The following is a 56,117-nucleotide window of genomic DNA, read 5'->3' as shown; positions in this document are numbered from 1 at the left end:
GCGTACGGCACGCCCTCGGCCGCGGCCGCCGCCGACTCCTCGTAGCGGCCCAGCTCGAACAGGGTGTCGGAGACGTTGACCAGGGCCCGGGCCAGGTTCGGCAGGTCGCCGGTCTCGCGGGCGCGGGCGGCGGCCGCCGCCATCGCCGGCAGCGCCTGGCGCGCGGACAGCCGGCCCCCGCACACCTGGCCGTAGGTGATGGTCGCGGACACCTGCGCGGACACGTCGCCGACCGCGCCGGCGGCGGCGATGGCCTCGGCGGCCACCCGGCCGGCCTCCTCGTCGTCGACGCCGCCGAGCGCGTACGCGACGTCGGCCAGCAGCGCCACCCCCTCGGGTGTGCGCGGCGCGCCGGCCAGCAGGCGGTACGCCTCCCGGGCCTCGGCCGCGCCGTCGCTGGTGCCCGCGTTGTAGAGCAGCTTGCTGCGCCGTACGAGCAGCCGGGCCGCGCGCAGCGGCTCCGCCTCGGCGTCCAGGTCGGCCAGCGCCGCCCGGGTCAGTTTCAACGCGCGCTGGTGGTCCCCGGCGTCGATGGCGACCAGGGCAGTCTGCTCCAGCAGGTCGAGGTGGCCGGCGCCGAGCAGCTGCGCCGCCTCGGGGACCAGCTCCCACAGCTCGAGCACGCGTTCCAGCAGCCGGGCCTGCTCGGCGTAGGCGTACCGCCGGCCGGCCGCCTGCGCCGCCCGGTGGGCCGCGACCAGCGCGCGCGGGTGGTCGTGGGCGGCGTACCAGTGATGGGCGATCTCGGCCGGGGCCCGGCCCATCGCGACCAGGGCGGGCTCCGCCTCGACGGCCTCCGCGTAGCGGGCGTGCAGCCGGGCGTGCTCGCCCGGCAGCAGGTCGTCGTGGACGGCCTCGCGGACCAGGGCGTGCCGGAACTCGTAGCCGCCGTCGGCGTCGAAGACGATCAGCTGGGCCGCCACGGCGGCGCGCAGCGCGGACTCGAGCTCCGCCTCCTCGACCCCGGCGACCCGGCTGAGCAGCTCGTGGCCGAACGTGGTGCCGCCGACCGCGGCCACCCGCAGCACCCGCTGGGCCGCGTCGGTGAGCTGGTCGACCCGGGACAGCAGCAGGTCGCGCAGGCTGTGCGGGATGTCGCCGCAGCACAGGTCGGCGGACGCGGCGAACTGCTCGATGAAGAACGGGTTGCCCTGGACCCGCTCGTGGATCGCGTCGACCGTGCGCGGCTCCGGCTCGGCGCCGAGCAGGTGGGTGAGCATCTCGGCGGTGCCGTCGCGGTCGAGCCGGTCCAGGTCCAGGCGTTGCACGCCGCGGACCCGGTCGAGCTCGGCGAGGAACGGCCGCAGCGGGTGGCCGCGGTGCATCTCGTCGGTCCGGTACGTGGCCAGCAGCAGCACGTGCGGCAGCCGCGCCGCGCGGACCAGGAAGCCGATCAGGTCCCGGGTCGAACGGTCCGCCCAGTGCAGGTCCTCGATCACCAGCACCAGCGGCTGCTGCGCGGCGAGCCGGTCGAACAGGCCGGCGACCAGCTCGAACAGGAATCCCCGGCGGGTCTCGCCGACGGCGTCCGGCGGGGGCGGCCCCAGCTCCGGCAGCAGGCGCGCGAAGTCCGGCTCGCGCCCGTCCAGGACCGCCGGGCCGTCGGTGTGCACGAGCCGGCGCAGCGCGGCCGCGAACGGCGCGAACGGCAGGCCCTCCTCGCCGAGTTCCAGGCACTGCCCGGCGAGCACGCGGGCGCCTTCGGCGGTGGCCGCCCGGCTGAACTCCTCGATCAGCCGGGTCTTGCCGACGCCCGCCTCGCCGCCGACCAGCACGGTCGACGGCTCGGCGGTGCGGGTGCGCTTGAGGGCGTCGCGCAGCGCGGCGAGGTCGGCCTCCCGGCCGACCAGCACCTCACTGCTGGCGTGCGCCGTCACGCCCTCGAGCATGTCATGCCGGGGGCCCGGGCCGCCCGCCCCGAAGAGCACGGTCATGACGCCGCGGGCACCCGTACCGGACGGGGGCGGCGCGTGGGCCAGCGCCACCGCCGGGCTCGGTGCCGGCCGGCGACGGCCTGGTGGGCGAGGTGGTCCGCCGCGGCGGAGCGCTGCCACTCGCCGGCCCGCTGGCGGTGGAGGTCGAGGTGGAACTGGGCGTCGGTGAGCTGGAACATCGGGGCTCCTCGCGATCGGTCGGCTCTGCTGTCCTCGACTCTTCGCGCGAAGGTGGCGGCGGCGCATGGGGAAGGTCCCTCATCTTCGGGCCCCGGCCCACCTCAGCTACCGATCCTGGGCGAGTAAGGCACCATGCTGACCACTACACTTTCGGGTATGGCAAAACCCCAGGAGAAGGTGTCGTTCGTCGAGCGCCTGAAGCAGATCGGCCAGGTGTTCGCGTTCACGGCGCGGCAGGACAAGTGGTTCGTCCCGCTGCTCATCGCGGCGGTGCTGATCCCCCTCGCCCTGACCGTGCTGGTCGTCCTCCTGGGCCTGGGCTGGGTGTGGATCCCGATCGGCGTCATGGTCGCCCTGCTGGCCGCGCTGATCGTGCTCAACCTGCGGTCGAACACCGCGATGATGAACGCCGCCGAGGGCCAGCCCGGCGCGGCCGCCTCGATCATGGAGAACATGCGCGGCGACTGGCGGGTCCGCCCGGCGGCCAGCTCGACCACCCAGTTCGACATGGTGCACATCGTCATCGGCCGCCCCGGCGTGATCCTGCTGGGCGAGGGCCAGTCGCAGCGCGTGCGCAACCTGCTGGGCCAGGAGAAGCGCCGCCTGTCGAAGGTGATCGGCAGCGCCCCGATGTACGACTACATGATCGGCCCGGGCGACGGCGAGCTGTCGATCCGCAAGCTCCGCACCACGATGATGAAGCTGCCCCGCAACCTGACCGGCAAGGACGTCAACGCGCTGGACAAGCGCCTGGGAGCGCTGATGGCCCGCCCGCAGATGCCCAAGGGCGCGATCCCGAAGAACATGCGCCCGGGCGGCAAGGGCATGCGCCAGCAGCGACCCCGCTGACCCTGCTGGGGGCCGGGGACCCGCTGCCGGCCCGCCCGCGACGGGTGCTGGTGGCGGGCCCGTCGGGCTCCGGCAAGACCACGACGGCGCAGCGGATCGCCGCGATCCTGCGGGTGCCGCGGGTCGAGATCGACAGCCTCTTCCACGGGCCGGGCTGGACGCCACGGCCGAGCTTCGTGACCGACGTGCACCGCTTCGCCGCCGGCCCGGCCTGGGTGACCGAATGGCAGTACAGCGCGGTGCGCGAGCACCTGGCCGACCGGGCCGACCTGCTGGTGTGGCTGGATCTGCCCCGGTGGCTGGTGATGCGGCAGGTCATCGCCCGCACGGTGCGCCGCCGCCTGCGGCGCGAGGAGCTGTGGCACGGCAACACCGAGGCGCCGCTGTGGACGATCCTCACCACGAAGGACCACATCGTGCGGTGGGCCTGGCAGACCCACCCCACGGCGCGGGCCCGGGTGCGGGACCAGCTGGCTAAACGCCCGGAGCTCACCGTGGTGCGGCTGCGCAGCCGGCGGGAGATCGCCCGGTGGCTGCGGGGGCCGCTGCGCCAGGCCCTACGCTGACACCATGATCTCCAGGCCCAGTCAGAGGTGGCAGCGCAGCGTCGCGGAGCAGGAGGCGGCGGTCGCGGCCGGAACCCTCCCCCGGGACCAGGCGTACGCCGCCCAGTTGTGGCCGGCCGAAGCGACGGCAGCCATCGACGCGGTGCTGGCGGCCTACGAGCGGGAGATCCAGAGCCTGCCGGCGGTCACCGACGAGGCCGTGTGGGCGGCGGTCGAGCGGGTGGTGCTCGCCCTGAACGCCGTCGACGAGGAGTCGGCGGTCATCGAGACGGGCGAGCGCGAGGACCTGTGCGAGTACATCGACGCGGTCCTGACCGAGGCGGGCGTCGATGTGGCCGCGCTGACCGGGCGGCGCGACCTGCACCGCGGTGAGCTGACCGACGGCTGGCGGGACTGGTAGGAGACGCGGTACCAGCTGGCCCTCGGTGAGCAAGCAGTTCACCGCGGCCGCCGTGCTGCTGCTCGCCCGGGACGGCACGCTGAGCGTCGACGACCGCGTGTCGCTCAAGTACGCGCCGGGCGCGGGGCCCAAGTCGTGGAACGGGCCACCGGGACGCCGTACCGGATCTTCCTGGCCGACCGGGTCTTCGGGCCGCTCGGGCTGACCCGCACCTTCGCCGGCGCGCCCCACGGGCGCCCGGACCTGGCGCAGGGTCACGACGACGCCGGCGGGCCGCTGCCGAGCTGGGAACTCGACGTGGTCGGCATGGGCGCCGGGTTCACCGCGTTCGCCGGGGACATCCTGGAGCGGGGGCGCCGCATCGTCGTGCTCACCAACACCGACGTGCGGGACCCCGGTTTCCTGACGCCCCTGCTCGCCTGAGTCAGGACGCCGGGCGGGCCGGCGGCAACCGGTAGATCATGATGGAGTGGCCGACCTGGTCGATGAGGACGCCGCGGTCGATCAGCGCCCGGATCGCCGGCGAGGGGTAGGCGACGTGGGTCGCGGAGACCGCCAGCAGCCCGCCGACCTGCGACGGCGGCACCTTCAGCGGATCGCGGACGGTGATGCCGTAGTAGCCGGCCACGGCGCTGTGGCGGTGCACCAGCCAGACCGGCTCGCCCGGATACCGCTCCCGCATGTGCTTGCCGAGCCGGTACAGGTCCTGATACCAGTCGACGTTGGACTGGCCCAGCCGCAGGTAGGTCTTGGACGGACCGCCGAACGCCTCGTTGGAGTAGGGCAGGTAGTACGGGAAGGCCCGGGCCGAACTGACGGCGACGAAGGCCACCAGCAGGGCGGCGACGGCCCGTACCGGCCACCGCGGCACGACGGTGACGGCCGCGGCCGCCACGGCCAGCAACACCGGTACGAACAGCGCGTACCGCACGCCCCAGTCCCGGGCGCCCTGCATCGCCGCCACCAGCAGCACCGCGGTCGGCAGCAGGACGTAGAGAGCCGCGGGCCGCAACCGGCGCATGGTCAGCATCGTCGTGGCGCCGGCCAGCCACAGCGCCAGCATGCCGAGCGGCGTCTTGATCAGTAACGCGGCCGGCAGGTAGTACCAGCGGTGGCCCGAATAGGCCTCGCCCAGCAGGAACCCGCCGTTCGTCCGCTCCTCCAGCCCCAACTGGATGCGCATCCCGTCCCGGAAGGGCCGCGGGAGCGGCAGCCAGTCGACGAGCCGGCCGGTCATCCCGGAGATCACCGGCAGGTCGGGCGGGGAGACCCAGCGCAGGTGCGGGTCGACGATCAGGTAGGTGAGCCACACCGTCGCGAGCGCCAGCACGCCGGTCCCGGCGGCCGCGCCGGCGGCGGTCAAGAGCCTGGGGGTACGCCGCTTGTCCGGCTGCGCGGACCAGACGGACACGCCGGCCAGCAGCAGCACGACCGGTGCCGCGGCGAGCGTGTTCATCTTCGTGGCCAGCGCCGCGCCGAGGGCGATCCCGGCCGGCGGCAGATACCACCAGGGGCGGCGCCTCGCCCGCCACACCAGCCACGCGGCGGTCAGCAGGAAACCCGCGGCGGGGGCGTCGACCCCGGCCAGCGAGCCGAACGTGATGACGTCCGGCGAGAACGCGTACAGCGCGAGCGCCAGCAGACCGCCGGCCCACCCGGCGATGTCCCGGGCGAACGCGAACACCACCAGGCCGAACAGGAGCGTCAGGACGATCATCGGCAGGCGGGCGTACCAGAGGACGCGCTGCGCCCCGTTGCCGTGCCCGTAGATCACATCGGTGCCGGCCTGGAACTCGGTGAATTCCGGACGGGTGTCGATCCGCGGATCGGCGAAGGCCAGTCCGGTCGCCATCACCAGCTTGGCCAGCGGCGGATGTTCCGGGTTGTAGCGCAGGCTATGTTGCCGCAGGTAGACGACCGCCGCGGCGACGTACACGCCCTCGTCCGCGGTCTGCGACTCCTCCCGCGCCGCCGTGACCATGACGAAGGCCATCTGGGCCAGCAGGACGACCACGGCGAGGGAGACGAGCCAGGACTGGTATCGGCGGATCCCGGTGGGGCGCGCCGTGGGTGGCGGTACGCCGGTCCGCACCGGAGGTTCATCGGCCGCTATCGCCCGTCCTCGGTGTCGCTGCCGAGGAACGGCCCCCGTCCGTTGCTGCGACCAAGAAAACTTCACCGATCGACGTGTAGCCCTTCGTCCACCACAGGTAAAGCCGATCGATGAAACCTGACACGGCGGTTGGTCCTCCGCGGTGCGGACCTCCGGCCCTGGCCACCACGGAGGGCGGTGAGCACGCTGACGGTGGGGAGGTGTCGAAGATGGACGAGCAGAAACCTCGCGTAGCCCGGGATCGCAACAAGGTCTTCGATTTCCTGGATGCCAAGCCGGCCAAGATCGCCTACGGCGCGCTCGGCGCGGCGAGCGGCGTGGTCGGCGGCCTCCTCGACTCCGAGGGCACCAGGACCGGCGCGATGCCGCCCCCGTTCGACGCCGCCCGGTTCGAGGCTCAGCTGCCCGCCGAAGCGCACCGGAGCGAGCCGGGCGTGCTCAGCCTCGACGAGATCAAGGCAGAGATGCGGGAGGTCCAGCGGAGAACAGACGCCGACGAGACCCCCGCCGCCACGAGCAAGCACTTGTCCGAATCGGAGCGTCCGGTGATCGGCGGGCATGCCCGCGCGACACCACCGGCGGGCGAGGCGGAAGCTCCACCAACCGGCGAACAGGATCTCGGCGAGACCCTGCGCGGGTACCTGACCCCGGCCCTGACGGTCCTGGGAAGCGCAGCAGTGACGGAGTTCCTGGCCGAATTCAGGAAGGAGCTCATTTCGCTGGTCAGCAAGAGGGCCGCCGAGGAGGTATTCGGGCTCATCGGCGGCGACCACGGGCAGAGCCGGAGCAGGGAGCCCCGGCCGGCTGTCGGCGAGGAGCGGCCGCCGGAGCCGGACGGTCAAGCGGAGGACAGCGCCGATTTCACCGCCGACGAGAGGCGCAAACTCCGCCGGTTACTGCGGGCGATCGAAGACGTCGACCATGAGCGATGAAACTGGGCGCACCGTGACCGGCCGACTCATCCGCGACGGCTCGAGCGTCGCGGGAGCCGTCGACCTCGACGACGCGAATGTTCACCGCCACGCGAGCGTGCAGTCAAGGGTCAGGTGGGTCTGGACACTGGATCGCCCCCACCGCGATGACCTCGTCCGGTGCCTGCAGGGGGCTCGACCGTCTTCACCATGACGCAGTTCTTCAGCCCTTTGGGCCGGTCGTAGGTGAAGCCGAGCCGCTCATAGAGTCGACGGGTGCCGTTGTAGAGGAACGACGACGACATCTTCTTGGTCTGGTTGGTCAGGTCGTGGGGATAACTCTCGACTCGCCCGCCGCCGGCCTGCGCGATCAGGCGGAGCGCACCGGTGATCGCCAACTCCGTCACGCCCCGCCGCCGGTAGCGCTTGTCGACGAAGACGCAGGTGATCCGGTAGTCAGGGTCCGCGGACCTGGTGGCGTCGTAGTCCTTACGGTGGTGAATGTTGGGCAACTCGGCCGGGCTGCCGTATTCAGCCCACGCGATGGCCTCGTCACCGTCCATCACCAACGCGGCGTGCGCCTTGCCCTGCTCGACGTAGGCCTTCTTCAGGGCTCGGTTGGCCTCCGCGCCTTGACCGCGCTCGGGACCGTCGGGGTGGAACCAGATGCACCAGCAGCCACCGAAGATGCCATTGTGCCGCTGCACCAGCGCCTCGAAAGCGGGCCAGGTCTCGGGGCTGAGAGACGCGACGGTGTACGACTCGGTAGCCATGACGCACCTTATCCGTGTCGGGCCCACACGGACATCTCGTGGCCAACCGATGAGGCGACGAGCCTCACGAGGTTCCGCTGGGCTTGGTCGGACCGACGTGCTCGGCCACGAAGGCCGCGAGTCGCTCCGGTGACGGCTGGCCCCATCCGATGCAGAACGGGTGTCCGGCCGGATCGGCGTAAACCTGGTGGCCCTCCTCGGCGGCCAGATCGGATGCGCGCAGCAACCGGGCGCCGAGAGCGACCGCCTTGTCATGTGCGGCCTTGGCGTCGCGGACGTGCAGGTCCAGGTGGACCTGCTGCGGGTTGCCGTCCGGCCACTGCGGCGGGACGTGGTCCGGTGCCAGCTGCACCCCCACCCGCCACTGACCGGCGGCGTCGATCACCGTGTGCCACCGATCGTCCTCGAAGACGTGCCCATCGAGCATGCCCGCCCAGAATGCGCTCTCTGCTGGCAGGTCGGCCGCGTCGAAGACGACCACCTGACGGATGATGTCCACCCCGTGCACGTTACGCGGTTATCTGACCAGCGCCTCGAGCTCGGGCAGTCGCCCGAACAGTTCGGGCAGGCCGCGCACGCCGTCACGCACGGACGCGTGCGACAGCGCGAGGTCGGGCCCGGTGCCGGCCTCGACCCCGGCCAGGCAGCGCAGGATGTTCCACCTCGTGTGCCCCAGCCAGCCGCCGACCATGAACACGAACCAGCTCGGACCCGGCGGCGGCAGCGCCCCGCCCCCGGCGACGTAGCCGTCCAGCACCGCGCGGAAGATGGCGGGCCTGATGTCGTCGAAGCCGGGGCCTTTCGCCAGGCTCAGCGCTGTCGAGCCCAGCTCACCGGCCAGGTCGAGCATCCCCGAGAGTTCCCAGTCGAGCACCACCGGCCGGCCCCGACGAACAAGCAGGTTCCACGGCTGAATGTCCTTGTGGGTCAGCACCACGGGGCCCGGTCGTTCGCACGTGTCGACGAAGTCGGCGATGGCGAGAAACGTACCGACCTGGGAGGCGAGTTCGGCGGCCCAGGGCTGTCCGGTCGCCGTCGCCCGCTCGGCGAGTTCGGGCCAGTCCCGTGGCGGCGGGTCCTCGGCCGAGCCGTGGGGCCACGCGACGTCGAGCGCGTGAAGGCGGGCGAGAATCTCACCGATCTCGAAGGCGTACGCCGGCGGCACGGGCGCCTCGGGCAGCTTCTCGCCGTCGACCCACCGGTGGACGAGCGCGTGGGGGCCGGCCGAGATCGGCTCCGGCATCGGGATGCCGGCGGCGAAGGCCGCCCGCTCGAAGCGGAACACGTCCCCGGCGCGGTACGGCCAGCGGCGGTCGACGAGGTTCAACTCCTTCACCGCGAACGACCCCTGGTCGGTGTCGAGCCGGTACATCCGGTTGGCGAACCCGCCGTGGACCCGGATCATCGGACCGGTCGGCGTGCCCAGACGGGAGAGGTCCACCCGGGCAATCTAGGGCCGGCGGTGGGTCGGTGCATCCGCTTTACCGGGGATTCGGGCGTACCGCGGGATGGCCGAGGGGCGTAAACGGCCGGACCTCGGTGGACGCGAAACGGCGGCCACGCCGGCATGGAGCCGGACGTGACCGCCGTCAGCAGCCAACGGGTCAGACGTTGTAGTACATCTCGAACTCGTGCGGGGTCGGCCGGAGCCGGACCGGGTCGATCTCGTTGACGCGCTTGTAGTCGATCCACGTCGAGATCAGGTCGTCGGTGAAAACACCGCCGGCCGTGAGGAACTCGTGGTCGTTCTCCAGCGACTGCAGGACCGCGTCCAGCGAGCCCGGCACCTGCTTGACGCTGCCCCACTCCTCCGGCGGCAGGTCGTACAGGTCCTTGTCGATCGGGGCCGGGGGCTCGATCTTGTTCTTGATGCCGTCGAGGCCGGCCATCATCTGGGCCGAGAAGCTCAGGTACGGGTTGCCCGACGGGTCCGGCACGCGGAACTCGACGCGCTTGGCCTTCGGGTTGCTGCCCGTCACCGGGATGCGGGTGCAGGCCGAGCGGTTGCGCTGGGAGTAGACCAGGTTGACCGGCGCCTCGTAGCCCGGCACCAGGCGGCGGTACGAGTTGACCGTCGGGTTGGTGAACGCGAGCAGCGACGGCGCGTGGTGCAGCAGGCCGCCGATGTACCAGCGGGCCGTGTCCGACAGGCCCGCGTAGCCGGTCTCGTCGTAGAACAGCGGCTCGCCGCCCAGCCACAGGGACTGGTGGGTGTGCATGCCCGAGCCGTTGTCGCCGAAGAGCGGCTTCGGCATGAACGTGGCGGTCTTGCCGTGCTCCCAGGCGGTGTTCTTGATGATGTACTTGAACATCTGCATCTGGTCGCCGGCGTGCAGCAGCGTCGAGAACTTGTAGTTGATCTCGGCCTGGCCCGCGGTGCCGACCTCGTGGTGCGAGCGCTCCACGGTGAAGCCGACGTCGATCAGGCGGCGCACCATCGCGTCGCGCAGGTCGGAGTAGTGGTCGATCGGCGAGACCGGGAAGTAGCCGCCCTTGTACGCGGTCTTGTAGCCGCGGTTGCCGCCCTCCTCGTCCTTGCCGGAGTTCCAGGCGCCCTCGATCGAGTCGATGTAGTAGAACGCCTGGTGGGCGGCGGTCTCGTGCCGGATCGAGTCGAAGATGTAGAACTCGGCCTCGGCGCCGAAGTACGCGGTGTCTGCGATGCCGCTGGAGGCCAGGTAGGTCTCGGCCTTCTTCGCCACGTTGCGCGGGTCACGCGAGTACGCCTCGCGGGTGAACGGGTCGTGGATGAAGAAGTTCAGGGCCAGCGTCTTCTGGATGCGGAACGGGTCGACGAAGGCCGTCGTCACGTCCGGCAGCAGCATCATGTCGGACTCGTGGATGGCCTGGAACCCGCGGATCGAGGATCCGTCGAAGGCGAGGCCGTCGGTCACGACACTGTCGTCGAACGATTCCACCGGCATGTTGAAGTGCTGCATCACGCCGGGAAGGTCACAGAACCGTACGTCGACGAACTTGACGTCCTCGTCTTTGAGGTATCGCAGGAGTTCCTCGGGATTGGCGAACACACGTCCTCCTGGCACATGATTTTCGAACCGGGGCGGCGTGAGCCGCCACGAGGCTAGGCTGTCGCGACGCTATGGCCCCGGAGTTGCCCAGGCGTATCCCTATTGTTTCCGCCGTGTTACGGAGTCCACGATTCGCCCGCGACCACCCCGGACCCTAACGCCGCGCGGGTGCCCGCGGGCCGGAAACCGCGCAACGAGAGCTACCCTCGTCTCGTGGCGACACGCGCGAACCCCGAGAAGGCGCCGGCCCTGGACCTGGCGAAGCTGGAGCCCGCCAACTTCGGCCGCCGCTTCGCCGCGCTGCTCATCGACTGGGCGCTGTGCCTGGTCATCGCCAGCTTCTACGCCGATCCGCGGATCGTGGCGTGGCCGCCCGTGGTCGTGCTGATCCTGTTCAACGCGCTTTTCATCGGCCTGTTCGGACAGACCCTCGGCATGGCCCTGGCCCGGCTGCGGGCGGTGTCCGCGGCCGACGGCGGCGCCATCGGCATTCTGCGGGGCCTGCTGCGCGGCGTCCTGCTGGCCCTGGTGATCCCGGCCGTGATCATGGACGCCGACCGCCGCGGCCTGCACGACCGCGCCGCCGGCTCGATCGTCGTGGCCCTGCCCAAGCGGTTCTGACCCGGCCCGGAACGGCGAGCAGCCGGCCGGACCCCGGCCGCCGGGGCACCCGCTCGCCGCCGTGGAGCAGAATCGACACCGTGGACATCGCGGTGCTCGGCCCGGTCGAGCTGCGCACCGGCACCGGTACGACGGTGCCGGTCGCCGGCGCGCGGCTGCGTACCCTGCTGATCCTGCTCGCCCTCGACGCCGGCCGGGCCGTCTCCACCGACCGGCTGGTCGACGGGGTCTGGGGCGCCGATCCGCCCGGCAGCGCCGCCGGCGCCCTGCAGGCGCTGATCTCCCGGCTGCGCCGCGCCGCGCCCGGGTTGGCCATCGCGGTCACGCCGTCCGGCTACCGCCTGGATCTGGACCCGGACCGGGTCGACGCGCACCGCTTCGCGCGGCTGGTCGCGCAGGGCCGGCCCGAGGAGGCGCTCGCGTTGTGGCGGGGCCCCACCGAGTTCCCCGACGTGGCCCGGGCCGAGGCCGTACGCCTGGCCGAGCTGCGGCTGACCGCCCGGCTGGCCCGGGCCGAGGCGCGGTTGCGCGCCGGCGGCGACGCCGACCTGGTGGGTGAGCTGGAAACCCTGGCCGCGGAGCATCCGCTGCACGAGCCGCTGGCCGGCCTGCTGATGCGCGCGTTGATCGCGGCCGGCCATCCCGGCCGGGCCCTGACCGTCTTCGAGCGGATCCGCGCCGAGCTGGCCGACGAGCTCGGCGCGGACCCGTCCGCCGAGCTGGCCGCCCTGCACCTGGAGACGCTGCGCGGGCAGCACTCGCCGGCCCGCGGCAACCTGCCCGCCGAGGTGAGCAGCTTCGTCGGCCGCGAGCACGACCTGCGGACGGTGCGCCGGCTGGTCGCCGCGCACCGGCTGGTCACCCTGATCGGCCCCGGCGGCAGCGGCAAGACCCGGCTCGCCGTGGAGGCCGGGCAGGCCCTCACGGCCGACCACCCGGACGGGGTGTGGCGGGTCGAGCTGGCCCCGATCAGCGACCCGGCCGAGGTGCCGCAGGCCATCCTCACCGCGCTCAAGCTGCGCAGCCAGCTCGTGCTCAACGTGCCCGGGGGCTCGGCCGGCGAGCCGGTGGAGCCGCTGACCCGGCTCACGGACGCGCTCGCCGGCCGGGAACTGCTGCTGGTCCTGGACAACTGCGAGCACCTCATCGGCGCCGCGGCCGACGTCGCCGACGCCGTCCTGCGGGGCGCGCCGGGGCTGCGGCTGCTGGCCACCAGCCGGGAGCCGCTGGGCATCGCGGGCGAGCAGTTGTGGCCGGTCGAGCCGCTCGCGCTGCCCCCGACCGAGGCCCAGGCGGCAAGCTTCCCGGCCGTACGCCTGCTGCTGGACCGGGCGGTCGCGGCCCGGCCCGGCTTCACCCTCGATCCGCGGACCACCGGCCCGGTGGTGCGGATCTGCCGGGCCCTGGACGGCATGCCGCTGGCCATCGAGCTGGCCGCCGCCCGCCTGCGTACGCTGCCGGTCGACGTGCTGGCCGGCCGCCTGGCCGACCGGTTCCGGCTGCTCACCAACGGCAGCCGCACCGCGCTGCCCCGGCACCAGACGCTGCGCGCGGTCGTCGACTGGAGCTGGGATCTGCTCGACGACGACGAGCGGGCGCTGTGGCGGCGCTTCGCCGTCTTCCACGGCGGCGCCGACGTGACCGCGGTGGAACAGGTCTGCGGCGCGGACGTCGACCTCCTCGGCGCGCTGGTCGACAAGTCGCTGCTGGTGCTGGCCGGGGACCGCTACCGGATGCTCGAGACCATCCGCGAGTACGGCCTGGAACGCCTGGCCGAGGCCGGCGAGACCGAACAGCTGCGCGTCGCGCACGCCCGCTACCTGCTGGCGCTGGCCGGCGCCGCCGAGCCGGAACTGCGCCGCGGCGATCAGCTGAGCTGGCTGCGCCGGCTGGCCGTCGAGCACGACAACCTGCACGCCGCGGTCCGGGCGGCGGTCGCGGCCGGCGACGCGCGGACCGCGACGGCGCTGACCGCCCGGCTGGGCTGGTACTGGTGGCTGCGCGGGCACCGCGCCGAGGGCTGCGGGCTGGCCCGGGAGGTGCTGGCGCTCACCGGGGAGAGCGAGCCGGAGGACCGGGCGCTGGCCTACACGTACTGCGCGCTGAACGGGCTCGAGGGCGCCGCGACGATGGACGAGGTCAAGGGGTGGTTCCTGGCGGCCGAGCAGGCCGGCGCCGGCCCGGACGCCCGGCACCCGGTGCTGCGCCTGCTCCGACCGCTCGCGGCGATCTTCCAGTCCGGGCGGCTGGTGCTCGGCCTGGAACTCATCGAGCCGCTGTTCACCGACCCGGACCCCTGGCTGCGGGCGATCGCCAAGATGATCGTCTCGCAGCTGCGGCTGAACTTCGGGCAGAACCCCGACGTGGCCCGGGCGGAGCTGCGCGAGGCGCTCGACGGGTTCCGGGCCATCGGCGAGCGCTGGGGCATCGGCTTCTCGCTCAGCGCGCTCGGCGACATGGCGGCCGCCCAGGGCCACTTCGAGGACGCGGTGACCTGGCAGCGGGAGGCCATCGCGCTGGTCCGCGAGGTCGGCATCCGCGAGGACCTGCCGCAGCTGGAGATGAAGCTGGCCCACCAGCTGTGGCTGTCCGGCGACCGGACCGAGGCCCGCCGGCTGCTCAAGCAGGCCCGGGAGACCGCCGAGGAGGTCGGCTTCGGCGAGGTGATGGCCTTCGTGGAGTACGGCTACGCGTCGATCGCCCGCGAGGAGGGTTCGCTGGACGAGGCCCGCCGGCGGATGGCCCGGGCCGCCGAGCTGATCGACGCGCGGTCGTACGCGACACAGTTCCAGGCCATGACCCGCTCGGCGCAGGCGCTGATCGAGGCCGCCGCCGGGGACCTGCCCGCGGCGCGCGACCTGCACCGGGCCGCGGTCGTGCTGGCCGCGGAGTCGAGGGACTCACCGGTGATGGCGCAGGTGCTGGTCGGGGTGGCCGACTACGTCCTGCGCGACGGCGACCCGGCCCGCGCCGCGATGCTGCTCGGGGCGGCCGACGCCGTCCGGGGCGCGCCCGACCGGTCGATGCCGGACACCGACCGGATCGCCGAGCTGGCCCGGGCCACCCTCGGCGAGGCGGGCTACCAGGAGGCCTACCGCTCGGGCGGCGGGGTCACGATGGCGACCGCAGTCGACGCCACCGGGCTGGGCGCCACCGGCTGACCCGGGGCCGGCTCGGGCGGCGCCCCGCGGTCGGGCCGGGCGGCCAGCGGCATCCCGGCCAGCAGGGCGAGGCTGAACCAGACGTACAGGTTGCTGCCGATCGGCGCGAGCGGCGGGCGCGGGCCGTGCTCCCACGCCCAGGTGAGCCGGGACGTCAGCACCACGTACGCGGAACCGCCCAGCCACAGCGCCCGCCGGTCCCGCCCGGACAGCCCGGCGTCGACGCACCGGACGATCGCCGGCAGCAGCCACACGCAGTGGTGCACCCAGGTGACCGGGCTGATCAGGCAGCCCAGCAGGCCGGTCAGGGCCAGCCCGCCGAGGTCGTCGCCCCGCCGGGCGGCGGCGCGGACCCGCCAGACCCAGAAGCCGAGCGTCGCCAGCACGCAGACCAGCCAGACTTTGGCCTCCACCGCGTCCAGCGGCAGCCGGGCGAGCAGCCCGCGCAGCGACTGGTTGGACAGGTACTCGAGGTTGCCGACCCGGTTGGTGTCCCACAGCGCGGCGGTCCAGAACTCCCGGGACTCGTCCGGGAACAGGCCGGCGGCCACCAGCGTCGCCGCGGCGGCCGCCGCGATCGCCGTGCCGGCCGCCCGCCAGCGCCCGGTCACGAGCAGGTAGAGGATGAAGACGCCCGGGGTCAGCTTGACCGCGGTGGCCAGCCCGATGCCGATGCCGCCCCACCGGCGGCCGCGGGCCACGCCGAACAGCACGTCACCCACGACGAGCGTGAGCAGCAGGGTGTTGACCTGCCCGAAGCCGAACGTCTCGCGGACCGGCTCGAAGCACAGCGCGAGGGCCACCGCGAGCGCGCCGGCCAGCCGGGGCGGCCAGGGCGAGCGCCGGATGAGCGGCCCGGCCAGCCACCAGGTGACCAGGGCGGTGCTGGCGATCGTGGCCGCGCCGGCCACGATCAGCACCAGCGGGAACGGCAGGAACGCCATCGGGGCCATGAGCAGACCGGCGAACGGCGGATAGGTGAAGCCGTACGGGGTGCCGTCCTCCAGCCAGTCGTAGACCATGCCGTCGTCGCGGAACCAGTACCGGACCGCGCCCGTGTAGACCCGCGAGTCGAAGAAGAAGTGCAGGTCGGCACTCCACCACAGGACGACGGCGGAGACGAGGGCCGCGACGGCGGCGATGGTCCAGGCCCGGCGCGTCACGCGGCCACCCTACGACGCCGAAGCCGGAGAACCTGCCGGACGGCCAGCCCGGCCAGCGTGGCGGTGACCACGATCGCCCCGGGTACGCGGGTGAACAACGCCCAGTTGTAGCCGGCCGGCAGGGTCAGGGTGGCGGCGAGGGCGCCCAGGCCGAGCACCCAGCGCCGCTCCGGGGCGGTGGCGGCGAGCACGGCCAGCGGCCAGAACGCGTACCAGGGATGGAAGACGGGCGCGCAGAGCACGGTCGCGCCCAGCGCGAGACCCGCGCCCGGCAGCGCCCCGCCCGCGCGGGCGCGCCACCACAGGACCGGGAGCAGGACCACCAGCAGCACGACGCCGAGGACGCGGGTCACCCCGACGGCGCCGGCGCCGGTGGCGAGCTGCACGGTCAGCCCGACGGCGGTCGACGGCGAGGTCCACGCCACGGTGTCGCCGCTGCGCAGCAGGCCGGCCACCCAGCCGAACCCGCGCCCGGACAGCACCGACAGCGCCACCGTGGCCAGCGCCGCACCGCCACCGATGGCCGCGGCCGGCCGCCACAGCGCGCGCAGCGGCGTACCGGGGGCGACCGCCGCCAGCACCGCGAACGGCAGCACCACGACCGCGGTCGCCTTGACCGCGACGGCCAGGCCGAGCACCGCGCCGGGCGCGGCCAGCCAACCCGGGCTCCGGCGGGACGCGACCAGCGCCAGCCCGGCGACGATCAGGCCCACCATCAGCGCGTCGTTGTGGGCGCCGGAGACCAGGTGGATCAGCACCAGCGGGCCGGCGAGCACCATCCACACCGCGCGCGCCGGCTCCACGCCGGCCCGGCGGGCCAGCACCGGCAGGGCCGCCGCCAGCAGGCCCAGCCCGGCCAGCGCGATGATCCGCAGCCCGGCGATCACTCCGGGCAGCGTCTGGCCGAGCGCCACGGCCCAGCCGGACAGCACCAGGAAGAGCGGACCGTACGGGGCCGGAGAGGTACGCCAGGTCGTCGACACCGAGCCGAGCCACGGGCAGCCGAAGGACTGGACGCCGCCCGCGTACGGGTCGCCGCCGGCGTGCTGCACGAAGCCCTGGCAGGCGTACGAGTAGATGTCCTCGCTGCCCAGCGGCAACATCGGCAGCACCGGCAGCGCCCACAGCCCGGCGGTGACCAGCGCCCACCGGACCGACGGCACCCGGTGCCGCCCGAACCACCACGCGGCCAGCAGCGCCGCCAGGCCGAGCACCCAGCTCAGCGGCAGCAGCACCCCCTGCTCACCGGCGAGCATCGTCCCGGGCGTGACCGTGGTCCCCCGGGCGTACGGCGAGCCGCCGAGGTACGCGGCCACCCCGACCAGCACGCTGCCGGCCAGGCCACCCCACCGGACCACCCTCACGCGGCGGCCACCAGCTCGTCGCCGCGCAGCCAGGACACCGAGCGGCGGACCACCCAGCCGATGAGAACGATCATCGCGAAGGACATCGGCACGCCCAGCGGCCGGAACACGCCGGTCCCCTCAGGCAGGATGGTGATCATCGCGAACACCACCGTCCCGGCCAGCCAGCGGACCCGGGCGGTGCCGGCCGCGAACAGCGCCAGCGGCCAGATCAGATACCAGGGCTGGGTGATCGGCGCGAAGAAGATGACGGCCAGCAGCGCCAGCCCCGCGCCGACCAGCGGATCCCGGTCCCGGAAGCGCCACAGGACGACGACCAGCACGACCGCCAGCAGCACCAGCGCGACGGCCCGGACCACGGGCACCACCGCCAGGTCGGCGCCGAACCAGCGGCCGGCCGCCTCCACGGCGAGACCGACGGCGGTCGGCGGCGACGACCAGTTGACCGACTCCCCCGCGCCCGACAGCGCGGTCAGCCAGCCCAGGCCCAGCCCGGAGGCGTACGAGCCGGCGACCAGGACGGCCAGGGCGGCGGCCAGGACGACGCCGCCGCGCCGCAGCAGGCCGGCCCAGCCGGCGGCGCGCAGCCCGCCCACGGCGAGCAGCGCCGCGAACGGCAGGACGACCCCGATGGTGATCTTGATGGAGACGGCGAGACCGAGCAGGACGCCGCCGGCCACCAGCGTGCCCCAGCCCTTCCGCGCGCTCCCGCCCGCCGCGGCATCCGCGTCCTGCGGCGCACTCCCACTCGGCGGCGATCCCGCGGCCGGCACTGCCCGGCTCGGCACCGGCTCGGCCGCCGAGGCTGCCCCGCTGGGCACCGGCTCGGCCGCCGCCACTCCCCCGCTCGGCACCGGCTCGGGCGCCGAGACTCCCCCGCTGGGCACCGGCTCGGCCGCCGCCACTGTCCCGCTCGGCGCCGGCTCGGCCGCCGGGATGCCTCCGGTTTTCGGCGGGCCGGCCAGGACGGCGAAGCCGGCCACCATGAACGCCACCGTGAGCGCGTCGTTGTGCCCGCCGCCGATCAGATGCACCGGCACCAGCGGGCAACAGAGCACCAGCCACAGCGCCCGGTCGACGGGCGCGCCCACCCGGCGCGCCAGCACGGGCAGGCCGGCCGCGATCGCGACGACGCCCAGCACCGCCAGCACCCGGAAGGCGACCAGGGCGGCCAGCTGCGAGCCGAACGCCGCGGCCAGCCCGGCCAGCACCAGGAAGACCGGCCCGTACGGGGTGGGCGTGTCGCGCCACACCACCGAGACCGAGTCCAGCCACGGGCACGGCTGGGCCGAGACACCCACCAGGTACGGGTTCAGCCCGGCGTGCACCAGCGCCCCTTGGCAGGCGTTGGCGTAAAGGTCGCGGCTGGCCAGCGGCGGCACCACGAGCATCGGCGCCGACCACAGCGCGGCCGTGGTCAGGATCCACCGGGTGGACAGCAGGCCGCGGCCCAGCAGGCGCCGGCCGTACCACCAGGCGACGCACAGCGCGGCGAGGCCGCCGAACCACAGCAGCAGGACGAGCGGGCCGGCGGGCTCGCGGAACACCGTCACCACGTTGACGTTGCGCCGGATGAACGGGGCAGCGCCGTAGAGGAACGCGTCGACGGCACAGCACACGGCACCGGCCAGGCCCAGCCATCGCAGGAACGCGGGGCGGGCCAGCAGCCCCTGGATCATGACACCGGCCTCGCGGGGACCCCTCGTGACCGTGGCATGCGCGCCAGCGTACCGGCCCCGGCCGGGCCGGCCGGGCTCAGCACTTCGCGGCGGGGCGCAGGGAACTGGTCAGCCGGTAGTCGCCCGGCACGGCCACCCGCAGCACGGTCCAGCCGTCCGGTCCCTCGGTCAGGCAGGCGCCGGCCCCGGCCACGGTCAGCCAGCGGGACCAGCGCACCCGCACCAGCACGTCCCCGCGCGCCGGGACGCCGAGCTCGACCCCGCCGCGGTCGCTGCGCAGCAACCGGGCCGGCGACGACACCAGGGGCTGGGCGCCGGTGACCTCGTAGAGCCGCCACGTGCCGTCCTGCCACACCGGGCGCAGCTCGGGCAGGCCCTGCTGGACCAGGGCGGCCTCGGCGCGGGCGTACCGGTCGGGCACCGCGCCGGGGGCGATGGCGACGTAGGACACCGCGTTGGCCCGCAACCAGGCGACGTACTGCTGCGGGGTCAGCTCGTCGCCGTAGAACAGGGCGTTGCGGTCGGTGTCGACCTGACGCTCCCAGCCGCGGGCCAGGGGCACCCGCGCGGCGGCGTACACGGACTCCCAGTGATCCCGCAGGGGGACCACCTCGATCCGGCCCGGCGCCCGGCCGGCCAGCTCGGCGACCAGCGAGCGGTGGAACGCCGGGCGGGACTCGGGCGAGCCGGCCCGGCCCAGGTCGCCGGCGACCAGGAACGGCTGCCACCACCAGACGGCCACCAGCAGCAACGCCAGGCGGACCCGGCCCAGCTCGGCCACCGCGGCCAGCACCGGGATCGTGAACAGCATCGGCAGGCGCAGGGCGTTGGAGCCGATCGGGCTGGGCAGGTAGAAGGCGCCGAGCAGGAGCACGACGGTCAGCGCGCCGGCGATGCGCACGGCGGGCAGCCGGCGCGGCACGACGAGGACGACCACCACGGCCAGCGCGATGTGGATCTTCATGGACTCGGCGGTGAAGGGCTGCCGGCCGCCGTTGCCGAAGAGCACGGCCATCGGCGCGAGGGCCAGGACGGGGCCGAGGCACAGGCTCAGCGCCTGCGGCCAGCGGCCATCGGGGCGCCAGGACCGGAGACCGGCGCGGGAGGCGACACGGGAGCCGGCGCGGAGGGCGGCGCCCACCGGGGCGGTCAGCAGCACGGCCGCGCCGGCCAGGCCGGCGAAGAGGCCGGCCACCGGGCTGGCCCAGGTGGCGAGGGCGCTCAGCAGGAAAACCGCGGCCACGAGGGCACGCCGTCGCCAGGCCGAGCGGGGATGCCCGGCGTCGTCCAGCCCGGCCAGCGGGAGCGCGACATCGTCCCGCCCGGCCGGCGGAGGCGCGGGATCAGCCCGCCCGGCCAGCGGGGGCGCCGGATCAGCCCGCCCGGCCAGCGGGGGCGCCGGATCAGCCCGCCCGGCCGGCGGAGGCGCCGGATCAGCCCGCCCGGCCGGCGGGGAGCCGGGATAGGGCAGCGCCGCGGCGGCCGCGCAGAGGGCCGCCAACGCCAGCGCCAGCCCGACCGCGAACGTGACCCGCCCGCTCACCAGATTGGCCGCGAACACCAGCACCCCGGCCAGCGCGCCCACCACCGGCCGTCGCACCCCGGTGCGCCACAGCAGCCACCCGAACGCCACCGACGCGGCCACCGACGCGAGCGCGCCGAGCAGTCGCATCCCGATCAGCGCCCCGAGCGGCGCCGTCAGCAGGCTGTAGCCGAACTGGCCGACCCCGCCGTACCAGCCGAAGTCGACGGGCGCCCAGCCGTGGCCGGCGAAGAACTCCGCGCGGGCCTGCTGGGCGGCCAGGTCGGTGCCCATGGCCGGCGCGAGCAGGTACGCCACCGACAGCAGCACGGACGCGCCGAGCGTCGGCGCCAGCACCCGCAGGGGCCCGCGCCGGTGCTCCTCAGGCATCGAGCACGCGCTCCATCGCCGCGCGGGACCGCCGGGTCAGGCGCAGGTAGCGGTCGACGAACTCGCCCGGGTCGCCGCCGCCGAGCAGCAGCACCACCCCGGCCAGCTCGGCGCCGTGCCGCGGCAGCTGGTCGGTCGGGCGGCCGCGGACCAGGGTCAGCGCGTTGCGGACCTGGGCGGCCAGCGTCCAGCCCGCGGTCATCGCCGCCGCGTCCACCTTGTCGACCAGCTTCGCTTGCAGCTCCGCGTGCAGCGCCTCCAGCGTGCGGGTCATCCGCAGCGCCGGGAGCGCGTACGCATGCCGCAGTTGCAGCAGCTGCACCGCCCACTCGACGTCGGCGAGCCCGCCGCGGCCCAGCTTGGTGTGCGTGTTCGGGTCGGCGCCCCGGGGCAGCCGTTCGGTCTCCACCCGCGCCTTGATCCGCCGGATCTCGACGACCTGCTCGCGGGTCAGGCCGCCGCTGGGGTAGCGCATCGTGTCGGCCAGCCGCTCGAACTCGCCGCCCAGGTCGGCGTCGCCGGCCACGAACCGGGCCCGCAGCAGCGCCTGCGACTCCCAGACCTTCGACCAGCGGGCGTAGTACTGCGCGTACGCGTTCAGGCTGCGCACCAGCGGGCCCTGGCGACCCTCGGGGCGCAGGTCGGCGTCGACGCCCAGCGGCGGATCCGGCGCGGGGGCGCCGAGGGTACGCCGCATCTCCTCGGCGATGGCGTGGGCGGAGGCGCTGGCCTCGCCGTCGGACATGCCCGGCGGCGGGGCGTAGACGAACAGCACGTCGGCGTCGGAGGGGTAGCTCATCTCGTACCCGCCGAGCCGACCCATGCCGATCACCGCGAAGCGCAGCCCGGCCGGGCCGGGGTGCACCCGGCGCGCGGCGTGCAGCGCCGCGCCGAGCGTCGCGTCGGTGACGTCGGAGAGCGCGATGCCGATGGCGTGCACGTCCAGCGGGTGGGCCGGGGCCAGCTCGCCGGCCCGGCTCAGGATGTCGGCGCAGGCCAGCCGGAACAGCTCGCGGCGGCGCAGGGCGCGCACGGCGGTGATCGCCTTGGTCGCGTCGGCGCCGTCGCGCAGGTGCCGGTCGGCGGCGGCGACGAAGCCGTCCAGCAGCACGTCGCGGGGGCGCGGCTGGAGCTCGGCGTCGTCGGCGAGCAGCCGCAGCGCCTCCGGGTCGCGGGTGAGCAGGTCGGTGGCGTACCGGGACAGGCTGAGCACCCGGGCCAGCCGGCGCGCGACCGGCCCGCCGTCGCGCAGCAGCCGCAGGTACCAGGGGGTGGTGCCCAGCTTCTCCGAGACGTGCCGGTAGTTGAGCAGGCCCCGGTCCGGCTCGGGCCCGTCGGCGAAATCCTGCAGCAGCATCGGCAGCAGCGTGCGCTGGATCGCGGCCGTGCGGCTCACCCCACCGGTGAGCGCCTGCAGGTGGCGCAGGGCCCCGGCCGGGTCGGCGAAGCCGAGGATCTCCAGGCGGCGACCGGCCGACTCCGGCGTCATCCGCAGCGCCTCGGCCGGCACCCGGGCCACCGCCTCCAGCAGCGGCTGGTAGAGCAGCTTGGCGTGCAGCCGGCGGACGTGCGCGGCGTGCCCGACCCAGTCGGAGCGGAACGCCTCCACCGCGTCGCGCCCGCCCACCGCCTTGTAGCCGAGGGCGGCGGCGAGCCAGCGCAGCGCCTTCGGATCGTCCGGCACGGTGTGCGTACGCCGCAGGTTCTGCAGTTGCAGCCGGTGCTCGACGCTGCGCAGGAAGCGGTAGCCGCGCAGCAGCGTCTCGCCGTCCTCGCGGCCCACGTAACCGCCCGCGACCAGCGCGCGCAACGCGGGCAGCGTGCCCGGCTCGCGGAGCGTCTCGTCGATCCGGCCGTGCACGAGCTGGAGCAGCTGCACCGCGAACTCGATGTCGCGCAGGCCGCCGGGGCCCCGCTTGATCTCGCGGTCCACCTCGCGGGCCGGCACGTTGTCGATGATCTTCCGGCGCATGTCGCGGACGTCGTCGACCGCCTCGGGCCGCTCGGCGGCGTGCCAGACCAGCGGGGCCAGGTCGTCCAGCCATTCGGCCGCCAGCTCCAGGTCGCCGGCGGCCGGCCGGGCCTTGAGCAGCGCCTGGAACTCCCAGGTGCGGGCCCAGCGCCGGTAGTACGCCTGGTGGCTGGCCAGGGTGCGGACCAGCGGGCCGCGGTTGCCCTCCGGGCGCAGCGCGGCGTCGACCGGCCAGGCCACCTGCCCGCACACCTCGATGAGCCGGGCCGCGACGGTGGTGCCCGCGCCGAGGTCCTCGTCGGCCGCGGCGACGAAGATGACGTCCACGTCGGACACGTAGTTGAGCTCGTAGCCGCCGCACTTGCCCATCGCGACGACCGCGAGCCGCGGCCGGGCGGTGCCGGCGGGCAGCCCGGCGACCGCGATCGCGTACGCCGCCGCGAGCGTCTCGTCGGCCAGCCGGGACAGCGCGGCCATGGTCGGCTCGAGCCCCCGCCCGCCGGTCAGGTCGGCCGCGACGATGCGCAGCAGGGCGATCCTGTACGCCGTGCGCAGCAGCGGGACGGTCGGCGGGCCCTCCCCCGTCGAGTCGCCGAACTCCAGGTGCCCCTCCGCGTTCGGCGGCAGGCCGGTCTTGCCGGTGGCGAGCACGCGCCACTGGTCGTGGTTGGCCACCAGGTGATCGCCCAGCGCGGACGAGGCGCCGAGCACCGCGATCAGCCGGCGTCGCAGCCCGGCGTCGGTGTAGAGGGCGTGCAGCACCGCGTCGGCGGCCGGGCTGTCGACGATCTCGCCGCCGGGGCCGGTCACCGGCCCGCCGTTGACCCGCTGGGCGGCCCGGACCACCGCGTCGACCATCCGGTGCAGCTGCCGCAGGGCGAGATTGGGATCGGCCGCCCGGGACAGGGCGTGCAGCAGCTCGCCCGCGTCGGTGTCGACCGGGGCCTGCGCCTCGACGTCCCACAGCCGCAGCCCGTCCGGGCCGAGCAGGTCGGCCGCGCGGGTGCCGTTGTCGGCGAAGCCGTACCGGGCCAGCCGGCTGGGCCTGGTCATGCTCTGCCCTCCTTCGGCGTCCGGCGGCGGACGGCGGCGCAGGCGGTCACGCCTACTGCCCCAGCAGCGGCAGGGTGCGGATCGTGCCGGGGTTGGGGATGTCCGCGTCGGGCAGGGTGCCGAGGGCGAGCGCGGCGAACCGCGCCGCGAACGGCTGCCAGACCTCCTCGACGTCGGCCAGCACCTCGGCGGTGGCCGCGACCACGGCCTCCGGGTCGTACCCGAGCTCGTCGAGCGCGGCCACGTCCGTCCGGGTCCAGTCGGCGATCATGGCGGCGTCGCACTCGATGTGGAACTGCAGGCCCCAGGCCCGGTCGCCGAGCCGGAACGCCTGGTGCGGGTAGCGCGACGAGGCGGCCAGCAGGACGGCGCCGATGGGCAGCTCGGTGATCTCGTCGCTGTGCCACTGGACCACGTCGGGCAGCAGCGGCACGTACTTGAACAGCGGGTCGCCGTCCGCGGCGTCGCGCCGGCCGACCAGCCCGGGCCCGATCTCCGGCCCGGAGGTGCTGCGCTCGACCAGGCCGCCGTGCGCGGTGGCCAGCAGCTGCCCGCCCAGGCAGACGCCGAGCGTGGGCACGTGGTGACGGACGGCCTTGCGCAGCAGCCCCTCCACCGCGGGGAACCAGGGCGCGCCCGGGTCGCCGGCGGCGGTGGGATAGGCGCTCTGGTCGCCGCCCAGCACGATCAGGGCCGCGTGCCCCGCCAGCGTCTCCGGCAGCGGCTCGCCCGCGTGCGGGCGCACGACGGTCAGCTCCAGGCCGGCCTCGGTCAGCCATTCGCCGAGCCGGCGGAGGTCGTCGGACGGGTCGTTCTCGATCACCAGTGCTGTGCCCACGCTCCGAGGCTATCGGGTGGGACCGACATCGAACGCCGGCCCACCCGTTCCGGATGACAGCGTTGGCTACGCTGCCGCCGAGCCGAAGGAGATGTCCGTGCGCCTTCCCGCAGGTCTGTCCCGATCCGCCGGCCACTCCGGTGGCGCGCTGGCGGTGCTCGCCGCGGCGCTGGCCGTCGCCTTCGTCGTCGCCCCGCGCCCGCTGGCCGCGCTCGGGCCGGGCGGCGGCTTCGCCGACCGGCGCGAGCTGGCCGGGGCGCTGCGCGGCGCGTTCGCCGAGTACTGGCGGGCCGGCGACCGGCGCTTCGCCCCGGGCCTGGAGCGGGTCGTGGACTACTGGTTCCGGTACCACGTGGCCAAGGCCGTCATCGCGGCGCTGCTGCTGGCCGTGCTCGTCGCGCTCGGGGTACGGCTCGGGCAGGCGTTCCTGCGCGCCGGGGGGCTCGGCGCGGGACGCCGGGCCGCCCTGGCCGCGGCCGGCTTCCTGGTCACCGCGCTCACGCTGTTCGCCACCGCGGTGCTGATGGCCAACATCCAGGGCGCCGCGGCGCCGTTCGCCTCGCTGCTGCCGATGCTGCCCGACGACGCCACGGCGGAGCAGATCAGGCAGCGGCTGGCCGGCGCGACGAGCGGTGGCGGCCCCACCCCGCCCGCCCTCGACGCGATGATCAGCGACTTCGCGCGGTACCACCTGGCCCTCGCGCTGGTCGCCGCGCTGGTGGCGGTCGTCCTGGCCGGCGCCGGCGTGGTGGTGTGGCGCCGATCGGCGCGCGCCGGGACCGACCGCCGGATGCGGCGCCTGCTTCGGTCGTTCGGCGTGCTCGCCGGGGTGATGTCGGTGCTGGTGATCGTCATCGCGGCGGCGAACACGGGTACGGCCGCGGACCCGGCGCCGGCGCTGCTGGCGTTCTTCACCGGCTCCTGGTGAGCCGGCCGGCCGTCACGGTCCCGTCCAGCGGGCCACGATCTCGTCGTCCTCCAGCTCCCCGGTCTCGACGAAACCGAGCGAGGCGTAGAGCGCGCGGGCGGCCTTGTTCTCCGGCACGTAGCTGAGCGCGACGTTCACGCAGCCCGGCTCGGCGGCCAGCCGCTGCGTCAGCGCCCGGATCATGCCCCGGCCGACCCCGGTGCGCTGCCGGGCGGCGTCCACCACGACCCCGCCGATCCACCGGCTGCCGTCGTCGTCGACCGCCCACATGCAGAAGCCGACGACCTCCGCGTCGCGGACGGCGGCGAGCGGCTGCCAGAGACCGCCGTAGTGGCACAGGCAGAGATAGTGCGTGACGGCGCTGACGAACTCCCGCTGCTCGGGGTGCACGGTGAGCGCGGCGCAGGCGCGCCAGTTGGCGGCGGTCACGGGCTCGAGGGTGATGGTCACGCGGGCATCATCGCCGACGGGGCGGGAATCGCGCTCGTCAGGGCGCGCCGCGGCACCCTAGGCTGCCGGCATGTCCGAGCCAGAAGCCGTCGCACCGACCGGGTCCGGGGTCCGGGTGTCGACATTGGAGCTCTTCTTCGACCTGGTCTTCGTCTTCACGATCACGCAGCTGACCGAGACGCTGGCCGAGCACGTCACCCTGGCGACCCTGGGCGACGTGCTGCTGATGCTCTTCGTCATCTGGTGGATGTACTCCGGCTACGCCTGGCTGACCAACGCCGTCGCCCCGACCAGCACCACCCGGCGGACCCTGCTGCTGGCCGGGATGGCCGGCTTCCTGGTGATGGCGCTGGCGGTGCCGGAGGCCTTCGGCGCCTACGGCTGGCTCTTCGGGGTCAGCTATCTCGTCGTCAACCTGGTCCACTCGGCGCTGTTCCTGCAGGCCGGTCCCGGCGCGCGCACGGCCATGCGGCAGCTGGCCCCGCTCAACATCCTGGCCGCCCTGCTGGTGCTGGCCGGCGGGCTGCTGCCCGAGCCGTACCGGCACCTGTGCTGGGTCGCGGCGCCGCTGGTGCAGATCGCGGCGGGTTACCTGCACCGCATCGAGATGCACTCGATCCTGGCCGGGCACTTCGTGGAGCGGCACGGCCTGGTGATGATCGTGGCCATCGGCGAGTCGATCGTGGCCATCGGGCTGGGCTTCCGCGGCGTGCGCCTGGACGGCGCCGCGATCCTGGTGGCGGTCCTCGGCCTGTGCGTCGCCTACTACCTGTGGTGGATCTACTTCGCCGGCGACGACGAGCGGTCCGAGCACGTGCTGGCCGGCACGGCGGATCCGCGCCGGCGGGCGCGGCTGGCGCTGGACGGCTGGGGCTACGCGCACTACGTGATGCTGCTGGGCGTGGTGGTGCTCGCGGTCGGCATCAAGAAGACCGTCGGGCACGCCTTCGAGCCGCTGCACTGGGGCGAGGCGGTCGCGCTCGGCGGCGGGGTGGCGCTCTACCAGCTGGGGCACGCCGGTTTCCTGCGCCGGCTGGGCCTCGCGGGCTGGCCGCACCGGGTCGTGGCGGCGGCGGCCGTGCTCGCCACCATCCCGCTCGGACATGTCCGGGCGGTGGCCCAGCTCGCGGCGATCCCGGTCATCATGGCCGCGGCCGCGATCATCGAGGACCTGCCGCGGGTACGGCGGGACGGCAGCACCGCGATCAGCAGCTTCGGGCGTACCCCCGGATCCTGACCATGTGGAGCCGCCGGCGCCGGCCGGCGGCTCCCGCGGCTTCCGTCAGGCGATGCAGGCGCAGACGATCAGCGCCGCGCCGAAGTGCGAGGCCGCGCTGACCGTGGCGCCGGGGTGCCGGTCCGGGGTGCAGATGACCTCGCCCAGCTTGCCGGGGGTCATCCAGTCCAGCACCAGGAAGGCCATGGCCATCACGGCGATGCCGAGCAGGCCGAAGATGGCCGTGGAGGCCAGGCCCCGGCCGAACTCCTGGTAGCTGGTGAAGATCGCCGTGAAGACGATCGCCGCGATGCCCAGCTGGTTGGCCGCCAGCAGCAGGGCGGCGTTCGGGTTGCGCTCCACCCAGATCAGGTCCCGCAGTTTGCCCGGGGTCAGCAGGTCGATCAGCAGAAAGCCGACGGCCATCAGCCCGATCCCGACCAGACCGAACACAATGCTGCGCCCGGCACCCTCAAGCAGATCTTCCAGCACGGCTTCTCCCTCGTCACGACGTCAGAGGGCACCGTATCGGACCAGCGCACTCCGGTGATCCACCGCCGGGCCGATTGTGGAAATCAGAGCGCGCCGAGATACCGCTGGCGCTCGTACGGGGTCACCTCGCGCCGGTACTGCTCCCATTCCTGGCGCTTGTTGCGCAGGAAGAAGTCGAAGACGTGCTCGCCGAGCACTTCCGGGATCAGCTCCGACTTGGCCATCACGTCGATCGCCTCGGCGAGGTTCTCCGGCAGGGCCTCGTAACCCATCGCCTTGCGCTCGGCCGGCGAGAGCGACCAGACGTCGTCCTCGGCGCCCGGGGGCAGTTCGTAGCCCTCCTCGATGCCCTTGAGGCCGGCGCCCAGCATGACCGCGAAGGCCAGGTACGGGTTGGTCGCCGAGTCGATGGAGCGCACCTCGACGCGCGCGGAGTTCGGCTTGCCGAAGGCGGGCACCCGCACCAGCGCCGACCGGTTCAGGGCGCCCCAGCTCACGAACGCCGGCGACTCGGTGATCCGGTCCGGCAGCTGCATCGGGAAGAGCCGCTTGTAGGAGTTGACCCACTGGTTGGTGACCGCGGTGTACTCCCGGGCGTGCACGAGCAGGCCGGCGATGAACGCGCGGGCCGTCTTGGACAGCTTGAGCGGGTCCTCGCCGTCGTGGAAGGCGTTGCGCTCGCCCTCGAACAGCGACAGGTGGGTGTGCATGCCGCTGCCCGGCTGGTCGGTGTACGGCTTCGGCATGAACGTCGCGCGCACGCCCTGGGAGAGCGCGACCTCCTTGACGACGTGCCGGAACGTCATGATGTTGTCGGCCGTGGTGAGCGCGTCCGCGTACCGCAGGTCGATCTCCTGCTGGCCGGGGGCGACCTCGTGGTGGCTGAACTCCACCGAGATGCCGATCCGCTCCAGCGCCAGCACGGCCTGGCGGCGGAAGTCGCGCGCCACCGAGTGCGTGGTGTGGTCGAAGTAGCCGCCGCCGTCGACCGGGACCGGCACCGAGCCGTCCAGCGGGCCGTCCTGCACGAGGAAGAACTCGACCTCGGGGTGGGTGTAGAAGGTGAAGCCCTTCTCGGCCGCCTTGGCCAGCATCCGGCGCAGCACGTGGCGCGGGTCGGCCCAGGCCGCGCTGCCGTCGGGCAGCAGGATGTCGCAGAACATCCGGGCGCTCTCGCCGCTGACGCCGCCCTCGAACGGGAAGACCTGGAACGTGGTGGGGTCGGGCATGGCGACCATGTCGGACTCGGAGACGCGGGCGAAGCCCTCGATGGCCGAGCCGTCGATGCCGACGCCCTCCTCGAAGGCGGACTCGAGCTCGGCGGGCGCCACGGACACGCTCTTGAGCGTGCCGAGCACGTCGGTGAACCAAAGCCGGACAAAACGGATGTCGCGCTCTTCGAGCGTACGAAGCACGAACTCCTGCTGTCGGTCCACGTCAACCCCTCGTACTTGCCGGCGCCCAGTGTCTCCCGGTCCCGTTACGCCGAGATTACGCTGACCATCGCTCCCGGCCCGCCCCGGGTGAGCCCGCTACATGTCTGGTCGGCGCTGGGGAAGAATAACGTCATGCCCACGTTGCGCGTCGCCCTTGCCCAGGTGAACTCCACGGTCGGGGACATCCCCGGCAACGCCGCCGCCGTCCGGCACTGGACCCGCGTGGCCGCGGACGCCGGCGCCCAGCTGGTCGCCTTCCCGGAGATGATGCTCACCGGCTACCCCATCGAGGACCTGGTCTTCCGGGACTCGTTCGTGCGGGCGTCGCGGGCGGCGCTGCGTACCCTCGCCGCCGACCTGGCCGCCGACGGCCTGGCCGACGTCGCCGTGGTGGTCGGTTACGTCGACGCCGACGGCCCCGCGCCGACCAGCGCGGACGCCGTGCCCGGCGGCGGCCGGCGGGACGCCTCCGCGCTGCTGTTCGGCGGCGGGATCGCCGCCACCTACTTCAAGCACCACCTGCCCAACTACGGCGTCTTCGACGAGGACCGCTACTTCGAGCCGGGCGACTCGCTGACGGTCGTGCGCCTCGGCGGCGTCGACGTGGCGCTCACCGTCTGCGAGGACCTGTGGCAGGCCGGCGGCCCGTTCGCCGCCGCCCGCAGGGCCGGGGTCGGGCTGGTTGTCAACATCAACGCCTCGCCGTACGAGCTGAACAAGGACGACGTCCGGCTGCCGCTGGTCCGGCGCCGGGCGGCGGAGGCGGGCGCGACGATCGCGTACGTGAACACGGTCGGCGGCCAGGACGAGCTGGTCTTCGACGGCGACTCGATGATCGTGACCGCGCAGGGCGACCTGCTCACCCGGGCCGGGCAGTTCACCACCGAGCTGCTGGTGCACGACCTGACCCTGCCGGCGGCGGACGCGGTGGAGAACGAGCCCGGTCCGGACGTGCCCGCCCCGGAGGTGGAGGAGCGGCTGCCGGAGGACATGGCGGTCACGCGGGTCACCGTCGCCGGTGAGCTGCGCCCGCTGACCGGCGGCCCCGCGTCCGGCGGCATCGCCGAGCGGGTCACCGACGAGGCCGAGATCTGGTCGGCGCTCACCCTGGGCCTGCACGACTACGTGGAGAAGAACGGCTTCCGCTCGGTCGTGCTGGGCCTGTCCGGCGGCATCGACTCGGCCGTGGTCGCCGCGATCGCCGTCGACGCGCTCGGCCCGCAGCGGGTGGTGGGCGTCTCGATGCCCAGCGGCTACTCCTCCGGCCACTCCCGCGACGACGCGGCCGATCTGGCCAAGCGCACCGGCCTGGACTACCGCAGCGAGCCGATCCAGCCGATGGTCGACAGCTTCCTGGCCAACCTGTCGCTGTCCGGGCTGGCGGTGGAGAACCTGCAGGCCCGGGTCCGCGGCGTGATCCTGATGGCGCTGTCGAACCAGGAGGGCCACCTGGTGCTGACCACCGGCAACAAGAGCGAGCTGGCGGTCGGCTACTCGACCCTGTACGGCGACTCGGTGGGCGGCTTCAACCCGCTCAAGGACGTGCCGAAGACGATGGTGTGGAAGCTGGCCCGCTGGCGCAACACCCGGGCCGACTCCCCCATCCCGGAGAACTCGATCGTCAAGCCGCCGAGCGCGGAGCTGCGGCCGGGCCAGGTGGACAGCGACTCGCTGCCCGACTACGAGGTGCTGGACGCGATCCTGGCCGGCTACATCGACGGCGACCGGGGCCGCGACGACCTCATCGCCGCCGGCCACGACGCCGCCCTGGTGGACCGGGTGCTGCGGATGGTGGACCTGGCCGAGTACAAGCGCCGGCAGTCCGCCCCCGGCACCAAGATCTCCATCAAGGCGTTCGGCCGCGACCGGCGCCTGCCGATCACCAACCGCTTCCGCGAAGGGGTGTGACGGGTTCCACTCAACCCTCTCCGGGGCCGCCGCCCGGGTGCGACGATCTGGTCATACCCGGGGACCGCACACCGCGGCCTCGAGGGAAGGAGACGACGATGTCCGAGATCCCCACGCTGTACGGCGGCCCGGCCACCCGCCGCGTCCGCACCCGCGACCTGCTCGCGGCCAAGGAGCGCGGCGACCGCTGGCCCATGCTGACCTCCTACGACCAGTACACGGCCGCGCTCTTCGAGCGGGCCGGCGTGCCGGTCCTGCTGGTCGGTGACTCCGCGGCCAACAACGTGTTCGGCTACGAGACGACCCTCCCGGTCACCGCGGACGAGCTGCTTCCCCTGGTACGCGCGGTGGTGCGCGCGACGACGACCGCCCTGATCGTCGCGGATCTGCCCTTCGGCTCGTACGAGGAGGGCCCGGTGCAGGCGCTGCGCACGGCCGTCCGGTTCATGAAGGAGGGCGGCGCGCACGCGGTGAAGCTGGAGGGCGGCCGCCGCGTCGCCGAGCAGATCCGGGCCGTCACCGGCGCCGGCATCCCGGTCATGGCGCACATCGGCTTCACCCCGCAGAGCGAGCACACCATCGGCGGCTACCGCGTGCAGGGCCGGGGCAGCGACGCCGAGGAGGTCATCGCCGACGCCCGCGCGGTGGCCGAGGCCGGCGCGTTCGCGGTGGTGCTGGAGATGGTGCCGGGCGAGGTGGCCAAGCAGATCACCAAGGAGCTGACCATCCCGACGGTCGGCATCGGCGCGGGCCCGGACACGGACGCGCAGGTGCTGGTCTGGCAGGACATGGCCGGGCTGCGCGACGGCAAGGCGCCGCGCTTCGTGAAGCGTTACGCGGACCTGTCCGGCATCCTCACCGAAGCCACCAGGCAGTTCGCCGACGAGGTCCGCGGCGGGGTGTTCCCGGCCGAGGAACACACCTTCTGAGTCCACCCGCGGCGGAAGACCCCGGCAACTTCACGATCTGCGCCCAGGGCACGACCCGGGCAAGATCGGGCAAGTGGCAGACTTCCTGCCATGTCCGTTCCTGCCCGAGTCAGCCTGGCCACCCTCGGCGTGGCCGACGTGGCCCGCGCGACCGAGTTCTACGAGTCGCTCGGCTGGCGGCTGTCGAACGCCTCGGTGCCCGGGGTGGTCAGCTTTTTCCACACGGCCGGCGGCCTGCTGTCCCTGGTGTCGACCGACGACATCACGGCGGACGCCGGGTTGCCCCCGCGCCAGCCACCGCCCAACCCGGCCGCGGACTTCCGCGGCACGATGCTGGCCATCAACGTGGACAGCCCGCCCGCGGTGGACGAGGCGCTGCGCGCGGCGGTCCAGGCCGGCGCGACGCTGGTGAAGGCCGGCGGGGCGGCCGAGTGGGGCGGCTACCTGGGCTACTTCACGGACCCGGACGGACACCTCTGGGAGATCACCCACAACCCGGCGTGGCCGCTGGACCCGGCGGGCGTGCCGCAGCTGCCCTGAGCCGCCGCCCGCGGCCCGCCGCGTCTGCTCCTCGGCCAGCCGAGGAGCGTCACAGCAGCTCGAACAGGACCTCCCGGGTCCCGGGGTCGGCCTGGGTCAGGCGAACCTGGATGCGCTCGCCGAGCGGCAGGTCGCCCACGCAGCGAGCCTGCACGGCCGGGTCGTCGATCGCGACCTTGCCACCGTGAGGCCGCCGGCCCGACTTGACCGGCCGAGCCGGCTCAGCCGCCGCGGCCACCCCGGCCCCTCCGCCCCGCTGCTGATCATGAGAGCCGATGGCCCGCCGGTCGGTGCCGTCGGCGGCACCCTGCGCCGGCCCGCTGCCGGCATCCCGCTGCGGCCGAGCGGCACCGCCCGGCTCAGGCGGAACGACCGCTTCCCGCCGCGAGCCGGCGATGCCGTCCTGAACCAGCATCGCCCCGTCAGCTCCGGACAACTTCACGGCAGCCTCCGGCGACGACCGCACGGCAGCCTCCGGCGACAACTTCCCGGCAGCAACCGGCGACGACTCCCCAGCGGCGTCCGGCGACGACTTCGCGGCAGCATCCGGCGACAACTTCCCAGCGGCGTCCGGGGACGACTTCCCGGCAGCAACCGGCGACGACTTCCCGGCGGCGTCCGGGCGTGACTCGTCCACGTCGAGGACGCCGGCCTCGAAGGTCTCCCCCACCCGGTGCGCCAGCAGCACCGCCTCCGTCAGGGACACCGCCTCGCGGTCCGCCGCGGACGCCAGGCGATCGGTCGTCGCCATGCACTTGGGCAGCTTGGGCAGCGCCTCCCGCGCCCACTGCGGCACCTCCCGGCCCTCGTGCAGCGCCAGGCACGCCTCCGTCGCGTACCGGTCGGCCAGGCGGCGGAGCGGCGCGGTGACATGCGCATACGGCGCGCCCACGCCGCCGTGGCCGGTCTCGGCCGGCGGCTCACCGTCGAAAGCCGTGTAGGCCGCCCCGCGCAGCAGCTCGGCCGCCTGGTTGAGGAACGCCGCGCCGCGCGGGCTCGCCGGGTCGACCGAGGCCACCACCGCACCGACCGACACGCCCTCCGGCCACGCCACGTCCAGGGACACCGCCGCGGCCCGGAGCTTGGTCACGGCCTCCGGTCGGGCCGGCGGCATGGTGCGGAGCAGCCCGATCCCGCCGGTGAGCATCAGGGTGGCCGCCGCCATGCCGGTGAGCAGGGAGATCTGGGCATTGTGCTCCTCGACCGGCAGCGGCGCCCGCAGCACCAGCCGCCAGCCGTCACCGCTCGGCTCGACCTCCTGCTCGGGCAGGGGCAGGTTGACCGCGCCGCGGTCGGCGGCGCGGCGGGCCAGCAGCGCGCCCAGCTCGGGCAGCAGCGCGATCGGCTCGGGCGCGGCGCCCGCGTCGACGGCGGCCTGCAACCCGGCGTAGTCGAGCTTGGCCCGGCTGCGCACCCGGGCGCGTTCCAGCGCGATGCCCGCGAACTCGCCCTCGGCGTCGAGGTCGATGGTCCACAGCACCGCGGCGCGGTCGGCGTCGGGCAGCAGGCTCACCGCGCCCTCGCTGAGCACCTGCGGGTGCAGCGGCACCTTGCCGTCCGGGAAGTAGACCGTCTGGCCCCGGACCCACGTCTCGGCCTCGAGCGCTCCCCCGGGCCGCACGTAGGAGGCGACATCAGCGATGGCATACCGCACGCGGTAGCCCCCGCCGGGCCGGCGGGTCAGCGCCATCGCCTGGTCGAGGTCGCGCGAGGTGGGCGGATCGACGGTGACGAACGGGATGTCGGTGCGGTCGGCGGCGGGCAGGGGCGTGCTCCGCGCCGACTCGTCGGCCTCGCGCAGCGCGTCGGGCGGAAACTCGGCGGGCAGGTCGAGCTCATGGCGCAGCACGGAGAAGTCGATGCGTGGCGCCCACACCCGTTTGATCGGCACGGCTCATTCCTACCAGGCCGCACCGACAATTCCCGGGTACGCGGAAGGCCGCGCCGGGCTCGGCGCGGCCTTCGGTTCCCGGTTGCCCGGATCAGCGCTTGGCGGCCGCCTTGCCCGCCGAACCGGCGGTGGCCCGTCCGTTGCCCCCGGCGGAGACCCGGCCGTTGCCGGCGGCGGTGGCCTTGCGGGCCGCGGCGGGCGTGCCGGCCTTAGTGACCCGGCCGGCGTTGGTGGCCGACGTCTTGGTCATGCCGGCGGGCTTGGCGTTGGACGCCTTGCCGGCACCGGCCGCCCGGGCCTTGCCGGCCGCCGCGTTGGTGGTGCTGCGCGCGGCGGTCTTCCGGGCCGCGGTCGCCGAGGTCTTGGCCGCGGCGGCGGACGACTTGACCGCAGCAGCGGACTTGCTCGCGGCAGCGGACTTGCTCGCGGCAGCAGACTTGCTCGCGGCAGCAGACTTGCTCGCGGCAGCAGACTTGCTCGCCGCAGTGGAAGACTTGGTCACGGCAGCGGACTTGGTCGCGGCAGCAGACTTGCTCGCGGCAGCGGAAGACTTGATCACGGCAGCGGGCTTAGTCGCCCCAGCCGACTTACTCGCGGCACCCGACTTACTCGCGCCAGCCGAAGACCTGCTCGCGGCAGCGGAAGACTTGGTCACGGCAACGGGCTTAGTCGCCCCAGCCGACTTGCTCGCGGCACCGGACCTACTCGCGGCACCGGACTTGCTCCCGGCGGCGGAAGACTTGCTCGCGCCAGCCGGCTTAGTCGCCCCAGCCGACCTACTCGCGGCACCCGACTTACTCGCGCCAGCCGAAGACCTGCTCGCGGCAGCGGAAGACTTGGTCACGGCAGCGGGCTTAGTCGCCCCAGCCGACTTGCTCGCGGCACCGGACCTACTCGCGGCACCCGACTTACTCGCGGCACCCGACCTGCTAGCGGCACCGGACTTGCTCGCGGCGGACTTGGTCATGGCAGCCGAGGACTTGGTCATGGCCGCGGAAGACCTGGTCGCGGTAGCGGGCTTGGCCGAACCGGTCCGGGCCGACCCCTTCGCCGGCGCGGACTTGGCAGCAGCCGACTTCGCGGAGGCCGCCTTGACGGGCGTCGACTTCACCGCGGCCGACCTGCCCGTGGACGACTTCGCACCGGACACCCGAGCGGCGGCCGCGGACTTGGCCGGAGCCGACTTCACCGACGACGCCTTGGCTGCGGCGGCCGTACCACCGGCCGGCTTAGCAGAGATCGACTTCGCGGAACCCGACTTCGCCGCCGTCGAACGACCGGCAGCCGAACGACCCGACGCCGAACGACCCGACGCCGACCCACCAGCCGAAGACTTGGCCGAAGATGCCGACCCGGCGACCTTCTTGGCAACAGCAGCCGCCACCCCGGCCACCTTCGCAACGGCCGAACTCTTACCGGCGGAACTCTTGGCACCAGCGGACCGTGCCGTGGCCGCCTTGGTGGCGGGCGCCTTCTTCACCGTCGTCTTGCTGGCCGGCGCCTTCCCCGCGCCGGCGGACTTCGTCCCACCGGTCCGGGACGAGGCGGCGGATCCGGCAGCCGGCTTGACCGCCGACCGCACACTCACCGGCTTGGCGCCGGCCGCGTCGGCCGCCGCGGTGCGCTTGGCAACGGGCTTGGCAACGGGCTTGGCGGCGGCCGGGGACGCGGCGACCCGCGCGTTTCTGGCACCGGTCGTGGCGGCCCGGGTCGGGGCCTTCTTGGGCACGGCCATGGGGAAGTTCCTCCTTGCGAATGACTGCGGGCTCGTCTCCGAAGGAGACTGCAGGATTCCGGCTGGGACACAGGGGTCGAGCCGGTCTAGCTGACCTCCCCGGTCCAGCGAGCATCCTCGGCGTCCCACGCCGCATTGCGCTTCTCGACGGTCTCGAGCGCCCGCGTGGCGTCGTCAGCGGAGGCGTACGGGCCGAGCCGGTACTGGGCAGGACACACGTCGTCCCCGGTCTCGACCCGGTTGTGGCGGAGGCACCAGAAGTAGCCGCCGCCGGGCCCACTGTCGTTCATGCAATCACTGTGCACCTCAAACCGACCATGCGCTACCGATTCAGGCAAAAAGCCCGGTTTTTCCATAGTGGATTGTCGAAAAGACTCCCCGAAGGAACGACAAAGCCCGCCCCACCAACGGGTGGGGCGGGCCGCGACGGCAGCGATGGTCAGAGCGTGGCCGCCACCAGCTCGGCCACCTGCACCGCGTTGAGGGCCGCGCCCTTGCGCAGGTTGTCGTTGGAGAGGAACAGCGCGAGCCCGTTGTCGACCGTCTCGTCGGCGCGGATCCGGCCGACGAACGTCGGGTCGCGGCCGGCCGCCTGCAACGGCGTCGGCACGTCCGACAGCTCCACACCGGGCGCCGCGGCGAGCAGCTCCCGCGCCCGCTCCGGCGTGACCGGCCGGGCGAAGCGGGCGTTCACCTGCAGCGAGTGACCCGTGAAGACCGGTACGCGCACGCAGGTGCCGGACACCTTCAGCCCGGGGATGCCCAGGATCTTGCGGCTCTCGTTGCGGAGCTTCTGCTCCTCGTCGGTCTCGCCGCGGCCGTCGTCGACGATCGAGCCGGCCAGCGGCAGGACGTTGAACGCGATCGGCCGGGCGAACGAGCGGGGCGCCGGGAACTCCACGGCGCTGCCGTCGAAGGCCAGCTCGGTGGCCCGGTCGGCGACCTTCTTGATCTGCTCGTCCAGCTCGGCGACGCCGGCCAGTCCGGCGCCGGAGACCGCCTGGTACGTCGTGGCGACCAGCGCCACCAGCTCGGCCTCGGCGTGCAGCGGGCGCAGCACCGGCATCGCGGCCATCGTGGTGCAGTTCGGGTTGGCGATGATGCCCTTGGGCCGCTGGGCGATGGCGTCCGGGTTCACCTCGGCCACCACGAGCGGCACGTCCGGGTCCATCCGGTACGCCGACGAGTTGTCGATCACCACGGCGCCCGCCGCGGCGACCTGGGGGGCGTACTGCAGGGAGCTGGCCTTGCCCGCGGAGAACAGGACGATGTCCAGTCCGCGGTAGTCGGCCGTGGCCGCGTCCTCGACGGTCACTTCGCCGTCACCCCAGGACAGGGTGCGCCCGGCGGAGCGCGCCGAGGCGAAGAGCCGGAGCTGGTCAACGGGGAACTGGCGCTCGGCCAGGATGCGGCGCATGACGCCACCGACCTGCCCCGTCGCCCCTACGATGCCGATCCTCATGGCCACAAAACTACGGCCTGCCAGCCACTCCGCGAAATCGGCTTACCGCCGCTGTCTCATATATCAAGAATATTCTCCCGATATTCGAGACGCGGCCGTAACTTCGGGGCATGGCTGCTGTCTACACCCACGGGCATCACGAATCGGTCCTGCGCTCGCACCGCTGGCGCACCGCAGAAAATTCGGCGGCGTATCTGCTGCCGCGGCTGAAATCCGGCGACACCCTGCTGGACATCGGCTGCGGCCCCGGCACCCTCACCGCCGACCTGGCGACGCACATCACACCCGGGCGGGTCACCGCCCTGGAGCCCACCGAGCGGGCCCTGAGCCTGGCCCGGGCCGAGATCACCCGCCGCGGGCTGGACACCGTCGACTTCGCCGTCGGCGACGTGCACGCGCTGGACTTCGCCGACGACACCTTCGACGTCGTGCACGCCCACCAGGTGCTGCAACACGTCGGCGACCCGGTCACCGCGCTGCGCGAGATGCGCCGGGTGACCAAGCCGGGCGGCGTGATCGCGGTACGCGACAGCGACTATGCCGCGTTCGCCTGGTTCCCCCGGCTGCCGGAGCTGGACGAGTGGCTGGACCTGTACCGGCGGATCGCCCGCGCCAACGGGGGCGAGCCCGACGCCGGCCGCCGGCTGCTCTCCTGGGCCCATGCCGCCGGGTTGACCGGCGTCACCGCGACGTCGAGCACGTGGTGCTTCGCGACGCCGGAGGATCGCCAGTGGTGGGGCGGCATGTGGGCCGACCGCATCCGCGAATCCGACCTGGCGCGACAGGCGAAGCAGGAGGGCGCCGACGTCGACAAGATCTCCGCAGCATGGCAGCAGTGGGCGGCGCACCCCGACGGCTGGATGTCGCTGCTGCACGGTGAGCTGATCTGCGTGAAGGCTTAGGGCTTGAAAGCCCAGTGCCACGGCTCCCGCGGGGTGTTCTCCACGAAGCCGTACTTCTCGCCGTTGGCCCGCATCCACGTCTGCGCCTTGGCGTTCAGGTCGAGGTCGGTGGCCATGCCCCAGCCGTGCTCGCTGGTGCCGGGCCTGGCGGCCAGCCCGCCCTGCGAGTAGAGCCCCTTGCGCCGGGCGACGTCGACCTGCTCGGCGTACGAGCGGTACGAGTCGGTGATCCCGATGGTCACGCCCTGCGCCTTGGCGTCGGAGACCATCCGGGTGAGCGACTCCGCGGCCGGCGCCCACAGCTTGTGCCGGGTGTCGCCCACCTGGGCCAGCGCGGTCGCGGGGATCCGGCCGTTGCCGTAGGCGGCCAGCTCGGTCGGGATCCCCTTGCTGTTCAGCGAGTACGACTTCGCCGCGCCCGCGGACGACTGGGTTCCCATGGCGTCCGCGAGCGCGGTGGCGAAGCTGGCGCCCGCGACCGGGGCGCCGGACGTGGTCGACGCGGCCGATGCGCTCTTGGTGGCCGCGGCCTGCTGGGTCTGCATCGCGATGATCCGGCTCTGGATGTCGGCGATGCGGCTGTTGACGGCCTCGATTCCCACAGCGGGATACCTCCGTGCTCGACGGCATGTCGCCCTACCGTTCGGCGCAACGCGAATATGCCTGAGCGGGAACCGGAAGTCAGACCGCCAGGGGCAGGTCGATGGTGTGCGCGGTGTGCGCGACCTTGGCCTGCAGGTAGCGCACGTTGGCGTCCGAGGCGTGCACCTGCGTCGGCACCACGGCCCGTACCTCGACGCCGTGCGCACGCAGCTGGGCCGGCTTGTCCGGGTTGTTGGTGAGCAGGTCGACCGGGCCCACGCCCAGCGCGCTCAGCATCTGCGCCGCGGCGGTGTAGTCCCGCTCGTCGTCGGCGTGGCCCAGCGCCCGGTTCGCCTCGTACGTGTCCAGCCCGAGGTCCTGCAGCGCGTACGCGTCGAGCTTGGCGTACAGCCCGATGCCCCGGCCCTCCTGGCGCAGGTAGAGCAGGAAGCCCCCGGCGCCGGCGATGCGCTCGACCGCCTCGCGCAGCTGGGGCCCGCAGTCGCAGCGCTGCGAGCCGAACACGTCCCCGGTCAGGCACTCCGAGTGCGGCCGGACGAGCGGCACCTCGGCGCCGAAGGCGTCGCCGAGGGCGAGCGCGAGGTGCTCCTTGCCGTCGGCGAGCCCGTCGAAGGTGATGACCTCGGCCGTGGTGGCGTACCCGTCCGCGAACTTCAGCGGCACGGTGACCCGGCTGCGAATAGCCAAAGACATGAGAGCTCCCTAAGCACTTGACGCTTCAAGTACACGGCTGACCTTACGCCGCCCCTGCTAGGGAAACCACGAGCCAAACGTCACAACGGATCAAGCAACGGCCGGGGGAATAGCCACGGACTCGCGGTGCTCGTGGCCCTCGATGCGGTCCCGGAGGTCCAGATCGACCTCGCTGGTGCGGTCCCCGCGGTTCGGCAACAGGTTCGTGACCAGCACGATCAGGCAGCCGAGGCCGGCGTAGAGGGCCAGCACGAGCAGGTGCGCGCCGATCGGCGCGGCCGGGAAATAAAGATTGTCGCGGACCGCCTGCACGCCGGCGCCGGTCGGCAGGTTCTCGCCGAGGTGGCGGCCGAACGCCGGCAGGAACTCGGGCAGGATGCTGGCGCCGGAGATCACCGTGCCCACCGTGAAGTAGAGACCGCCCAGCAGCGCGCCGCCCGGACCGAACAGGGCCACCGCGCCCGCCGTCGAGCCGGTGACGGCCAGCGACAGCAGCGCGAAGATCCCGAACATCTCCGGGTGGTCGGCCCCCGCGCCGACCCCGAACCAGGTCATCGACCAGTGCACCGCGGCGGCCGAGCCGAGCGCGTACACGATCAGGGTGCCCAGGTGGCCCAGCCCGCGTTTCCAGGAGCGGCGGGTGCGCGGGATCAGCCGGCCCAGCCCGACCGAGGCGATGGTCCCGCCGAGGGCGAGCGCCTGGGTGAGAAAGCCCAGGGAGGCGCCGTTGACGTCGTCGGCCGGCAGCGGCACCACGTCGGTGACCGCCGGGATGGCGGCGATCGTCCGGGCCTGCGCGACCGGGATCGTGTCGCCCCGTTCGGCCAGCTCCGCGAGCTGCTGGGCGTTCTGCTGGCCGACCACCGCGGTGTAGGTGCCGCGCAGCAGGCTGGCGGCGGCCGCCCCGGCGGCGGAGGCCAGATAGAGGTGCGGCTGTGCGGCGCTCGCGTCGACCCCGCCGTACACCTGGCGGCTCTTGATCCCCGCCTCCAGGTCGGTGACGTTGGCGTAGTCGCTGACCGCGAAGACCCCGTCGCGCTCCAGCAGTTCGACGATCGGCGCGCGCTTGGCGGCCGGCGCGATCAGGCCCACCGGTACGCCGTGCGGGGTGGCCTTGTGTCCCATGCCCAGGTAGTAGGCGGTCAGCGCGAGCTGCACCGCCACGCCGACCAGGCACACCACCAGGGCGAACCGGCGGAACTGATGAACCGACTGAATCCGGGTGTCGTCGGACATTCACCCAGCATCGCGGAGAGCGCCCGGCGGCCGCAGGTGATCGTCGATCATGGCGAGCAGCGCCCGGGCGGCCGCGCTCGGCGCGCGGACGGCCGAGGTGGCCACGCCGAGCGGCCAGTCCAGGTCCGCGTCGGCCACCGGCCGCACCACGAGATCCGCTTCATCCGGTACGGCGAACCGCGGCAGGATCGCCACGCCCAGCCCGTGCCGCACGAAGCCGGCCCCGGTGCTGATGTCGATCACCTCCAGCGTCACCTGCCGCTCCACCCCGGCCGCCGCGAACGCCCGGTCCACCACCGTGCGGTTGCCGTAGCCGATCGGGAAGTCCACGAACTGCTCGTCGGCCAGCCCGGGGATCCGGATCACCGGCGCCCCGGCGAGTCGGTGACCGGCCGGCAGCACCAGCTCCATCGGGCTGCGCAGCAGCGGCCGGATACGCACGCCCGCCGGCGGGCGCCCCGGCACGGACACCAGCGCCAGGTCGAGGGTGCCGTCGCCGAGCGCGTCCACCAGCCCGCCCGAGCCGCGGGTCGACACGGTCAGTTGCAGCGTGACGTCGGGGTGGGTGCGGTGGAAGCGGCCCAGCAGCGCGGGCAGGTCGACCAGGGCGATCGAGGTCAGCGTGCCGATCCGCAGGGTGCCGCGCAGCCCGCCGCGGACCTCGTCCACGGCGTCCCGGGCCGCTCGCGCCGCGTCGAGCGCGGCCCGGGCCCGCGGCAGCAGGGCGGTGCCCGCGTCGGTGAGCGCGACCCGCTTGGACGTGCGTTCCAGCAGCGGCGCGTCCAGCTCCCGTTCGAGCGCCTTGACGGCGGCGGAGACGCCGGACTGCACCACGTGCAGCCGGGCCGCGGCCCGGGTGAAGCTGGCCTCCTCGGCGACGGCGACGAAGTAGGCCAGGTGGCGAAGCTCCATGCCTCAACTATCGCATTCGGTGATGGATACGAGCATCAACCTTCGTTGGACTTGATGCTCATCCGGCCGCACTGTGAGGTCATGACCGTTACCGCCGCACCCCGCAAGCCGGCGAGCCGGCCGGGTTCCGCCCGCCACGGCGCCGGCTTCTGGCTGATCGCCGCCGTCTTCGCCGTCTCGATGGCGTTCTCCACCGTGCCCACCCCGCTCTACCCGATCTACCAGCGGCAGGACGGCTTCTCCCCGTTCACCGTGACGGTCGTCTTCGCCGTGTACGCGGTCGGCGTCGTGACCAGCCTGCTGCTCGCCGGCCACGTCTCCGACTGGGTCGGCCGCCGGCGCGTGCTGCTGCCGGCCCTCGGCCTCGAGGCCGTCGCCGCGGTGCTCTTCCTGGTCTGGCCGGCCCTGCCCGGGCTGCTGGTCGCCCGGTTCGTCACCGGGCTGGGCGTCGGCATGATCACTGCCACCGCCACGGCGTACCTGCTGGAGCTGCACGTCGCGCACCGTCCGCAGGCCGGACGCCAGCGGTTCGAGCTGGTCTCGGCGGCCGCCAACCTGGGCGGGCTGGGCGCCGGCACCCTGGTGGCGGGGGCCCTGGCGCAGTTCGTCGACGCTCCGCTGCGTACCCCGTACCTGGTCTTCCTGGTCCTGCTAGCGCTCGGCGCGGTCGCCGTCGCGGCGACACCCGAGACGGTGGTCGCGCCCGCCGTCGCTCCCCGCTACCGCCCGCAGCGCATCCGGGTGGCCGCGGCCGACCGGCTCCGCTACGCGGTCGCCGCCGCCGGCGCGTTCGCCGGCTTCGCGGTCTTCGGCCTGTTCACCTCGCTCGCGCCCAGCTTCGTGGCCGGCGCGCTGCACCACCCCGGCCGGCTGCTCGCCGGCGTCGTGGTGTTCCTGGTCTTCGGGGCGGCGGCCGCCGCCCAGGCCGGGTCCCACCTGATCGACCCCGCCCACCGGTTCGCCGCGGGCCTGGCCGCGGAGGCCGCCGGCCTGGTCGTGCTCGGCGCCGGGATGCACCTGTCCACGCTGGGCCTGTTCCTGGCCGGCGGGGCCGTCGCGGGCGGCGGCGCGGGCCTGCTGTTCAAGTCCGCGGTCGGCGCGGTCGCCGCGATGGCCGCCCCGGCGGTCCGCGGCGAGGCGCTCGCCGGCCTCTTCCTGGTGGCCTACCTCGGGCTGATCGGCCCGGCGCTGGGGCTGGGCATCGCGACCCGCTTCCTGCCGGCGACCACCGCGATGCTGTGGTTCAGCGGCATCCTGCTGGCCCTGCTGGGCGCGACCGCGATCATCTCGGTAACGCCCGGTCCAGCTCGGCGATCAGGCCCCGGGCGGGTCGGGGTCGAGCTTGAGCCAGAGGGCGCGGCCGATCTGCCAGGCCGCGCCCACATCGTCATGGGTACGCCCGAGAGCGGCAACCGTGGCCGCGCCGAGCTCGGCCTCGGCCCGCCGCGACGGGGTGAGCCAGTGCTCGGTACGCCCCTCGGCCAGCCGGGCCATCCACAGCAGATGCCGCTGGGCGTGCGCCAGGGCGTCGCGCTGCCGCAGCCGCTCACCCCGCAGGCCGACGTGATGGGCGAGCAGCAGCCAGTTGGCGAAGCGGCCGCAGACGTCGGCCGTCCGGTCGATGACGCCCTGCGGACGGGCCCGCGCCAGCTCGCCGTGCCGGTCGGCCACGATCACCACGTCGCCGGCCGGCCACTGCCGCACGGACGCGATGTCGGCGGCCCCGGCGAAGTGGAACTCGCCGCGGATCAGCCCCGCGAAGAACGCCACGTGCGCGCCGAACTCGTTGTGCACCAGATGCGTGACCGGGCCGACCTGCTCGATCCAGGTCCGGGGATCCGGCGGCGCGGTGGCGAAGAACAGCCAGAACTCGATGTCGCTGTGCTCGTCGGCCGAGCCGTCGGCGAAGGAGCCGTACATCAGGGCCGCCTCGAGCCGGTGGTCGGCGCGGCAGGCCCCCCGGACCCGCTCGATCAGGCGGACCTGCTCAAGCAAGGTCGGCGGGGTTCGTGTTGGCGCCGCACAGCAGCACCACGACCCGCTCCCCCGGCTGCGGCTCGTACGCGCCCGAGCTCAGCGCGGCCTGCGCGGCGGCGGTGCCGTGCTCGACGACGATCCGGTGGTCCTCCCACAGCTGGCGCCGGGCCTCGACGATTGCCTGGTCGTCCACCAGCACCGAGGTCAACCCCGCCGACACGGCCGTCTCGTAGGCGATGCTGCCCACCCGCCGCGCACCCAGCGAATCGGCCGCCACCCCGGAGACCGGGACGTCCACCGGGCCGCCCGCCGCCAGGGCCGCGTGCAGCGCGGCGGAGGTGGCCGGCTCGACCGCGACCACCCGCACCCGGCCGGACAGCGCCGCCGCGACCCCGGCGATCAGGCCGCCCCCGCCCACCGCGACCAGCACGGTGTCGAAGCCGTCCGGGACCTGCTCGATCAGCTCCAGGGCGAGGGTGCCGTTGCCGGCCACCATGTCCCGGTCGTCGTAGGCGTGGCAGAACAGCGCCCCGGTCACCTCGGCCTGGGCGAACGCGGCCTCGTAGGCCTCCGCGTACTCCGTGCCGACCTGGGCCACCCGCGCGCCGAGCTTGGCCAGCTTGGCCACCTTGACCGAGGGGGCCGTGACCGGCACGTAGATCTCGGCCGGCACGCCGAGCTCGCGGGCGGCGTACGCCGCGGCCAGGCCCGCGTTGCCGCCGGACGCCGCGATGACGCCCGCGCCCGGCAACCCGTGCTCGGCCGCGGCCAGGATCTTGTTGAACATGCCCCGGGTCTTGAAGGAGCCCGCGTGCTGCAGGAACTCGAGCTTGTAGAGCACCGGCCCGGCGCTGAGGACCGGCGTCCGCCGGATCCGCCCGGCGATGCGGCGCGCCGCCGCATCGACCTCGCTGGTGGCAATCACCGGTCAGTTCTACACGACGCCGGACCGGTACGGGGCACCAACCGGTACGGCCTCACGTTCCCCCACCAGGCGCGCCAGATCCAGCAGCCGGTTGGAGAACCCCCACTCGTTGTCGAACCACCCGCGCACCTGCACCCCGCCGTCCGCGCTGGTCTGGGTGCCGGACGGGTCGAACAGGCAGGACGCCGGGTTGTCCCGCACGTCCACCGAGACGGTGGGATCGGGCTCGTAGTCCAGCACGCCGCCCAGGTAGCCGGCCGCCGCCTCGGCCATCGCCCGGTTGACCTCCTCGCGGCTGACCGGGCGGTCGGTGAAGCCGGTCAGCTCGGCCAGCGAGCCGACCGGGGTGGGCACGCAGTAGTAGCTGTAGCGCACCTTGCCCAGCCGGGGCAGCGCGACGCTGATCAGATCCCCGGCCACGTGGTTGTGCGGGATGATGCTGTCGTGCAGCGCCCGGCCCAGCCGGGGATCGTCGCGCGAGGAGCCGGTCAGCGTGTCCTGGGCCTTCTGCCAGCCCTGGAGGGCCAGCACGACCGAGGTGTGCACCGAGCGCAGCCCGAAGCGTTCCAGGAGCACCTTGGCCATCACCGACAACGCGTTCACGCCGCAGGAGGCGGGCGAGATGACGTCGTGCCGGCCGGGGTCGTAGACCTCGTGGTTGGCCCCGTAGACCAGCACGGCGTCGGGCTGGTCGGCCGAGGCGCTGATGATGACCTTGCGCGCGCCGCCGCCGGTGATGTGCTCGCGCGCGCCGGAGCCGCTGCGGAACCGGCCGGTGGCCTCGATGACCACGTCGACGCCGGCCTCCGCCCAGGGAATGCGGCCGGGCTGGGACTCGGCGAACGCCCAGATCGGGCGATTGTTGACAATGAGCTGGCCGGGCGCGGCGGACACCGTTCCGGGAAATCGCCCGCGCAGGCTGTCACGCTTGAGGCCATATGCCAATCGGTCCACCGGGGCGACGTCGTTAATCGCGGCGACGGTGATTCCCGCACCCGCGGAGCCACCGGCAATACGCATCACGCTGCGGCCGATCCGACCGAAACCGTTGATGCCGATCGCGATACTCACCAGGAACTCCCTACGGCCGGATGGTCGACGGACGTACCGTGGCTCGACCGTGCTGAGATCGTACCCAGCGAGCACCCGCCGTCACATCTCAGACACTATGAGTGTGCAAGTTGCACGTCAACTGGCGCCGACCGACGAGAACCTCACAAGCCGGGCGGTCCGGCCGGGCAGTCTACTCAACTGTGGATTCCCCTCTGGACAGTACCGATCACCTGGCAATATGGTGTCCCCCGGCAACACCGCGGGCTTGGTTCGCGCCCCGCTTGAGTAGTCGCCACCGCACCGCGGCCCGACCTCCCCGGGCCCGCGCCGCTGATCACCCGCCGCACACCCCCGCGGCGGCCGCCGGGCCGGATCGGCCCAGGTGAGGGCATTGAATCGGCTTGATGGCCGCCGCGGCGAATGCGTGGCATTCCACGCCCGATTCTGATAATCCGATCTTTCGATGGCGTACGGCCGCGTCGACCATTCAAACCGGTCGTGGCGGCGAACGCCGACCAACGATCCCCCACCTGGCCGACAATCCGGGCGGCCCGGCCGCCGGCCCACCCGGCCCGTGCCATCCGGCAACTATTCTTCGCCCGATCGAGGGCGGACCGCGGCCAAAATTGGCACAGTTGTTTCCGCCCCGGGCACGCCGGCCGGTGTCACCGCTGCGGGCCGCGGGGCGTCAGCGCTGCGGGCTGCGGGGCGGCGTCAGCAGGTCGGCCCGCTGGTCGATGGCCTCGGCCTGCCGGGTCACCTCGTCGCCGAGCCGGTGCAGCCGCCGCCGGGTCCGCTCGTCGGGCGACCTCTCGGCGCTCTCGTGCAGGATCGCCTCACTCTCCTCGAGAGCCTCGGCGGTGTCGTGCATGGCGGCGGCGGTTCCTCGCCTGTCCTCATCAGCGGTCACCGGGTGGTGATACCCGGACCGGCCGGACCACATGCCTCCCCGCCGGGGGATGCGAAAAACCGGCCGGACACGATCGCGTCCGGCCGGGACATCCTCGACCCCCGTGCCAATTTCCGACCACGGCGTATCCCCCAATCGAGGAGGTCGTTTCCGCTCATATCAGGACTTACCGGGGGAAGGGTGGGGTCCCAAGATCATGACCGAAGAAGACGCCGATGATGACGGCCGCGACGCGGGGCGAAGGCGGCGCCGGCTGCTGCAGAGTCTCGGGGCAGCCGCAGCCACTGCCGCGATCAGCGCCACAGTGCCGATCCTGATCCCCGCCGCGGGATCGCTCAGTAACTGGTTGCCCGGCAGTCAGAGCTGCAGGGCCGGGGTGGACCAGGGCACCACGGACACCTTCTCCCTGTCCACCGACCGAGGGCCGGCGGACTACCGGGCGCCGCTGCACGCCAGCATCGGGCCGCACGGCGATTGTCACGCCATCCTGCTGGTGCGGCCCGACTTCACCGTCCGGTTCTCCGTGCACGGCGAGTGCGCCACCTCCCGCGACGACGACCAGGTGGTGGACTGTCCGCTCCAGGCGGCCAAGTTGCAGCGGCGGAAGCCGCCGGCGAGCACCCAGTCGTACTTCGCCAAGATCCTGGTCGTCAACGATGCGGGTCTGCAGCAGCTCGACCGCGCGGGATACCTCAGCGCGAGCCGCCCGGAGAAGAAGGCTTCGTTCGAGGACCTGCAGGAACTCCTCGGCAAGGACCTGCGGGCGCACTACTGGAACAGCTCGATCGTCGTCATCACGAGTCCGGGCTGACCCGCCGGCTCGGGGCCGCCCTGCCCGGACACGGCCGATGATCAGGGCTGCCGGCCCGGAAGGCGACGGACGAGTCGACCTGTACGCCGGATTCTGTCCGCGGCGGCCTCGCGGCCGCCGGTGGCGGTCATCCATCTAGGCGTGCCGTTGCCGGCACGCTCGTGCGGCCTACCCGCAGACTCGGGCGAGCAGCCCTCGAATGCCTGCGCCGGCCCCCGCCTCGCGGCGGTGGCCTTGCTTGGCCTTGCTCCGGGTGGGGTTTACCGAGCCACCCCGGTCACCCGGGGTGCTGGTGGGCTCTTACCCCACCGTTTCACCCTTACCGGCACGCGGCCGGCGGTCTCTTCTCTGTGGCACTTTCCCGCGGGTCACCCCGGGTTGCCGTTAGCAACCACCCTGCTCTGTGGAGTCCGGACGTTCCTCGGCGGTGCTCCCCGGGGGGAACACCGACGCGACCGCCCGGTCGACTCGTCCGTCGCGGCACCATCCTACTGACGGGGCCGGGGACGCCGCGGGCGGACCGAGCCGGCGGGCCGTAGATTCTTCGGCATCATGGATCTCTCCCACATCGTCCTGCTGGTCGCCGCGGGGCTGGCCGCCGGGATGGTCAACGCGATCGCCGGCGGCGGCTCGCTGATCACGTTCCCGAGCCTGATCGCGGTCGGGCTGCCGTCGGTGGACGCCAACGTCTCCAATTCCGTCGCCGTCTTCCCCGGTTACGTCTCCAGCGTCGCCGGGAGCCGGGCGGACCTGGCCGGGCAGGGCCGACGGTTGCGGGCCATCGTGCCGACCAGTCTGGCCGGGGCCGTGCTCGGGTGCCTGCTGCTGCTGGGCACGCCGGCCCGGGCGTTCGAGGTGGTCGTGCCGTTCCTGGTGCTGGGGGCGGCCGCGATCCTGTTCTTCCAGGACCGGCTCAAGGGCCTGGTGGGGCACGCGCACGGCGAGAAGCGGGCGGCCCTGCACGCGGTCGTCTTCGTGGGGGCGATCTACGGCGGTTACTTCGGGGCCGCGCTCGGGGTCATGTACGTCGCCGCTCTTGCGCTGGTGCTGGACGAGACGTTGAATCGGATCAATGCACTGAAGAACGTCTTGTCGGCCTGTGTCGGGCTCGTCACGGTTGTGGTCTTCGCCATCTTCGCGCCGGTGCACTGGGGGGCCGTGCTGGCGATCGCTCCCGCCACGATCGTCGGCGGCTACGCGGGCGCCCACGTGGCCCGCCGGTTGCCGGCGCGGGTGCTGAAAGCGTTGATCGTCACCTTCGGCACGGTCGTCGGCCTCATCCTGATGTGGCGGGCGTTCCGCTGAGGCAGCAGAGCGACAGGGAAGGACAGATGGCGGACGACGACGCGGCCCTCGGGATCATCGAGACCCAGGTGGCCATGCTGATGCGGCTGGGCGAGGCCACCCGCCGTTCCTCGCCGCGGCCGCATCGCGCGCTCGACCGGGCCGCGTACGTGATCCTGCGCTTCCTGCAGGAGGCCGGCCCGCAGAACGTCTCCGCCGTGGCCAACCGGCTCAACCTGGACGGCTCGACCGTGACCCGGCAGATCAGCGCGCTGCACCGCGACGGCCTGGTCGAGCGGACCCCCGACCCGCAGGACGGCCGGGGCAGCGTGGTGGCCGCGAGCGCGCGGGGCATCGCGCAGGTCGACGCCGTGGGCCAGGCCCGCCGGGCCCTCTACGACGAGGTGCTGCAGGGGTGGTCGGCCCAAGAGCGCCAGGAACTGGCCGCAACGCTGGAGCGGCTCACCCGCGACATGGACGCGTACCTGAAAGGCCGCGGCCCCGGATAGGACATCCGGTGCCGCGGCACACTCGGGAGCGGGTCAGGTCGAGGAACCGAGGGTTTCCGGCGTCGTGCGGGCCTTCTCCAGCCGCGGGTCGCCCTCGTCGGCGAAGTAGTCGTCCGGCGCGGTGCCGTCGACCCCGTCGGGCGTCTTCATCGCCCGCAGGATCAGCGTCACGACCACCGCGATCAGCAGGTTGAGCGCGACCGCCACGAAACCGACGTAGATCGTCTTCGGGGTGTCGAAGCCGAACTTCGACAGCGGGAACGCCGAGCCGCCGAAGTGCGCGCGCTTGGTCGCCGCGTTCGGGATCTCGTAGAGCATCCACAGGCCCAGCGCCATGCCGGCCGCCCAGCCCGCCACCAGCGCGTTGCGGTGCAGCCACCGGGTGTAGAGGCCGATGGCCACCGCCGGCGCCGTCTGCAGGATGATGATGCCGCCGATGAGCTGCAGGTCGATGGAGAACTGCGGGTCCAGGAAGATGATGAACGCGACCGCGCCGACCTTCACCACCAGCGAGGCGATCTTGGCGACGCTGGCCTCCTGCGCGTGGGTGGCGTCCTTGCGCAGGTACTCCTTGTAGATGTTGCGGGTGAACAGGTTCGCCGCCGCGATCGACATGATCGCCGCCGGGACCAGCGCGCCGATGCCGATCGCGGCGAACGCGATGCCGGCGAACCAGGACGGGAACTGCTGGTCGAAGAGCAGCGGCACCACCGTGTTGCTGTCGACGCTGCCGGCCTTGGCGCCGGGCAGCGGCTTCACCCCGGCCGAGATGGCCATGTAGCCGAGCAGGGCGATCAGGCCGAGCAGGAAGCTGTACGCCGGCAGGGCCGACATGTTGCGCTTGATGACGTTGCGGTTCCGGCTGGCCAGCACGCCGGTGATGCTGTGCGGGTAGAGGAACAGCGCCAGCGCCGAGCCCAGCGCCAGGGTGACGTACTGCAGCTGGTTGTTGGCGTTGAGCGTGAGACCGTCGCCGGGCGCGGGCGACGCCTGGAACTTGGCGTTGGCGTCGTCGAAGATCGACCCCCAGCCGCCCAGCTTGTACGGCAGGTACAGCACCGCCACGATGATCACGAGGTAGATCAGCGTGTCCTTGACGAACGCGATCAGCGCCGGCGCCCGCAGCCCGGACTGGTACGTGTACGCCGCCAGGATCGCGAAGGCCACGATGATCGGCGCGTGCCGGGCGAGCGCGCTCTCCCCGGTCACCCCCATCGTCTTGAGCACGGCCTCGATGCCGACCAGCTGGAGCGCGATGTACGGCATCGTCGCCACGATGCCGGTGATCGCCACCAGCAGCGCGAGCAGCGGCGAGTCGAACCGGGTGCGGACGAAGTCGGCCGGCGTCACGAAGCCGTGCCGGTGCGACACCGACCAGAGCCGGATCAGGATCAGGAAGAACAGCGGGTAGATGACCACCGTGTACGGCACCGCGAAGAAGCCCGCCGCGCCGGCGCCGAAGATGAGCGCGGGCACCGCGACGAACGTGTAGGCGGTGTAGAGGTCGCCGCCGACCAGGAACCACGTGATCCAGCCGCCGAAGCTGCGCCCGCCCAGCCCCCACTCGTCGAGGTGGGCCATGTCGGTGGGCCGGCGCCACCGGGCGGCCAGGAAGCCCATGACGCTGACCAGCAGGAACAGGAACGTGAAGACGACGATCTCGGTGATGTGGTCACTCATCGCCGGCCTCCCGCGCCGCGGCGGAGACCCGGGGCCGCCGGGTCATCCGGTAGACGACCGAGGTGGTGGCGACGCCGACGAAGATGAACGCGAGCTGCAGCCAGTAGAAGGCCGGGAAGCCGAAGAGCCGCGGCGCGTCGAAGTTGTACAGCGGGGTGAGCAGCGGGAGCACGATCGGGATGACCAGCAGCCAGTTCCACGGGCTGCGGTCGCTGCGCGGTGCCGACATGCGGGGACCTCCTCATCGGAGCTCAGACAACGACCTTCGCATGGGTTTCCGCCGCGGGCGGGCTCAGCCGAGGCGGTGACCGTGGTCACGGCCATCGCCGCAGGTTACCGAGAGGTTTCTCCCACGATGCGCCAGGCCGTGATCACGCTGCGCCGAACGGCCGGGGTGGTGCGCCGAACGGCACACCACCCCGGCCCCGGCCGCCGTGCTACCGCCAGGGGGTCCAGAGACCGGCCGAGATGGTACGGGTGAGCGAGGCCTTCTCGTCGTCGCCGTCCAGCGACCACATCATCGCGCCGCCCAGCCCCTCGGCCCGGATGTACGCCGTCTTCTGCAGGATCTGCGCCGGGTCGTCGTACGTCCAGAAGGTGGTGCCGTCGAACAGCCACGAGTGGCCGGCCCGCCAGTCCCGGTGCACCTGGAAGCCCTGCGCCGGCAGGGTCTTCAGGGTCTTGTAGTCCTCGGTGCCCACCGCGAACGTGCCGGGGGCGCCGCCGGTGGCCGGGGCGAAGAGGCCGGTGCCGCCGGCGGTGATGCCGGTCCAGCCCTGGCCGTAGTACGGGATGCCGAGCACCAGCTCGCGGCTCGGCGCCCCCCGCTCGCGCCAGGCGTCGATGGTGCCCTCGATGGAGAAGTCCGGGTTGTCGGGCGCGCCGGCCGGCACCCGCAGGGCCGACTGCTGGTTGGCCCGGGCCTCCCAGGAGCCGTGGAAGTCGTAGCCCTGCACGGTGCCGAAGTCGAGGTACTTGAAGATCTTCTTCGCCTCGAAGCCGGCGTCGATCTTGGCCGGGGCGGCCGGCAGGAACGCGGTGAGGTCGTAGTGCCGGCGCTGGCCGCGGCCCAGCGCGTCCAGCTGCCGGCGGAACTCGGCGGCCAGCAGGGTGAAGTTCTGCTTGTCCTCGGGCCGGATCACGTTGCCGGCGTTGCCCTCCGAGCCGGGCCACTCCCAGTCGAGGTCGACACCGTCGAAGATGCCGGCGGCCACGCCCGCGGGCAGACCGGGCAGGTTGCCCCTGAGCCACAGGTCCACGCAGGAGCCGACCAGCTTCTTGCGGGACGCGTCGGTCAGGGCGGCGTCGGAGAAGGTGGCCGAGCCGGTCCAGCCGCCCAGCGAGATCAGCACCCGCAGCTTCGGGTTCTTCCGCTTGAGCTCGGCGAGCTGGTTGAGGTTGCCGGCCAGCGGCTGGCCGGCCACGTCGGCCACGCCGTCCACGCTGGACGCGTCGTTGAACGGCACGCCCCAGTCGGCCCACGGGTCGGCCGAGTCGCAGACGCCGGCCGCGGTGACCGGGCCGAACGCGTAGTTGAGGTGGGTGAGCCCGGCGGCGGCGCCGGACTGCTGGACCTTGGCGAGCGGGAAGTTCCGGCCGTAGATCCCCCACTGGGTGAAGTATCCGACCTTGACGTACGACTTGTGCTGGTGTGCCTGAGCGGCGGCGGGTGCGGCCGTGACGCCGACGAGTACGGCGGCGCCGACGGCCACCAGACGGCGGGATGTTCCGCGCATGAGCCCTCCAGGGGCGGACGGAGCTGATCAATAGAAAACAATGTTTCCTGATCGAGGAAGCTAAACGTCCGCACCCGGCGGGTCAATACCTCAGCGCAGGTGCGCGGTCTCATTCACCGAGCGGACCGCGATCCCGCCGTCCGGCCACATGTCCATGGTGGAGACGCCGGCCGCGTCCAGATACAGCCGGTGCAGGAAGGCGTCGCCCGCGGCCAGCGCGTCGCGCAGGATCAGCTTGATCGGCGAGACGTGCGAGACCACGACGACGGTGCCCGAGGGGTACGCCGACTGCAGCGTCGCCAGGGCCGCGCGGACCCGCTTGGCCACGGCCTGGAAGGACTCCCCGCCCGGCGGCGCGACGGCGGTCGAATCGAGCCAGCGGTCCAGCTCGGCCGGCCAGCGCTCGCGGACCTCGGCGAACGTCAGGCCCTCCCAGTCACCGAAGTCGCACTCGATCAGGTCGGGCAGGATCGTGACCGGGATGTCGCCCTGGTCCGCAGCGATCAGCTCGGCGGTGCGCGTACACCGCCGCAGGGGTGAGGAGACCACGGCCGTGACGTCGCGCGAGATGCCCGCCACCCGCCCGGCCGCGGCCATCGCCTGCGCCTCGCCCTGCTCCGAGAGCGGGACGTCGCCCCGGCCGGAGTAGCGGCCCTGCGCGGTCATGGCGGTCTCGCCGTGCCGGACCAGGATCAGCCGGGTGGCGGTGTCCAGCGACGGCGGCGCCCAGTTCCGCGGCGCCTTGGGCTCGGTGGGGGAATCGAAGGCCACCGGCTTGCCGGCCGCCTCGTCCATCGCCCGGTTGGCCAGCGCGTCGGCCAGCTTGTTGCGCTCGCGCGGGATCCAGTCGAAGGTCACCCCGGCGAAGCCGTCGACCAGCTTGGCCGCCTCGGCGGCCAGCGGGCGCAGCCCCGGGTTCTTGATCTGCCACCGGCCGGACATCTGCTCGACCACCAGCTTGGAGTCCATCCGCACGTCGACCCGGGTGGCGCCCAGCTCGGCGGCGGCGCGCAGCCCGGCGATCAGGCCCTGGTACTCCGCGACGTTGTTGGTCGTGGTGCCCAGCGAGGCGTACCGCTCCAGCAGCACCTCGCCGGTGCCCTCCTCGAGCACGACGGCGCCGTACCCGGCCGGTCCGGGGTTGCCCCGCGACCCGCCGTCCGCCTCGACGACGACCCTGAGCTCGGCAGTCACAGGCCGGACTCCGCGGTACGGACCATGATCCGGCGGCACTCCTCACAGCGGACCACCTCGTCGGCCGGCGCGGACTTCACCCGGGCCAGGTCGGCGCCGTACAGCTCGATGCGGCAGCCGCCGCAGCGACCGGAGCGCACCAGCGCGGCGCCCAGTCCGGTGTCCGCGCGGATCTTGTCGTACAGGGTGACCAGGTCGGCCGGCAGGTCGGCGGCGAGCGGGCCGCGCGACTGCGTCTTGAACTCCTGCTCCTTGGTGATCTCGGCGTACGCCGCGTCCCGCCGGGCCTCGGCCGCCGCCCGCCGCCCGCTCGCCTCGGCCAGCTTCTTCTTGACCTCGTTGAGCGCCTGCTCGGCGCCCTCCCGCTGCTCCATCAGCTCGAGCTCGGCGTCCTCCAGCTCGGACTGGCGGCGGTTCAGCGTGGCCAGCTCGTGCTGCAGGCCCTCGATCTCGCGCAGCGCGCCGCCGGCGTTCAGCCGGGCCGTGTCGCGGTCCTTGCGGGTGCGGACCTGCTCGATGTCCTTCTCGAAGCGGGCGATGTCGCGGTCGAGGTCGTCCACGGCGACCTGGGCGCGGACCCGCTGGTCCTCCAGCGCGGACAGCTCGCGGGAGATCGTGGCGATCTCCGCCAGCTCCGGCAGGGACTTGTGGCGGTGGGCGAGCTGGGCCAGCGCGATGTCGACGGCCTGCAGGTCGAGCAGTCGGCGCTGGTCTTGCGGGGCGGCCTTCACGAGAGGAACTCCTTATTTTCCGCTGACCGCGTGCACGGTCCAGGGGTCGGTGTCGAGGTCGGACACGAGGGCCGTGACCGGGAACTGGGCGCGCAGCCAGCCCGCCAGCTCGTCGAGCCAGGGACGCTCGGTCGCCCAGTGGGCGACGTCGAGCAGCGCCGGGCCGCCGCCGGCGAGGTTCTCGCTCACGGGATGGTGCCGCAGATCGGCACACAGGTACGCGTCGACGCCCGCGGCCGCGGCGGCGCCGAGAAACGAGTCGCCCGCGCCGCCCTGCACCGCCAGGGTGCGGATCACCCGCCCGGGATCGCCGGCCGCGCGCACCCCGCCGGTGGTGGCCGGCAGCCGGCGCGCGACGAAGGTGGTCAGCTCGGCCAGGCTCATCGGGGTGGCCAGCTCGCCGATCCGGCCCGCGCCCCGCCCGCCCCCGGCCGCCGGGCTGTCCGGGGCGGCCGGCACCAGCGGGCGCAGGCCGACCAGGTCGAGCCGGGCGGCGAGGGCGTCGGCGACGCCGGGGCTGGCCACGTCGGCGTTGGTGTGCGCGGTGTAGACGGCCACCCCGGCGTTGATCAGCCGGTGCACCAGACGTCCCTTGGAGGTCTCGGGCCAGAGCGAGGAGACCCCGCGCAGCAGCAGCGGGTGGTTGGCGACGATCAGGTCGGCGCCGGCCGCGACCGCCTCCTCGACGGTCGCCGCCACGCAGTCCACCACCAGCAGGATCGTGCGCACCGGGGCGTCCGGGTCGCCGAGGACGGGCCCGACCCGGTCCCACTGCTCCGCCCAGGCACGGGGGAAACGGGCATCCAGGGCGCCCACCACGTCACGGACGGTCGGCTGGGCAACGGCGGTGTGGGTCACGGCCGCCCACTCTACCCAGCTTCAGGAGCGGGCTCCGGGCTCGACTCGGTTGTCGGCGGGGAAACGGGCGTGCAGGGCCTGCAGCGCCCGCCGCCACGGGAACTGACTGCGGAACCGGTCGTTCTGCCCGGGGCCGCCCAGCCGGACGACGTCATCGCCGTAAAGCACCTGAACGCCCCAATTGCGGAGCCGGGCGATGCTCTCGTGCAGCGTGGGGTGCAGCGCCATGACCTTGTTCGTGTACGGCACCACCACGGTCGGGATGCCGAAGCCGTACCCCTCGACCAGCAGCCCGAGCACCAGGGTGTCGGTGATCCCGGCGGACCACTTGTTGATCGTGTTGACCGTCGCCGGCGCCACGATCATCGCGTCGGCCTGCGGCAGGAGATCGTCGTCGCCCGGGTTCTTGTAGTAGCTGCGGACCGCGTGGCCCGTCTGGGCCTGCAGGGCGGCGGCGTCGATGAACTTGCGCCCGTCCGGCGTGGTGATCACGCAGACCTCCCAGCCGTCCCGCTGGGCCAGGTCGACGAGCACACCGACGTCGCGGGCGATGGGCGAGCCGCAGACGAGGACGTAGAGCACGCCGGGCGAGGTGTCG

At 73.3% G+C, this 56,117-nt stretch carries 53 protein-coding genes, 1 other RNA gene and 2 pseudogenes (2 of these 56 only partly in view); 19 read left to right on the top strand and 37 right to left on the bottom strand.

Annotated features, from left to right (window positions below):
* On the bottom strand, positions 1-1,934 hold the 5' portion of the coding sequence (locus Ani05nite_RS23360) for a helix-turn-helix transcriptional regulator (protein ID WP_239130528.1). The gene continues 982 nt to the left of window position 1, outside the view; the window shows 1,934 of its 2,916 coding nt (coding positions 1-1,934); the start codon lies at positions 1,932-1,934; the stop codon falls past the left edge of the window.
* Positions 1,931-2,113 (bottom strand): hypothetical protein, encoded by a 183-nt coding sequence (locus Ani05nite_RS23355; protein WP_203771422.1) that lies wholly within the window; start codon positions 2,111-2,113, stop codon positions 1,931-1,933. Before Ani05nite_RS23355 ends, Ani05nite_RS23360 begins: the two co-directional genes overlap by 4 nt.
* Positions 2,114-2,270: 157 nt before the next feature.
* Here Ani05nite_RS23355 and Ani05nite_RS23350 point away from each other — a divergent pair, with 157 nt between their 5' ends.
* The 5 genes from Ani05nite_RS23350 to Ani05nite_RS41310 are packed head-to-tail and all read left to right on the top strand — an operon-like array spanning position 2,271 to position 4,352.
* Entirely contained in the window at positions 2,271-2,963 is a 693-nt protein-coding gene (locus Ani05nite_RS23350) for a DUF4191 domain-containing protein (protein ID WP_203771420.1), read from the top strand.
* A gap of 50 nt (positions 2,964-3,013) precedes the next feature.
* A complete protein-coding gene (locus Ani05nite_RS23345; protein WP_239130527.1) occupies positions 3,014-3,529 on the top strand; it encodes a P-loop NTPase family protein in 516 nt (171 codons plus the stop codon).
* A 4-nt stretch (positions 3,530-3,533) separates the two neighbouring features.
* Positions 3,534-3,929, top strand: a complete 396-nt coding sequence (locus tag Ani05nite_RS41320) for a hypothetical protein (protein ID WP_239130526.1) — start codon at positions 3,534-3,536, stop codon at positions 3,927-3,929.
* 25 nt (positions 3,930-3,954) lie between these two features.
* A complete protein-coding gene (locus Ani05nite_RS41315; protein WP_239130525.1) occupies positions 3,955-4,134 on the top strand; it encodes a beta-lactamase family protein in 180 nt (59 codons plus the stop codon).
* The gene (locus Ani05nite_RS41310) at positions 4,065-4,352 is read left to right on the top strand and encodes a beta-lactamase family protein (RefSeq protein ID WP_239130524.1); all 288 of its coding nucleotides are present in this window, start codon (positions 4,065-4,067) and stop codon (positions 4,350-4,352) included. Before Ani05nite_RS41315 ends, Ani05nite_RS41310 begins: the two co-directional genes overlap by 70 nt.
* A gap of 1 nt (position 4,353) precedes the next feature.
* Here Ani05nite_RS41310 and Ani05nite_RS23335 read toward each other — a convergent pair whose 3' ends face one another.
* Complete coding sequence (locus tag Ani05nite_RS23335; RefSeq protein ID WP_239130523.1) at positions 4,354-6,021, bottom strand: phospholipid carrier-dependent glycosyltransferase; 1,668 nt, start codon at positions 6,019-6,021, stop codon at positions 4,354-4,356.
* Between the two features lie 230 nt (positions 6,022-6,251).
* Here Ani05nite_RS23335 and Ani05nite_RS23330 point away from each other — a divergent pair, with 230 nt between their 5' ends.
* Complete coding sequence (locus Ani05nite_RS23330; RefSeq protein WP_203771418.1) at positions 6,252-6,974, top strand: hypothetical protein; 723 nt, start codon at positions 6,252-6,254, stop codon at positions 6,972-6,974.
* A 110-nt stretch (positions 6,975-7,084) separates the two neighbouring features.
* On the opposite strand, the gene Ani05nite_RS23325 is transcribed toward Ani05nite_RS23330, so the two are convergent.
* From Ani05nite_RS23325 to glnA, 4 genes are all read right to left on the bottom strand, one after another.
* Positions 7,085-7,726: a GNAT family protein gene (locus Ani05nite_RS23325; RefSeq protein WP_203771416.1), complete on the bottom strand. Its 642-nt coding sequence runs from the start codon at positions 7,724-7,726 to the stop codon at positions 7,085-7,087.
* Positions 7,727-7,790: 64 nt separating this feature from the next.
* Positions 7,791-8,225 (bottom strand): VOC family protein, encoded by a 435-nt coding sequence (locus Ani05nite_RS23320; protein WP_203771414.1) that lies wholly within the window; start codon positions 8,223-8,225, stop codon positions 7,791-7,793.
* 18 nt (positions 8,226-8,243) lie between these two features.
* Positions 8,244-9,167: a phosphotransferase family protein gene (locus Ani05nite_RS23315; protein ID WP_203771412.1), complete on the bottom strand. Its 924-nt coding sequence runs from the start codon at positions 9,165-9,167 to the stop codon at positions 8,244-8,246.
* Positions 9,168-9,330: 163 nt separating this feature from the next.
* Complete coding sequence (glnA, locus tag Ani05nite_RS23310) at positions 9,331-10,755, bottom strand: type I glutamate--ammonia ligase (RefSeq protein WP_203771410.1); 1,425 nt, start codon at positions 10,753-10,755, stop codon at positions 9,331-9,333.
* A gap of 213 nt (positions 10,756-10,968) precedes the next feature.
* Between glnA and Ani05nite_RS23305 the strand changes: the two genes are divergently transcribed.
* Entirely contained in the window at positions 10,969-11,376 is a 408-nt protein-coding gene (locus Ani05nite_RS23305) for an RDD family protein (RefSeq protein WP_203771409.1), read from the top strand.
* An 80-nt stretch (positions 11,377-11,456) separates the two neighbouring features.
* On the top strand, positions 11,457-14,537 hold the full coding sequence (locus tag Ani05nite_RS23300; protein WP_203771407.1) for an AfsR/SARP family transcriptional regulator: 3,081 nt from the start codon (positions 11,457-11,459) through the stop codon (positions 14,535-14,537).
* Here the strand turns inward: Ani05nite_RS23300 and Ani05nite_RS23295 are convergent.
* The 6 genes from Ani05nite_RS23295 to Ani05nite_RS23270 form a co-directional block, all read right to left on the bottom strand.
* Positions 14,468-15,700 (bottom strand): glycosyltransferase 87 family protein, encoded by a 1,233-nt coding sequence (locus Ani05nite_RS23295; RefSeq protein WP_239130520.1) that lies wholly within the window; start codon positions 15,698-15,700, stop codon positions 14,468-14,470. The two genes, Ani05nite_RS23300 and Ani05nite_RS23295, sit on opposite strands and share 70 nt — an antisense overlap.
* Positions 15,697-17,058: a polyprenol phosphomannose-dependent alpha 1,6 mannosyltransferase MptB gene (gene mptB, locus Ani05nite_RS23290; RefSeq protein WP_203771452.1), complete on the bottom strand. Its 1,362-nt coding sequence runs from the start codon at positions 17,056-17,058 to the stop codon at positions 15,697-15,699. The genes Ani05nite_RS23295 and mptB (Ani05nite_RS23290) overlap by 4 nt, the downstream gene beginning before the upstream one ends.
* A 2-nt stretch (positions 17,059-17,060) precedes the next feature.
* Positions 17,061-18,743, bottom strand: a complete 1,683-nt coding sequence (mptB, locus tag Ani05nite_RS23285) for a polyprenol phosphomannose-dependent alpha 1,6 mannosyltransferase MptB (RefSeq protein ID WP_203771405.1) — start codon at positions 18,741-18,743, stop codon at positions 17,061-17,063.
* 76 nt (positions 18,744-18,819) lie between these two features.
* Positions 18,820-20,655, bottom strand: coding sequence for a hypothetical protein (locus tag Ani05nite_RS23280; RefSeq protein ID WP_203771403.1), 1,836 nt, complete (start codon positions 20,653-20,655; stop codon positions 18,820-18,822).
* Entirely contained in the window at positions 20,648-23,680 is a 3,033-nt protein-coding gene (locus tag Ani05nite_RS23275) for a bifunctional [glutamine synthetase] adenylyltransferase/[glutamine synthetase]-adenylyl-L-tyrosine phosphorylase (protein ID WP_203771401.1), read from the bottom strand. The genes Ani05nite_RS23280 and Ani05nite_RS23275 overlap by 8 nt, the downstream gene beginning before the upstream one ends.
* A gap of 52 nt (positions 23,681-23,732) precedes the next feature.
* Positions 23,733-24,518 (bottom strand): type 1 glutamine amidotransferase, encoded by a 786-nt coding sequence (locus tag Ani05nite_RS23270; RefSeq protein WP_203771399.1) that lies wholly within the window; start codon positions 24,516-24,518, stop codon positions 23,733-23,735.
* A 97-nt stretch (positions 24,519-24,615) separates the two neighbouring features.
* Between Ani05nite_RS23270 and Ani05nite_RS23265 the strand changes: the two genes are divergently transcribed.
* Positions 24,616-25,446 carry a hypothetical protein gene (locus tag Ani05nite_RS23265; protein WP_203771397.1) on the top strand — a complete coding sequence of 277 codons (831 nt, stop codon included), beginning with the start codon at positions 24,616-24,618 and terminating at the stop codon, positions 25,444-25,446.
* Positions 25,447-25,458: 12 nt separating this feature from the next.
* Here the strand turns inward: Ani05nite_RS23265 and Ani05nite_RS23260 are convergent, their stop codons facing one another.
* Entirely contained in the window at positions 25,459-25,896 is a 438-nt protein-coding gene (locus tag Ani05nite_RS23260; RefSeq protein WP_203771395.1) for a GNAT family N-acetyltransferase, read from the bottom strand.
* A gap of 70 nt (positions 25,897-25,966) precedes the next feature.
* Between Ani05nite_RS23260 and Ani05nite_RS23255 the strand changes: the two genes are divergently transcribed.
* Positions 25,967-27,133, top strand: a complete 1,167-nt coding sequence (locus tag Ani05nite_RS23255) for a low temperature requirement protein A (protein WP_203771393.1) — start codon at positions 25,967-25,969, stop codon at positions 27,131-27,133.
* Between the two features lie 45 nt (positions 27,134-27,178).
* Here the strand turns inward: Ani05nite_RS23255 and Ani05nite_RS23250 are convergent, their stop codons facing one another.
* Together Ani05nite_RS23250 and Ani05nite_RS23245 are read right to left on the bottom strand one after the other, a co-directional pair.
* The gene (locus Ani05nite_RS23250) at positions 27,179-27,604 is read right to left on the bottom strand and encodes a DUF350 domain-containing protein (protein ID WP_203771391.1); all 426 of its coding nucleotides are present in this window, start codon (positions 27,602-27,604) and stop codon (positions 27,179-27,181) included.
* 83 nt (positions 27,605-27,687) lie between these two features.
* Positions 27,688-29,040, bottom strand: coding sequence for a glutamine synthetase family protein (locus tag Ani05nite_RS23245; protein ID WP_203771390.1), 1,353 nt, complete (start codon positions 29,038-29,040; stop codon positions 27,688-27,690).
* Positions 29,041-29,172: 132 nt separating this feature from the next.
* Here Ani05nite_RS23245 and Ani05nite_RS23240 point away from each other — a divergent pair, with 132 nt between their 5' ends.
* From Ani05nite_RS23240 to Ani05nite_RS23230, 3 genes are all read left to right on the top strand, one after another.
* Positions 29,173-30,948, top strand: a complete 1,776-nt coding sequence (locus Ani05nite_RS23240; RefSeq protein WP_203771389.1) for an NAD+ synthase — start codon at positions 29,173-29,175, stop codon at positions 30,946-30,948.
* A gap of 98 nt (positions 30,949-31,046) precedes the next feature.
* Positions 31,047-31,877 (top strand): 3-methyl-2-oxobutanoate hydroxymethyltransferase, encoded by an 831-nt coding sequence (panB, locus tag Ani05nite_RS23235; protein ID WP_203771387.1) that lies wholly within the window; start codon positions 31,047-31,049, stop codon positions 31,875-31,877.
* 90 nt (positions 31,878-31,967) lie between these two features.
* Positions 31,968-32,417 carry a VOC family protein gene (locus Ani05nite_RS23230; RefSeq protein WP_203771385.1) on the top strand — a complete coding sequence of 150 codons (450 nt, stop codon included), beginning with the start codon at positions 31,968-31,970 and terminating at the stop codon, positions 32,415-32,417.
* Between the two features lie 49 nt (positions 32,418-32,466).
* Here the strand turns inward: Ani05nite_RS23230 and Ani05nite_RS23225 are convergent, their stop codons facing one another.
* The 3 genes and pseudogenes from Ani05nite_RS23225 to Ani05nite_RS23215 all read right to left on the bottom strand — a co-directional run bounded on the left by Ani05nite_RS23225 (position 32,467) and on the right by Ani05nite_RS23215 (position 34,558).
* Complete coding sequence (locus Ani05nite_RS23225) at positions 32,467-32,832, bottom strand: hypothetical protein (RefSeq protein WP_203771450.1); 366 nt, start codon at positions 32,830-32,832, stop codon at positions 32,467-32,469.
* A 189-nt stretch (positions 32,833-33,021) separates the two neighbouring features.
* Positions 33,022-34,308, bottom strand: a pseudogene (locus tag Ani05nite_RS23220) (ribonuclease catalytic domain-containing protein); the annotation flags it as partial.
* A 91-nt stretch (positions 34,309-34,399) separates the two neighbouring features.
* Positions 34,400-34,558, bottom strand: a complete 159-nt coding sequence (locus Ani05nite_RS23215; RefSeq protein WP_203771383.1) for a hypothetical protein — start codon at positions 34,556-34,558, stop codon at positions 34,400-34,402.
* A gap of 10 nt (positions 34,559-34,568) precedes the next feature.
* On the opposite strand from Ani05nite_RS23215, the gene Ani05nite_RS23210 reads away from it, so the two are divergent.
* Entirely contained in the window at positions 34,569-36,137 is a 1,569-nt protein-coding gene (locus Ani05nite_RS23210) for a pentapeptide repeat-containing protein (RefSeq protein WP_203771381.1), read from the top strand.
* On the opposite strand, the gene Ani05nite_RS23205 is transcribed toward Ani05nite_RS23210, so the two are convergent.
* Both Ani05nite_RS23205 and Ani05nite_RS23200 read right to left on the bottom strand, forming a co-directional pair.
* Positions 36,130-36,333: a hypothetical protein gene (locus Ani05nite_RS23205; protein WP_203771379.1), complete on the bottom strand. Its 204-nt coding sequence runs from the start codon at positions 36,331-36,333 to the stop codon at positions 36,130-36,132. The genes Ani05nite_RS23210 and Ani05nite_RS23205 overlap by 8 nt on opposite strands.
* A 149-nt stretch (positions 36,334-36,482) precedes the next feature.
* Entirely contained in the window at positions 36,483-37,505 is a 1,023-nt protein-coding gene (locus tag Ani05nite_RS23200; RefSeq protein ID WP_203771377.1) for an aspartate-semialdehyde dehydrogenase, read from the bottom strand.
* A gap of 110 nt (positions 37,506-37,615) precedes the next feature.
* Between Ani05nite_RS23200 and Ani05nite_RS23195 the strand changes: the two genes are divergently transcribed.
* Positions 37,616-38,407, top strand: coding sequence for a class I SAM-dependent methyltransferase (locus Ani05nite_RS23195; protein ID WP_203771375.1), 792 nt, complete (start codon positions 37,616-37,618; stop codon positions 38,405-38,407).
* On the opposite strand, the gene Ani05nite_RS23190 is transcribed toward Ani05nite_RS23195, so the two are convergent.
* The 4 genes from Ani05nite_RS23190 to Ani05nite_RS23175 all read right to left on the bottom strand — a co-directional run bounded on the left by Ani05nite_RS23190 (position 38,404) and on the right by Ani05nite_RS23175 (position 41,851).
* The gene (locus tag Ani05nite_RS23190) at positions 38,404-39,009 is read right to left on the bottom strand and encodes a M15 family metallopeptidase (protein ID WP_203771373.1); all 606 of its coding nucleotides are present in this window, start codon (positions 39,007-39,009) and stop codon (positions 38,404-38,406) included. The two genes, Ani05nite_RS23195 and Ani05nite_RS23190, sit on opposite strands and share 4 nt — an antisense overlap.
* Before the next feature lie 79 nt (positions 39,010-39,088).
* Positions 39,089-39,703 carry a GTP cyclohydrolase II gene (locus tag Ani05nite_RS23185; RefSeq protein WP_203771371.1) on the bottom strand — a complete coding sequence of 205 codons (615 nt, stop codon included), beginning with the start codon at positions 39,701-39,703 and terminating at the stop codon, positions 39,089-39,091.
* 90 nt (positions 39,704-39,793) lie between these two features.
* Positions 39,794-40,939, bottom strand: coding sequence for an ABC transporter permease (locus tag Ani05nite_RS23180; protein WP_203771369.1), 1,146 nt, complete (start codon positions 40,937-40,939; stop codon positions 39,794-39,796).
* Positions 40,940-41,851 carry a LysR family transcriptional regulator gene (locus tag Ani05nite_RS23175; protein ID WP_203771367.1) on the bottom strand — a complete coding sequence of 304 codons (912 nt, stop codon included), beginning with the start codon at positions 41,849-41,851 and terminating at the stop codon, positions 40,940-40,942.
* A 54-nt stretch (positions 41,852-41,905) separates the two neighbouring features.
* On the opposite strand from Ani05nite_RS23175, the pseudogene Ani05nite_RS41305 reads away from it, so the two are divergent.
* Positions 41,906-42,739 (top strand): annotated as a pseudogene (locus tag Ani05nite_RS41305) (MFS transporter); the annotation flags it as partial.
* Between the two features lie 426 nt (positions 42,740-43,165).
* On the opposite strand, the gene Ani05nite_RS23165 reads toward Ani05nite_RS41305, so the two are convergent.
* The 4 genes from Ani05nite_RS23165 to Ani05nite_RS23150 all read right to left on the bottom strand — a co-directional run bounded on the left by Ani05nite_RS23165 (position 43,166) and on the right by Ani05nite_RS23150 (position 46,716).
* Positions 43,166-43,846, bottom strand: coding sequence for a nucleotidyltransferase family protein (locus Ani05nite_RS23165; protein WP_203771365.1), 681 nt, complete (start codon positions 43,844-43,846; stop codon positions 43,166-43,168).
* A complete protein-coding gene (locus Ani05nite_RS23160; protein WP_203771363.1) occupies positions 43,839-44,753 on the bottom strand; it encodes a serine/threonine dehydratase in 915 nt (304 codons plus the stop codon). The genes Ani05nite_RS23165 and Ani05nite_RS23160 overlap by 8 nt, the downstream gene beginning before the upstream one ends.
* A 9-nt stretch (positions 44,754-44,762) precedes the next feature.
* Positions 44,763-45,824, bottom strand: coding sequence for a type I glyceraldehyde-3-phosphate dehydrogenase (locus Ani05nite_RS23155; RefSeq protein ID WP_203771361.1), 1,062 nt, complete (start codon positions 45,822-45,824; stop codon positions 44,763-44,765).
* Positions 45,825-46,494: 670 nt separating this feature from the next.
* A complete protein-coding gene (locus Ani05nite_RS23150) occupies positions 46,495-46,716 on the bottom strand; it encodes a hypothetical protein (RefSeq protein WP_203771359.1) in 222 nt (73 codons plus the stop codon).
* A 376-nt stretch (positions 46,717-47,092) separates the two neighbouring features.
* Between Ani05nite_RS23150 and Ani05nite_RS23145 the strand changes: the two genes are divergently transcribed.
* Entirely contained in the window at positions 47,093-47,527 is a 435-nt protein-coding gene (locus Ani05nite_RS23145; RefSeq protein ID WP_203771357.1) for a hypothetical protein, read from the top strand.
* Positions 47,528-47,593: 66 nt separating this feature from the next.
* Here the strand turns inward: Ani05nite_RS23145 and rnpB are convergent.
* Positions 47,594-47,998, bottom strand: an RNA gene (rnpB, locus tag Ani05nite_RS23140) — RNase P RNA component class A.
* An 81-nt stretch (positions 47,999-48,079) separates the two neighbouring features.
* Between rnpB and Ani05nite_RS23135 the strand changes: the two genes are divergently transcribed.
* Positions 48,080-48,832 carry a sulfite exporter TauE/SafE family protein gene (locus Ani05nite_RS23135; protein ID WP_203771355.1) on the top strand — a complete coding sequence of 251 codons (753 nt, stop codon included), beginning with the start codon at positions 48,080-48,082 and terminating at the stop codon, positions 48,830-48,832.
* Positions 48,833-48,858: 26 nt separating this feature from the next.
* Positions 48,859-49,320 (top strand): MarR family winged helix-turn-helix transcriptional regulator, encoded by a 462-nt coding sequence (locus Ani05nite_RS23130; protein WP_203771353.1) that lies wholly within the window; start codon positions 48,859-48,861, stop codon positions 49,318-49,320.
* Between the two features lie 33 nt (positions 49,321-49,353).
* Here Ani05nite_RS23130 and mctP read toward each other — a convergent pair whose 3' ends face one another.
* The 7 genes from mctP to Ani05nite_RS23095 all read right to left on the bottom strand — a co-directional run.
* Positions 49,354-51,000, bottom strand: coding sequence for a monocarboxylate uptake permease MctP (mctP, locus tag Ani05nite_RS23125; protein WP_203771351.1), 1,647 nt, complete (start codon positions 50,998-51,000; stop codon positions 49,354-49,356).
* Positions 50,993-51,229, bottom strand: a complete 237-nt coding sequence (locus Ani05nite_RS23120) for a DUF3311 domain-containing protein (protein WP_203771349.1) — start codon at positions 51,227-51,229, stop codon at positions 50,993-50,995. The genes mctP and Ani05nite_RS23120 overlap by 8 nt, the downstream gene beginning before the upstream one ends.
* A 208-nt stretch (positions 51,230-51,437) precedes the next feature.
* Positions 51,438-52,736 (bottom strand): glycoside hydrolase family 18 protein, encoded by a 1,299-nt coding sequence (locus Ani05nite_RS23115; RefSeq protein WP_203771347.1) that lies wholly within the window; start codon positions 52,734-52,736, stop codon positions 51,438-51,440.
* Between the two features lie 90 nt (positions 52,737-52,826).
* Complete coding sequence (locus tag Ani05nite_RS23110; protein ID WP_203771345.1) at positions 52,827-53,930, bottom strand: bifunctional RNase H/acid phosphatase; 1,104 nt, start codon at positions 53,928-53,930, stop codon at positions 52,827-52,829.
* On the bottom strand, positions 53,927-54,661 hold the full coding sequence (locus tag Ani05nite_RS23105; protein WP_203771343.1) for a zinc ribbon domain-containing protein: 735 nt from the start codon (positions 54,659-54,661) through the stop codon (positions 53,927-53,929). Before Ani05nite_RS23105 ends, Ani05nite_RS23110 begins: the two co-directional genes overlap by 4 nt.
* Positions 54,662-54,673: 12 nt before the next feature.
* Complete coding sequence (locus tag Ani05nite_RS23100) at positions 54,674-55,519, bottom strand: Nif3-like dinuclear metal center hexameric protein (RefSeq protein WP_203771341.1); 846 nt, start codon at positions 55,517-55,519, stop codon at positions 54,674-54,676.
* A 21-nt stretch (positions 55,520-55,540) separates the two neighbouring features.
* A protein-coding gene (locus Ani05nite_RS23095) for a flavoprotein (RefSeq protein ID WP_203771339.1) crosses the window boundary here: on the bottom strand, positions 55,541-56,117 show its 3' portion. Its footprint extends 8 nt past the window's final position; only the last 577 of its 585 coding nucleotides appear in the window; its start codon lies beyond the right edge, outside the window — the gene reads right to left on this strand; its stop codon occupies positions 55,541-55,543.

The organism is Actinoplanes nipponensis, from assembly GCF_016862275.1.
Classification (GTDB): Bacteria; Actinomycetota; Actinomycetes; order Mycobacteriales; family Micromonosporaceae; genus Actinoplanes; species Actinoplanes nipponensis.
Note: the sequence above shows the minus strand (reverse complement) of the source record. Positions and strands in the feature narration are given on the sequence as shown.

What these genes read in the sequence shown, in the direction of transcription:
- Ani05nite_RS23355 (WP_203771422.1), bottom strand. Translation starts at nt 2,113, where the DNA reads ATGTTCCAGCTCACCGACGCCCAGTTCCACCTCGACCTCCACCGCCAG.
- Ani05nite_RS23350 (WP_203771420.1), top strand. Translation starts at nt 2,271, where the DNA reads ATGGCAAAACCCCAGGAGAAGGTGTCGTTCGTCGAGCGCCTGAAGCAG.
- Ani05nite_RS41320 (WP_239130526.1), top strand. Translation starts at nt 3,534, where the DNA reads ATGATCTCCAGGCCCAGTCAGAGGTGGCAGCGCAGCGTCGCGGAGCAG.
- Ani05nite_RS23330 (WP_203771418.1), top strand. Translation starts at nt 6,252, where the DNA reads ATGGACGAGCAGAAACCTCGCGTAGCCCGGGATCGCAACAAGGTCTTC.
- Ani05nite_RS23325 (WP_203771416.1), bottom strand. Translation starts at nt 7,726, where the DNA reads ATGGCTACCGAGTCGTACACCGTCGCGTCTCTCAGCCCCGAGACCTGG.
- mptB (WP_203771405.1), bottom strand. Translation starts at nt 18,743, where the DNA reads ATGATCCAGGGGCTGCTGGCCCGCCCCGCGTTCCTGCGATGGCTGGGC.
- Ani05nite_RS23280 (WP_203771403.1), bottom strand. Translation starts at nt 20,655, where the DNA reads ATGCCTGAGGAGCACCGGCGCGGGCCCCTGCGGGTGCTGGCGCCGACG.
- Ani05nite_RS23275 (WP_203771401.1), bottom strand. Translation starts at nt 23,680, where the DNA reads ATGACCAGGCCCAGCCGGCTGGCCCGGTACGGCTTCGCCGACAACGGC.
- Ani05nite_RS23255 (WP_203771393.1), top strand. Translation starts at nt 25,967, where the DNA reads ATGTCCGAGCCAGAAGCCGTCGCACCGACCGGGTCCGGGGTCCGGGTG.
- Ani05nite_RS23240 (WP_203771389.1), top strand. Translation starts at nt 29,173, where the DNA reads ATGCCCACGTTGCGCGTCGCCCTTGCCCAGGTGAACTCCACGGTCGGG.
- panB (WP_203771387.1), top strand. Translation starts at nt 31,047, where the DNA reads ATGTCCGAGATCCCCACGCTGTACGGCGGCCCGGCCACCCGCCGCGTC.
- Ani05nite_RS23230 (WP_203771385.1), top strand. Translation starts at nt 31,968, where the DNA reads ATGTCCGTTCCTGCCCGAGTCAGCCTGGCCACCCTCGGCGTGGCCGAC.
- Ani05nite_RS23225 (WP_203771450.1), bottom strand. Translation starts at nt 32,832, where the DNA reads ATGCTGGTTCAGGACGGCATCGCCGGCTCGCGGCGGGAAGCGGTCGTT.
- Ani05nite_RS23215 (WP_203771383.1), bottom strand. Translation starts at nt 34,558, where the DNA reads ATGACCAAGACGTCGGCCACCAACGCCGGCCGGGTCACTAAGGCCGGC.
- Ani05nite_RS23205 (WP_203771379.1), bottom strand. Translation starts at nt 36,333, where the DNA reads ATGAACGACAGTGGGCCCGGCGGCGGCTACTTCTGGTGCCTCCGCCAC.
- Ani05nite_RS23200 (WP_203771377.1), bottom strand. Translation starts at nt 37,505, where the DNA reads ATGAGGATCGGCATCGTAGGGGCGACGGGGCAGGTCGGTGGCGTCATG.
- Ani05nite_RS23195 (WP_203771375.1), top strand. Translation starts at nt 37,616, where the DNA reads ATGGCTGCTGTCTACACCCACGGGCATCACGAATCGGTCCTGCGCTCG.
- Ani05nite_RS23185 (WP_203771371.1), bottom strand. Translation starts at nt 39,703, where the DNA reads ATGTCTTTGGCTATTCGCAGCCGGGTCACCGTGCCGCTGAAGTTCGCG.
- Ani05nite_RS23180 (WP_203771369.1), bottom strand. Translation starts at nt 40,939, where the DNA reads ATGTCCGACGACACCCGGATTCAGTCGGTTCATCAGTTCCGCCGGTTC.
- Ani05nite_RS23175 (WP_203771367.1), bottom strand. Translation starts at nt 41,851, where the DNA reads ATGGAGCTTCGCCACCTGGCCTACTTCGTCGCCGTCGCCGAGGAGGCC.
- Ani05nite_RS23135 (WP_203771355.1), top strand. Translation starts at nt 48,080, where the DNA reads ATGGATCTCTCCCACATCGTCCTGCTGGTCGCCGCGGGGCTGGCCGCC.
- Ani05nite_RS23130 (WP_203771353.1), top strand. Translation starts at nt 48,859, where the DNA reads ATGGCGGACGACGACGCGGCCCTCGGGATCATCGAGACCCAGGTGGCC.
- mctP (WP_203771351.1), bottom strand. Translation starts at nt 51,000, where the DNA reads ATGAGTGACCACATCACCGAGATCGTCGTCTTCACGTTCCTGTTCCTG.
- Ani05nite_RS23120 (WP_203771349.1), bottom strand. Translation starts at nt 51,229, where the DNA reads ATGTCGGCACCGCGCAGCGACCGCAGCCCGTGGAACTGGCTGCTGGTC.
- Ani05nite_RS23115 (WP_203771347.1), bottom strand. Translation starts at nt 52,736, where the DNA reads ATGCGCGGAACATCCCGCCGTCTGGTGGCCGTCGGCGCCGCCGTACTC.